The sequence below is a fragment of the Pedobacter duraquae genome (assembly GCF_004362245.1).
GTDB lineage: Bacteria > Bacteroidota > Bacteroidia > Sphingobacteriales > Sphingobacteriaceae > Pedobacter > Pedobacter duraquae.
In genome coordinates this window covers 173,015-230,685 of sequence record NZ_SNWM01000007.1, presented here as the reverse complement: position 1 = coordinate 230,685, position 57,671 = coordinate 173,015, and the positions used below count along the sequence as shown (strand labels likewise).

58 protein-coding genes (2 of these 58 running past the window's edge) are annotated in these 57,671 nt (G+C 40.2%); 29 read left to right on the top strand and 29 right to left on the bottom strand.

The features are described from left to right. Together CLV32_RS22350 and CLV32_RS22345 are read left to right on the top strand one after the other, a co-directional pair. On the top strand, positions 1 to 541 hold the 3' portion of the coding sequence (locus tag CLV32_RS22350) for a DUF72 domain-containing protein (protein ID WP_133559191.1). The gene continues 368 nt to the left of window position 1, outside the view; only the last 541 of its 909 coding nucleotides appear in the window; the start codon falls outside the window, past its left edge; its stop codon occupies positions 539 to 541. A gap of 4 nt (positions 542 to 545) precedes the next feature. After that, entirely contained in the window at positions 546 to 1,442 is an 897-nt protein-coding gene (locus CLV32_RS22345) for a DUF72 domain-containing protein (RefSeq protein WP_133559190.1), read from the top strand. 50 nt (positions 1,443 to 1,492) lie between these two features. On the opposite strand, the gene CLV32_RS22340 is transcribed toward CLV32_RS22345, so the two are convergent. Next, positions 1,493 to 1,816, bottom strand: coding sequence for an MGMT family protein (locus CLV32_RS22340; protein ID WP_133559189.1), 324 nt, complete (start codon positions 1,814 to 1,816; stop codon positions 1,493 to 1,495). Positions 1,817 to 3,141: 1,325 nt separating this feature from the next. On the opposite strand from CLV32_RS22340, the gene CLV32_RS22335 reads away from it, so the two are divergent. Beyond that, the gene (locus tag CLV32_RS22335; RefSeq protein ID WP_133559188.1) at positions 3,142 to 3,513 is read left to right on the top strand and encodes a hypothetical protein; all 372 of its coding nucleotides are present in this window, start codon (positions 3,142 to 3,144) and stop codon (positions 3,511 to 3,513) included. Positions 3,514 to 3,732: 219 nt separating this feature from the next. Beyond that, positions 3,733 to 4,125 (top strand): (deoxy)nucleoside triphosphate pyrophosphohydrolase, encoded by a 393-nt coding sequence (locus tag CLV32_RS22330; protein WP_133559187.1) that lies wholly within the window; start codon positions 3,733 to 3,735, stop codon positions 4,123 to 4,125. Between the two features lie 33 nt (positions 4,126 to 4,158). On the opposite strand, the gene CLV32_RS22325 is transcribed toward CLV32_RS22330, so the two are convergent. Then, positions 4,159 to 4,452, bottom strand: coding sequence for a restriction system modified-DNA reader domain-containing protein (locus CLV32_RS22325; protein WP_133559186.1), 294 nt, complete (start codon positions 4,450 to 4,452; stop codon positions 4,159 to 4,161). 286 nt (positions 4,453 to 4,738) lie between these two features. Here CLV32_RS22325 and CLV32_RS22320 point away from each other — a divergent pair, with 286 nt between their 5' ends. The 3 genes from CLV32_RS22320 (at position 4,739) to CLV32_RS22310 (ending at position 9,038) form a co-directional block, all read left to right on the top strand. Next, complete coding sequence (locus CLV32_RS22320) at positions 4,739 to 5,644, top strand: DNA-methyltransferase (RefSeq protein ID WP_133559185.1); 906 nt, start codon at positions 4,739 to 4,741, stop codon at positions 5,642 to 5,644. Then, positions 5,641 to 8,358: an N-6 DNA methylase gene (locus tag CLV32_RS22315; protein ID WP_133559184.1), complete on the top strand. Its 2,718-nt coding sequence runs from the start codon at positions 5,641 to 5,643 to the stop codon at positions 8,356 to 8,358. The genes CLV32_RS22320 and CLV32_RS22315 overlap by 4 nt, the downstream gene beginning before the upstream one ends. A gap of 305 nt (positions 8,359 to 8,663) precedes the next feature. Further along, positions 8,664 to 9,038 (top strand): ATP-binding protein, encoded by a 375-nt coding sequence (locus CLV32_RS22310; protein WP_133559183.1) that lies wholly within the window; start codon positions 8,664 to 8,666, stop codon positions 9,036 to 9,038. A 494-nt stretch (positions 9,039 to 9,532) separates the two neighbouring features. Here CLV32_RS22310 and CLV32_RS22305 read toward each other — a convergent pair whose 3' ends face one another. The 7 genes from CLV32_RS22305 to CLV32_RS22275 form a co-directional block, all read right to left on the bottom strand. Further along, complete coding sequence (locus CLV32_RS22305) at positions 9,533 to 12,019, bottom strand: VWA domain-containing protein (protein WP_166642006.1); 2,487 nt, start codon at positions 12,017 to 12,019, stop codon at positions 9,533 to 9,535. A 210-nt stretch (positions 12,020 to 12,229) separates the two neighbouring features. Next, positions 12,230 to 13,090 carry an AbaSI family restriction endonuclease gene (locus tag CLV32_RS22300; RefSeq protein ID WP_133559181.1) on the bottom strand — a complete coding sequence of 287 codons (861 nt, stop codon included), beginning with the start codon at positions 13,088 to 13,090 and terminating at the stop codon, positions 12,230 to 12,232. Between the two features lie 143 nt (positions 13,091 to 13,233). Beyond that, entirely contained in the window at positions 13,234 to 14,196 is a 963-nt protein-coding gene (locus tag CLV32_RS22295; RefSeq protein ID WP_133559180.1) for an HTH domain-containing protein, read from the bottom strand. Between the two features lie 2 nt (positions 14,197 to 14,198). After that, complete coding sequence (locus tag CLV32_RS22290; protein WP_133559179.1) at positions 14,199 to 14,594, bottom strand: hypothetical protein; 396 nt, start codon at positions 14,592 to 14,594, stop codon at positions 14,199 to 14,201. 355 nt (positions 14,595 to 14,949) lie between these two features. Beyond that, on the bottom strand, positions 14,950 to 15,627 hold the full coding sequence (locus CLV32_RS22285) for a hypothetical protein (RefSeq protein WP_133559178.1): 678 nt from the start codon (positions 15,625 to 15,627) through the stop codon (positions 14,950 to 14,952). Between the two features lie 4 nt (positions 15,628 to 15,631). Then, on the bottom strand, positions 15,632 to 16,759 hold the full coding sequence (locus CLV32_RS22280) for a hypothetical protein (protein WP_133559177.1): 1,128 nt from the start codon (positions 16,757 to 16,759) through the stop codon (positions 15,632 to 15,634). Between the two features lie 351 nt (positions 16,760 to 17,110). Then, positions 17,111 to 17,653 (bottom strand): hypothetical protein, encoded by a 543-nt coding sequence (locus CLV32_RS22275; protein ID WP_133559176.1) that lies wholly within the window; start codon positions 17,651 to 17,653, stop codon positions 17,111 to 17,113. 403 nt (positions 17,654 to 18,056) lie between these two features. On the opposite strand from CLV32_RS22275, the gene CLV32_RS22270 reads away from it, so the two are divergent. The 6 genes from CLV32_RS22270 (at position 18,057) to CLV32_RS22245 (ending at position 25,003) form a co-directional block, all read left to right on the top strand. Beyond that, the gene (locus CLV32_RS22270; RefSeq protein WP_133559175.1) at positions 18,057 to 18,833 is read left to right on the top strand and encodes a Hachiman antiphage defense system protein HamA; all 777 of its coding nucleotides are present in this window, start codon (positions 18,057 to 18,059) and stop codon (positions 18,831 to 18,833) included. Next, positions 18,820 to 22,215, top strand: coding sequence for a DEAD/DEAH box helicase (locus tag CLV32_RS22265; protein ID WP_133559174.1), 3,396 nt, complete (start codon positions 18,820 to 18,822; stop codon positions 22,213 to 22,215). The genes CLV32_RS22270 and CLV32_RS22265 overlap by 14 nt, the downstream gene beginning before the upstream one ends. 525 nt (positions 22,216 to 22,740) lie before the next feature. Continuing rightward, entirely contained in the window at positions 22,741 to 23,067 is a 327-nt protein-coding gene (locus CLV32_RS22260) for a discoidin domain-containing protein (RefSeq protein ID WP_166642005.1), read from the top strand. Positions 23,068 to 23,158: 91 nt separating this feature from the next. Continuing rightward, positions 23,159 to 23,986, top strand: coding sequence for a hypothetical protein (locus CLV32_RS22255; RefSeq protein WP_133559172.1), 828 nt, complete (start codon positions 23,159 to 23,161; stop codon positions 23,984 to 23,986). A gap of 107 nt (positions 23,987 to 24,093) precedes the next feature. Continuing rightward, on the top strand, positions 24,094 to 24,213 hold the full coding sequence (locus CLV32_RS23495) for a helix-turn-helix domain-containing protein (protein ID WP_394346185.1): 120 nt from the start codon (positions 24,094 to 24,096) through the stop codon (positions 24,211 to 24,213). A gap of 115 nt (positions 24,214 to 24,328) precedes the next feature. Then, on the top strand, positions 24,329 to 25,003 hold the full coding sequence (locus tag CLV32_RS22245) for a hypothetical protein (protein ID WP_133559171.1): 675 nt from the start codon (positions 24,329 to 24,331) through the stop codon (positions 25,001 to 25,003). 201 nt (positions 25,004 to 25,204) lie between these two features. On the opposite strand, the gene CLV32_RS22240 is transcribed toward CLV32_RS22245, so the two are convergent. Beyond that, positions 25,205 to 26,386, bottom strand: a complete 1,182-nt coding sequence (locus tag CLV32_RS22240) for a TlpA family protein disulfide reductase (RefSeq protein ID WP_133559170.1) — start codon at positions 26,384 to 26,386, stop codon at positions 25,205 to 25,207. A 215-nt stretch (positions 26,387 to 26,601) separates the two neighbouring features. On the opposite strand from CLV32_RS22240, the gene CLV32_RS22235 reads away from it, so the two are divergent. Then, complete coding sequence (locus CLV32_RS22235) at positions 26,602 to 26,892, top strand: helix-turn-helix domain-containing protein (protein ID WP_133559169.1); 291 nt, start codon at positions 26,602 to 26,604, stop codon at positions 26,890 to 26,892. Between the two features lie 239 nt (positions 26,893 to 27,131). Here CLV32_RS22235 and CLV32_RS22230 read toward each other — a convergent pair whose 3' ends face one another. The 3 genes from CLV32_RS22230 to CLV32_RS22220 form a co-directional block, all read right to left on the bottom strand. Next, positions 27,132 to 27,776, bottom strand: a complete 645-nt coding sequence (locus tag CLV32_RS22230; RefSeq protein ID WP_133559168.1) for a hypothetical protein — start codon at positions 27,774 to 27,776, stop codon at positions 27,132 to 27,134. 11 nt (positions 27,777 to 27,787) lie between these two features. Then, positions 27,788 to 29,131 (bottom strand): M23 family metallopeptidase, encoded by a 1,344-nt coding sequence (locus tag CLV32_RS22225; RefSeq protein ID WP_133559167.1) that lies wholly within the window; start codon positions 29,129 to 29,131, stop codon positions 27,788 to 27,790. A gap of 335 nt (positions 29,132 to 29,466) precedes the next feature. Next, the gene (locus tag CLV32_RS22220) at positions 29,467 to 30,186 is read right to left on the bottom strand and encodes a LytR/AlgR family response regulator transcription factor (protein WP_133559166.1); all 720 of its coding nucleotides are present in this window, start codon (positions 30,184 to 30,186) and stop codon (positions 29,467 to 29,469) included. A 1,157-nt stretch (positions 30,187 to 31,343) separates the two neighbouring features. On the opposite strand from CLV32_RS22220, the gene CLV32_RS23190 reads away from it, so the two are divergent. After that, the gene (locus CLV32_RS23190; protein ID WP_166642004.1) at positions 31,344 to 31,709 is read left to right on the top strand and encodes a hypothetical protein; all 366 of its coding nucleotides are present in this window, start codon (positions 31,344 to 31,346) and stop codon (positions 31,707 to 31,709) included. Between the two features lie 347 nt (positions 31,710 to 32,056). Here CLV32_RS23190 and CLV32_RS22210 read toward each other — a convergent pair whose 3' ends face one another. Further along, entirely contained in the window at positions 32,057 to 32,503 is a 447-nt protein-coding gene (locus CLV32_RS22210) for a hypothetical protein (RefSeq protein WP_133559164.1), read from the bottom strand. A gap of 161 nt (positions 32,504 to 32,664) precedes the next feature. Between CLV32_RS22210 and CLV32_RS22205 the strand changes: the two genes are divergently transcribed. The 4 genes from CLV32_RS22205 (at position 32,665) to parS (ending at position 35,377) form a co-directional block, all read left to right on the top strand. After that, positions 32,665 to 33,396: an SIMPL domain-containing protein gene (locus CLV32_RS22205; protein ID WP_133559163.1), complete on the top strand. Its 732-nt coding sequence runs from the start codon at positions 32,665 to 32,667 to the stop codon at positions 33,394 to 33,396. Between the two features lie 148 nt (positions 33,397 to 33,544). After that, on the top strand, positions 33,545 to 34,447 hold the full coding sequence (locus CLV32_RS22200) for a hypothetical protein (RefSeq protein ID WP_133559162.1): 903 nt from the start codon (positions 33,545 to 33,547) through the stop codon (positions 34,445 to 34,447). An 86-nt stretch (positions 34,448 to 34,533) separates the two neighbouring features. Next, entirely contained in the window at positions 34,534 to 34,872 is a 339-nt protein-coding gene (locus CLV32_RS22195; RefSeq protein WP_133559161.1) for a hypothetical protein, read from the top strand. Between the two features lie 61 nt (positions 34,873 to 34,933). After that, positions 34,934 to 35,377: a type II RES/Xre toxin-antitoxin system antitoxin gene (gene parS, locus CLV32_RS22190; RefSeq protein ID WP_133559160.1), complete on the top strand. Its 444-nt coding sequence runs from the start codon at positions 34,934 to 34,936 to the stop codon at positions 35,375 to 35,377. Between the two features lie 132 nt (positions 35,378 to 35,509). On the opposite strand, the gene CLV32_RS22185 is transcribed toward parS, so the two are convergent. Together CLV32_RS22185 and CLV32_RS22180 are read right to left on the bottom strand one after the other, a co-directional pair. Then, a complete protein-coding gene (locus tag CLV32_RS22185; protein ID WP_133559159.1) occupies positions 35,510 to 36,178 on the bottom strand; it encodes a hypothetical protein in 669 nt (222 codons plus the stop codon). A 54-nt stretch (positions 36,179 to 36,232) separates the two neighbouring features. Continuing rightward, positions 36,233 to 36,568, bottom strand: a complete 336-nt coding sequence (locus tag CLV32_RS22180; RefSeq protein ID WP_133559158.1) for a hypothetical protein — start codon at positions 36,566 to 36,568, stop codon at positions 36,233 to 36,235. Between the two features lie 166 nt (positions 36,569 to 36,734). Between CLV32_RS22180 and CLV32_RS22175 the strand changes: the two genes are divergently transcribed. From CLV32_RS22175 to CLV32_RS22155, 5 genes are all read left to right on the top strand, one after another. Continuing rightward, positions 36,735 to 36,980: a DUF3253 domain-containing protein gene (locus CLV32_RS22175; protein WP_133559157.1), complete on the top strand. Its 246-nt coding sequence runs from the start codon at positions 36,735 to 36,737 to the stop codon at positions 36,978 to 36,980. 113 nt (positions 36,981 to 37,093) lie between these two features. Next, positions 37,094 to 38,011: a Nif3-like dinuclear metal center hexameric protein gene (locus tag CLV32_RS22170; RefSeq protein WP_208111081.1), complete on the top strand. Its 918-nt coding sequence runs from the start codon at positions 37,094 to 37,096 to the stop codon at positions 38,009 to 38,011. Positions 38,012 to 38,230: 219 nt separating this feature from the next. After that, complete coding sequence (locus tag CLV32_RS22165) at positions 38,231 to 38,677, top strand: Hsp20/alpha crystallin family protein (protein WP_133559156.1); 447 nt, start codon at positions 38,231 to 38,233, stop codon at positions 38,675 to 38,677. A gap of 75 nt (positions 38,678 to 38,752) precedes the next feature. Beyond that, the gene (locus CLV32_RS22160; RefSeq protein ID WP_208111080.1) at positions 38,753 to 39,253 is read left to right on the top strand and encodes a 2'-5' RNA ligase family protein; all 501 of its coding nucleotides are present in this window, start codon (positions 38,753 to 38,755) and stop codon (positions 39,251 to 39,253) included. A gap of 235 nt (positions 39,254 to 39,488) precedes the next feature. Then, a complete protein-coding gene (locus CLV32_RS22155) occupies positions 39,489 to 40,325 on the top strand; it encodes a hypothetical protein (protein WP_133559155.1) in 837 nt (278 codons plus the stop codon). 48 nt (positions 40,326 to 40,373) lie between these two features. Here the strand turns inward: CLV32_RS22155 and CLV32_RS22150 are convergent, their stop codons facing one another. The 5 genes from CLV32_RS22150 to CLV32_RS22130 form a co-directional block, all read right to left on the bottom strand. Continuing rightward, positions 40,374 to 40,523 (bottom strand): DUF2256 domain-containing protein, encoded by a 150-nt coding sequence (locus tag CLV32_RS22150; RefSeq protein ID WP_133559220.1) that lies wholly within the window; start codon positions 40,521 to 40,523, stop codon positions 40,374 to 40,376. 5 nt (positions 40,524 to 40,528) lie between these two features. Further along, positions 40,529 to 40,990 carry a helix-turn-helix transcriptional regulator gene (locus CLV32_RS22145; RefSeq protein WP_133559154.1) on the bottom strand — a complete coding sequence of 154 codons (462 nt, stop codon included), beginning with the start codon at positions 40,988 to 40,990 and terminating at the stop codon, positions 40,529 to 40,531. Between the two features lie 66 nt (positions 40,991 to 41,056). Continuing rightward, on the bottom strand, positions 41,057 to 41,668 hold the full coding sequence (locus CLV32_RS22140; RefSeq protein WP_133559153.1) for a pyridoxamine 5'-phosphate oxidase family protein: 612 nt from the start codon (positions 41,666 to 41,668) through the stop codon (positions 41,057 to 41,059). 98 nt (positions 41,669 to 41,766) lie between these two features. Beyond that, entirely contained in the window at positions 41,767 to 42,960 is a 1,194-nt protein-coding gene (locus tag CLV32_RS22135; RefSeq protein ID WP_133559152.1) for an FAD-dependent monooxygenase, read from the bottom strand. An 8-nt stretch (positions 42,961 to 42,968) separates the two neighbouring features. Then, a complete protein-coding gene (locus CLV32_RS22130) occupies positions 42,969 to 43,751 on the bottom strand; it encodes a M48 family metalloprotease (protein WP_133559151.1) in 783 nt (260 codons plus the stop codon). Positions 43,752 to 43,860: 109 nt separating this feature from the next. On the opposite strand from CLV32_RS22130, the gene CLV32_RS22125 reads away from it, so the two are divergent. Beyond that, entirely contained in the window at positions 43,861 to 44,538 is a 678-nt protein-coding gene (locus tag CLV32_RS22125) for a hypothetical protein (RefSeq protein ID WP_133559150.1), read from the top strand. A gap of 23 nt (positions 44,539 to 44,561) precedes the next feature. Further along, positions 44,562 to 45,050: a DUF4385 domain-containing protein gene (locus tag CLV32_RS22120; RefSeq protein ID WP_208111079.1), complete on the top strand. Its 489-nt coding sequence runs from the start codon at positions 44,562 to 44,564 to the stop codon at positions 45,048 to 45,050. A 5-nt stretch (positions 45,051 to 45,055) separates the two neighbouring features. Here the strand turns inward: CLV32_RS22120 and CLV32_RS22115 are convergent, their stop codons facing one another. Both CLV32_RS22115 and CLV32_RS22110 read right to left on the bottom strand, forming a co-directional pair. After that, positions 45,056 to 45,958, bottom strand: coding sequence for an NmrA family NAD(P)-binding protein (locus tag CLV32_RS22115; RefSeq protein ID WP_133559149.1), 903 nt, complete (start codon positions 45,956 to 45,958; stop codon positions 45,056 to 45,058). A 324-nt stretch (positions 45,959 to 46,282) separates the two neighbouring features. Then, positions 46,283 to 46,627: a cyclic nucleotide-binding domain-containing protein gene (locus CLV32_RS22110; RefSeq protein ID WP_243732386.1), complete on the bottom strand. Its 345-nt coding sequence runs from the start codon at positions 46,625 to 46,627 to the stop codon at positions 46,283 to 46,285. A gap of 99 nt (positions 46,628 to 46,726) precedes the next feature. Between CLV32_RS22110 and CLV32_RS22105 the strand changes: the two genes are divergently transcribed. Together CLV32_RS22105 and CLV32_RS23490 are read left to right on the top strand one after the other, a co-directional pair. Continuing rightward, entirely contained in the window at positions 46,727 to 47,182 is a 456-nt protein-coding gene (locus tag CLV32_RS22105) for a P-loop NTPase family protein (protein ID WP_208111078.1), read from the top strand. A gap of 73 nt (positions 47,183 to 47,255) precedes the next feature. Further along, complete coding sequence (locus tag CLV32_RS23490; RefSeq protein ID WP_394346184.1) at positions 47,256 to 47,666, top strand: DUF5763 domain-containing protein; 411 nt, start codon at positions 47,256 to 47,258, stop codon at positions 47,664 to 47,666. On the opposite strand, the gene CLV32_RS22095 is transcribed toward CLV32_RS23490, so the two are convergent. From CLV32_RS22095 to CLV32_RS22080, 4 genes are all read right to left on the bottom strand, one after another. After that, entirely contained in the window at positions 47,667 to 49,289 is a 1,623-nt protein-coding gene (locus tag CLV32_RS22095; protein ID WP_133559147.1) for a S41 family peptidase, read from the bottom strand. It lies immediately after the preceding gene. A gap of 190 nt (positions 49,290 to 49,479) precedes the next feature. Then, complete coding sequence (locus CLV32_RS22090) at positions 49,480 to 50,112, bottom strand: hypothetical protein (RefSeq protein WP_133559146.1); 633 nt, start codon at positions 50,110 to 50,112, stop codon at positions 49,480 to 49,482. 68 nt (positions 50,113 to 50,180) lie between these two features. Next, a complete protein-coding gene (locus CLV32_RS22085; protein WP_133559145.1) occupies positions 50,181 to 50,990 on the bottom strand; it encodes a DNA/RNA non-specific endonuclease in 810 nt (269 codons plus the stop codon). A 17-nt stretch (positions 50,991 to 51,007) separates the two neighbouring features. Beyond that, entirely contained in the window at positions 51,008 to 54,145 is a 3,138-nt protein-coding gene (locus CLV32_RS22080; protein ID WP_133559144.1) for a gliding motility-associated C-terminal domain-containing protein, read from the bottom strand. 163 nt (positions 54,146 to 54,308) lie between these two features. On the opposite strand from CLV32_RS22080, the gene CLV32_RS22075 reads away from it, so the two are divergent. Continuing rightward, positions 54,309 to 56,282 carry a tetratricopeptide repeat-containing sensor histidine kinase gene (locus CLV32_RS22075; RefSeq protein ID WP_133559143.1) on the top strand — a complete coding sequence of 658 codons (1,974 nt, stop codon included), beginning with the start codon at positions 54,309 to 54,311 and terminating at the stop codon, positions 56,280 to 56,282. On the opposite strand, the gene CLV32_RS22070 is transcribed toward CLV32_RS22075, so the two are convergent. Then, positions 56,279 to 57,520: a BamA/TamA family outer membrane protein gene (locus CLV32_RS22070; protein ID WP_243732385.1), complete on the bottom strand. Its 1,242-nt coding sequence runs from the start codon at positions 57,518 to 57,520 to the stop codon at positions 56,279 to 56,281. The genes CLV32_RS22075 and CLV32_RS22070 overlap by 4 nt on opposite strands. A gap of 97 nt (positions 57,521 to 57,617) precedes the next feature. Beyond that, a protein-coding gene (locus CLV32_RS22065; RefSeq protein ID WP_133559142.1) for a DUF6624 domain-containing protein crosses the window boundary here: on the bottom strand, positions 57,618 to 57,671 show its 3' portion. Its footprint extends 603 nt past the window's final position; only the last 54 of its 657 coding nucleotides appear in the window; its start codon lies beyond the right edge, outside the window — the gene reads right to left on this strand; it ends in the stop codon at positions 57,618 to 57,620.

Genomic DNA, 57,671 nt, shown 5'->3' with positions numbered 1-57,671 from the left:
TATAGACTGTTCAACTGAAACAGATATTTTCATTGAACAAATTAAGATTTTTGAATCCCATCTCGGGGGTTGTTTTCTTCAGGTTAATGATAATTTTGCTCCCAAACATTTTGACCGGTTAGAGTCCTATCTGCGAACGTTTCCAAAGGACGTGGACTTATTCGTTGAAATCAGGCATAAAGTATGGTTCAGCGATGCGGAGAATAGAGCAAAGTATTTTGGATTACTTAATAACCTTTCGATTGGAACCGTAATCACTGACACTAGTGGCAGACGAGACGCACTACATATGGAACTTACCACTCCTAAATTATTTTTAAGATTTGTAGGGATTGGGGGAGATTTCATAGAGTTAGACTATAAAAGAATTGATAGTTGGATACAAAGAATAAGTTATTGGATAGAGAAAGGACTTCAGAAAGTAATTTTTTTCGTCCACCAAAAGGGAGGTGAAGATATACCTAAGTTATTAAAATATACTATTCGCCAATTCAATTTACGTTTAGGAGCATCCTTAAAAGAAATAGAAATAATAAGTTAGATTAATGGATTTTGGTAGAGTAGCAGAGTACGCATTAACTGATATAAATTTTGACCTTCCGAACGATGGGCATTTTACCCAACAAATTTTAACTGGTTCACATGTTCAACCAACAAAGTTTTTTGTTGGTTGTCAATCTATGAGTAAAGATGCATGGATAGGGGCAATATTCAGGAAAGGCACTAAAAAGAAAGACATGAATAGTCAATACGTGGCTACGTTTAATAGCGTTGACTATCTAGGGTTTTCTTATAATAACGATAGTTTCACTGAGACTGAATCATTCTTAGCTAATTGTAAAATCGATCCTGATAAAGAATTCTTATTTTTTCCAAGAATCAGCAATAAAATAAGCCACACCAATAGACTTGTCAATGTGGATGAAATAAATAGTCGTTTTACAGATCTCGCAAGAATCTTCGGAAACAACTTAGGCGGATGTTATCTCCAAATGAGTGGTACATTTGGAGTTGATTCATGGATGTCTTTAAAAACTTATGTAGAAAGTTTTCCAAAAGATATCAAGCTATTCGTGGAAATGAGGGCTGAAGATTGGTTTAAGAAGTCACTAATAAGGAATCAATATTTTCAGCTACTATCTGATTTAGAGATTGGCACAGTAATTTCAGACACTCCAGGTCGTCGAGATGTTTTGCACATGGAATTGACAACTCCCGAACTTTTCGTTCGGTTTGACGGAACGGGTCGTCGATCAAACTATCACAGAATAGATGAGTGGGTAAAACGAATCGAATTATGGATTGATAATGGATTGAGGCAGGTAAACTTCTTCGTATCTGAGCCTGACGAATCAAAAACTCCAGCATTAGCACAATATGTTATTAGTCAGTTTAACCAACATTTAAATGCTTCATTACAGAATCTAGAATTCTGCATTTAATTACTCTTACGACTTGAACAGATTACTTTCTTAACTATAGTAGTATAAAATTACAGCTCAATCATTGGATCCCAAAATACCATTTGGAAGTTTATAATTATATCTCCATCTACAACAACACCTTCTGCTGCTAATAAATCTTTCATGCTAATTCCTCCTGTAAAGTGATGTTTACCTGTCAATAACCCATTTCTATTAACCACCCGGTGTGCAGGGACATGAGGCTTTATTACATGTGAATTATTCATTGCATAACCGACCAATCTAGATGATTTTCCAGAACCTAAAGCTTTTGCAATCGCCCCGTACGTTGTGACCCTACCGGGCGGAATCAGCCGTACAATTTCATAGACTTGCGAATAGAAGTCACTCATAAAATAATTTTAAAATTTAATTAGATAGTCTTAATAATACACTCGAATATGAAAAACTTATCTTAAATTCTACTACAGCAAGGCAGCAAGCATCACTAGCTTTTAACCTTCGCACTTAAAGTGTCCTCTAGGAACTTAAAACTTACGTATATTATATGAAAATAAATTCCTCAAAGAAATTCGTAATATACTCTCATTTTATTTCTAAATACTGGCTAAAATTTGAGACAAAAAACACCAACTAAATTTCTTTTGGGAATCTCAGATTTTCATCATACTGTTTGAGGAAAAATACGAATCTCTGAAAGACAAAATTCCTAGCACACATATCAAAGTCGTAACACAGCATTTAGGGTCACTAATCCCGATCTTCTTCGACTTTTGTCGAACAAGGTACGAAGGAGGTCCGAAGAAAGTAAGCACCAAGTGCAGTGTATTTAGAAGTTAATCTGCAGAGCCAACCGCAATTTAGTTTGCGTTAAAATCTATAGCTTACTGGTTAGGATTTAGCCAGGGTAATTATTGATTTACAAACCCGAATTCAGCTAAAACGATTCAACTAAATTACCGAAAATTTTTAGAAAAAAAAACGACAGTGATATTTATTAAATCTACATCATATAAAAATGATCTTATCCTTTTGAAGCAGCCTTAAAGCATGTAGCTATTTTTATGAAAAGCAATCATGTATAAATGCCGTCTTTAATGCCATGACTACACATGTAAATCATAAAGTTCCTTAAAATACTATTAGAATGGGTTTGTAAAAAACGCAATCATAAAAACCGCGTTTATCACTGTTTTGAGAGGGGTGTCATTTGGTATGCACAATAATTCCTGCCACCCCCCTTTAAATGGGTTTAAAGCCCGATTTCATTTTTTTTCAAAAAAACTTTTTCTGCCTTTAAACTATCATTGAGGCCGATTTTGGTGTTTTTTAGCGGGGGGTGTAACACCCCCCTACACTGTTCTGGCTTTTTTAATATCCCGATCTTTGGATAGCAATTAAAATTAACCGAAAAGATGATGCGTGGATGCGCTTGTCACTGGAAATGGAATTGCGTTAATGTGTTGGCATTACTAGTAAAAGCAACTCATTTTAAAAGGTTTATCAATTCGTGTAATTGACTAATCTAGCAATCAGCCGGGATGGCGTTGCAAATGTTCTTTGACATATGGACAGGTTTATTGGAGGGTTAACTCAGGGCAGGAGGTTAATTAAGTAAACTTGTAAACAACAGAAAACAGCGATAGGTTATAACAAGCTTCCCTGGCCAAGAGGCTTGTTATTATTCAATTTTCGAACTGATAAAATTGGATTTTGAATGCTAATATATTTAGCAATATCTTTGGGTAATCAACCGCTGATTCAAAACATAAAATTCAGAGCCGATATGACAAATGGACTTAAAGACAATGATCAACAGCAACAATTCGTTGCAATCAAGAATTTAGTAATTCAGGCATCGCGTTCTAATTCATGGATATTCAATTCGGTTACCAAAGAATGGCATAATCCGGAGGAATTCGAAGCTAAGTATATTGATTTACCTTTTCAGAGCGGTTGGTATCAACAATTCAAGGTATTAAACCCGCTTGAAGGGCTTTCTGCGGCTGACAAACAAATACAGAAAATCTTGAAAAAGAAAGCCAACTTAATAGCAAGGGTGTTCAAATACTACGAGAGTAAACTGTAGCTTATTTAACGGAGACGTTGAAGGGAATCGCAGTTTAAGATACGACCACAAATAACGCCAGTATAATATGCAGAGTAGTATTGACACGGTCCTACAGACACTGATCAGTAGATCAGCATATCACAAAGCAATAGAATTTTCCTCATTAATGTGGGTAGTACGGAGGATTCATTGATTGCTAATGACTCGCGTCTATTTCTTTTATCCTATTTTAGCAGTATGATTTTCGTTTCATGCGCAATAATTGAAAATAGCAACGGGCAAGTTTTAGCTACGCGGAGAAGTGAAGCCATGTCTTTACCGATGAAATGGGAGTTTGCCGGCGGAAAGGTAGAACACGGTGAAACCTACGATGAAACTATCTTAAGAAAAATAAAGGAAGAACTTGGGATTGAGACTAAAGTAAGCAAGCAACTTAAAGTGGTAATCTCTCACTACCCTAATTTTAGCATTACCCTAATTCCTTTTATTTGCAGATATGTGAATGGAGAGATATTGCTTCATGAGCATCATGAATTTACGTGGTTAACAGCTAATAAGCTGTTAAGTTTAGATTGGGCAGCTGCAGATATTCCAGTAGTTCATCAATACCTGAGCTCCCTTCAAATTTAAAACTGATTGTGCTTTCGGTGAAGTACCCAGTGTTCACAAATCTAAATATCGTTTTTTGATTTTTAACAATTCTATAAATTGATTGTTTTCTTTTACACGCCAAAATACCCACCCACTAATGCTCACTCCACGAATTGCTCTTGCAGCTCCGCTAGGATAAGGATATTTTTTTGTTAGCCCATTCAATGTTAAAGTTATAGAACCGTCTACATTCAATATTGCTGTAACAGCGTTATCCGAGGAAGCATATAATATTGTCCCTACGTCAATTAGTCCAACGTTAATTAACATCTCTAATGTAATATCTGGTTCTTCTATGTATTTCACTCCCTATATCATTTTTTGTAAAGGTAGGAGAAAAAATCACATTTATTTACTAACTTAATTAGCAAATTATTACATTTGCGTCCAGACACCTTTTAATAAGCTTGTCAAAATAATTCTTGTTGGTAAAGGATGCTAAATATGGATTGGCTGCAGAATTAGTATCTTTTAAATTTAGAGTATAATGCTGATTGAAATAGCGGCTAAAAAACGTTACTTTGTAAATAAACTTTAAAATGTATAAGCTTATATTGATACCGCTTTACATATGACCCACTAATATCCCAAAATGAAGAAGTACCGTGGCGGTGAAATATTCCAAGGAGATTGCCTTGAAGTTATGAAACAGATTCCTGATGCTTCTGTTGACATGATTTTATGCGATTTACCTTATGGCACTACGCAAAATAAATGGGACAGCGTAATACCGCTTGATAATCTTTGGAAAGAATATCGTCGTATTATCAAGCCTAAAGGTGTTATAGCATTATCATCCCAAGGAATATTCACCGCAAAACTAATAATAAGTAATGAGCCATGGTTCAAATACAAGTTTGTTTGGGTTAAAAGTAAACCTACAAATTTTTTGAATGCGCGCCGACAACCATTAAGACAACACGAAGACATTTGTATTTTTTACGGTAAACAGCCAAACTATTATCCTGTTATGTCGCCGGGAGAACCATATAATAAGGGTGTAAGGAAAGCTCAATTTACAGGCAGTTATGGCGATTTCAAGCCAGTCCAAGTTAAAAGTGATGGAGAACGATACCCAACAGATACATTATATTGTAAAACAGCTGAAAGTGAGACTGGAGGCCGCGTTTGGCATCCGACACAAAAACCCGTGGCGTTAGGTAGGTACTTAATTCGTATGTTTACGAAGGAAGGTGATGTCGTGTTAGATAACGCCTTTGGAAGCGGAAGTTTTCTTGTTGCAGCTGCGTTAGAACAACGCCGTTTCCTAGGAATTGAAAAAAATGAAGAAGTCCAATTGTTTAAAGAAGACACTATTGATTATATAAGTGTGGCTAAGCAAAGGCTGGCCTTAGTTGAAAAAGCTTTTAAAAATCAAGAAGAGCCTCCACCGTTATTCTCAGAGTTACAGCCTTCCTCTGGCACACCACAAAATAATAAAAAGGGCATGGTTGATATTAATGCCGTCATAAATGACCAACCGAATATAACATTATGAAAAAATTTTCAGCGTCCTACAATGAAAGATCTTGGGCAATCGATCTAATAGGACATATTAAGGCATTGTCCTCGACTAATAATAGATCAATTAAGGACGCTGGTGGTGAGCAAACGGTTAGAATCGATGGTGGAAGTTTATTTCCCGACGTTTTGTTATTCGGAGATCGGGATACCGCACGAATCTTACAGGGTTGGGAGCTAAAAATGCCCGACACAAGTATAAACGACCGTGAATTTCGTGAAAACGCTGAAATAAAGGCTAATGCCCTGGGTTTAGACAGTTATGTATTATGGAACGTATCTCATGCACATTTGTATACGCGTATAAATGGCACTAACAGCTTTAGTCGTTCAAAAACCTGGGATGATCTCGCAGATATAACTACCCGCGTCGCTGTAAAAGCAAATCGAACACGATGGGAAAGACTAGGTACTGAAATAATAAACTTTTTAAACGATCTTTTTGATCGTGGAGAGTTAGAGGGACGACCGTTTATTGAAGCATACCGAAGTGGCGGAGTTACTTCCCTAATACTAGAAAATGCGTCGGATATTAAGGACGTCATCATTGATACGATGCGCCGAAATGGTGATTTTCGCGCAGATGTAATAATGTGGTGGAACAAGTATCGCGCAGAGTATGGTGGCAGTGATAAAGAGCAAGTTCTAGCCAAAGTAGTAATTTCAAATTGGATTGGGAAAATTTTATTCGCCCATATCTTGCGTGAAACGGATAGCAGGGCGCAAAGAGTTTCGACAATCACAGAAGAAACCACCCCCATCGAAGCTTTAGCTTTGTTTCAGCGCCTATCTGAAGAATGTAACTTCTGGACTATCTTTTCCAATAGTCTTGGATTGTCAGAAATAACTGCTCGTGTGTGGGAGCAACTAAAACAATTTAATCGATTGCTATCCGATCTTAGGCTAGGCGCTGTTGATCAAGCTCAACTGTCGGGTTTATTGGAGGCAACGGTTGCAGTGACTATTCGCAAACTTCGAGGCCAATACCCAACACCGATCGAGCTAGCAAGATTACTTGTACAAATTTGCGTGCGAAACGTTGTCGAGGATCGCGTACTTGATCCTTGCTGTGGAAGTGGTACAATAATTAGGGCTGCATTGGAATATAAATTAAAAAATGGTGTTGCCGCAGAGAATGTAGCAGCCTCTGTTTACGCCGGAGACCAGGATCCCCAAGCAGTACAAATTGCAACTTTTGCTATAGCTAAACCTGGGCTTATGCATTTACCGCTTAAAATTTTTCAACGAGATGCCTTTACACTCAAAGAAAACACAATTTTAGATTTTAGAAATCCATCAACCGGTCTTTTATTTTCTGAAACAATTGGCCAATTCGAAGTTATAACAAGTAACCTTCCATTTGTCGCACAGGAAGGACGAAAGCAATATGGAAACGCTTTAAAAGCAATAGTCGAAAGAATGGGGATGAATGATTTTTCTGGAAGAGCGGACGTTGCCGCTTATTTGCCTTTCTCGTTACATCCTTTATTGAAAGATAATGGAAGATTAGGTATTATAATCACGAATGCATGGCTGGGAACTGACTGGGGAGATGATTTCTTTAACTTATTGAATGGTTTTTATGATTTGAAATGCGTTATAACATCCGGTGCTGGTAGATGGTTTAAAAATAGCCAAGTTGTAACTAATTTACTAATTATGGATAAAAAGGTTGATTTTGAACAGCCAAATGGACCAGTAAAATTCATCGTTATTACAAGGCCAATAGAGGCAATAGCCGACGAGACAGCTGTTGAATTACTAGCTGCGCAAATCCAAACTGGCCAAACACAAAATGACTCGTTAATTGTAAGGAGTATAACAACTGATCAAATAGCCCAATTTAGGAAACTGGGCTTAGGGGGTAATGCGCAATTTGTAAATTGTGATTGGGTATTAAATATCCCACTAGTTCCATTAAAAAATATTTTTAATATTAAACGTGGAGAGAGGCGGGGTAATAATGAATTATTTTACCCGAAGTCAGGACATGGAATTGAACCAGAATACATCAAGCCCCTAGCGAAAGGCCCTAGCGACTTTACTCATTTGAGTACACCCGCTGTCAAAGAAGCATTTTGTTGTTCTCGAACCGAAAATGAATTAGTTGATTTAGGCCATTTGGGGGCTTTAAATTGGATCAGAAAATTTAATACTGCTGAAAACATTAAAAAGCTTTCGCGCACTAATTTATTATGGTATGAAATGGATACCGAAGATATATCAGATTTAGTCCTATTCATTAATTATGGTGATCGGTTATTTACGGGAAGAGTAAATCCACCAGCTTTCTCAGATCAGAGACTCGTACCATTAAAACCTATCAAAGAGATAGATATAGAACTCTATCACGCTATAATGAATAGTGCTGTAGCAATGTTTATTATTGAAGGAATGGGATTTGGACGAGGTCTAGGAGCGCTTGATCTTAGCAGTGATAGGATAAAAAAGTACATGCATATTTTGGACGTAAATCTTTTAAATGCCATCGATATACAAAATATCAAAAGTGCGTTTCGTACTATGGCAACAAGAGAAATTATGTCTTCGATAGCTGATGAATTAGAAAGACCTGATCGAATAGCTTTCGATGAAGCGATACTTTCCGCTTTTAGAATTCGTGAAAACAGGCAGGTCATATATGATTCAATCCTAGCTCTAGTTGAAATTAGGTTAACTGCAACGCAATAATATAATTTTTTTAACCTGACGATTCAATTCCTTAAAATTGTCAAAGTCTTTACATCGTTTATTGTTATCTTACATCTAGAAAAACACTTTTCCACAATATCAAACTGTATTCATTCAATCTCGCTAATACAAATTTTCTTTTACTATATAATCGAACTCTATTAATTTTTAAAATACTAACAAATAATATCGCTTTCATTAAAGGCTAATTGAGGTTACAATATCTTTTCTTTGGTTAATTGATAAATTTTGGATATTTCGCTGTATAGTAGGCGACGATTCCGCTACAAAAGACCTCTGATGGCATGTTCATAAAAAAAGGTGGCAATTTGCTGATCACTGGTGCAACAGGATGTGGTAAATCCTTTTTAGCTTATGCGCTGGGGCGCTGTGCATGCTGGCTGGGTTACCGGATCCAGTACTTTATTATGAATAAGCTTCTGGATGCACTTGCCCAAGCCAGACTTGATGGCTCTTACTTAAAATGGATCAGGAGAATCTCAGCTAATAAACTGCCGATCCTGGATGACTTTAGACCTAAGGCTTTGAACAATGACGCTCGGATTGCTCTGCTCGATATCCTGGAAGACAGGTATGGAAACGGCTCAACGATGATCAATTCGCAGCTTCCACCGGACAGCTGGTACAACTTTGTTGATCAACCAACCAACCCTCGCTGATGCCGTATGTTATGGACAGACTGGCAGCTTCTGCGCACAGAATAGCACTCCCAGCAAAGTCTTTGAGAAAGAAGAAAATCATTAAGTTCAACTTATATCACTCTTACTTACTGTGGTACAGGCGGACCTGGCTGCCGTACTTTGCTCCGGAATAAATGGGGTTCTTTAGTGAGGAACAATGCTGTTTTATCGTCGGAATATCCGCCTAGCATTCGGCAAAAACTTCACGCCCCGAACTAAGGACAATTCTACTCTAATAAGACTGATTTAAACTCTTTTATCACAATCGATGTATCTTATAATTAAGGCATTAACTGAGTCTATTTCCTATCAACCAATAATATTAATTCAAAAATCTCTGTCTTCAAATGGCCAATTAGAACCCCAAAAGCACAACTCTGAATTTTCAACACCAAATTTAATATGGCATCGTAAGCTAATATTCTTTTTGACCTACCCATTCAGGGATGGAATACTAGCACAAGCATCCGTTATTATGACCTAAAATAATTTTTATACCAGTTAGGAAATGTATTTAATAGCTTACCATAAAGTACATTTTCACTGATTGTTTCGATATCATCGAGCTGGAAAAATGAAATGTTTTTAAGTTTTATATTCAATTTTTTTAAACTAGCCGTATCAGAACCCAATACAACAAATTGCCAAAAAACAGGATACCTTTCAGTATCTGCCATTTGGATTTCTATATTTCCAACGTCTCCATCAGTGAGAATAATAACGAATACCGGGTTTGTAAAATTGTCAGCGGTTAGATAATTTTCTGATATAGCATCAACAACCTTAAAAGTGTGGGTTAGCCCACCAGCCGTAATTTTATTTTTAGTAATATAATCTTTGTAATTGTTTTTATCGACTTCTTCGTGCTTTCTGGATATATCTGCAAATGTCCAAATATTTAGGCTTCCTTCATGAGAAACTGCTATTGCTAAAGATAAAAGGCGTTCTAACACCCTTTGAACAGTACCATTTTTATATAGCTCCTCCATTGATCCAGATGTATCTAACGCAATCCCAACTCGTAAATTTTCAAACTCTTCAGCCTTAGTTTTCTTTATCGGAATAGAAAAACTTTGAATCGGCAATTGTAAATTAGGGTTAGTTATATAGCTATCATCTCGACTAATTGAATAACTTTTTGGGAGGGTCGACACTTTTTGATTAAACTTTTTATTTTCCTGTTCTAAGCCGGAAGGTCTAACATCTACCGTTGTAACATCCTGCACTTGAGGAAAGACTAAATTTGCCGACAATGGTCGCGACAAAACCTCCACATCATCTGGATTTAAATATACCGGAGTGATTTGATGTGTCAGAAAATCGCAATCGACGTTACAATCCTTTTTGACAGGTATAGTTTGCACAGCTCCAGATCTCTCATGGGAATCCTCTCTTTTAGTTGCTGTGGCTATATTAGAAATTTTCTCTGCATCTGGAATTATCACAGGATTTAAAGTATTCAAGACAATCTGACTATTTTTTTCCAGACCGACAAGTCCCTCCAGTTCATCCCCTAAACTAACTGCGAGATAGTTTTCCGGATTAAACATGACTGCCTTTGAGACTATGATTGCGGCAAATTCCGCATTCTGCGGTTTGATTTGACTTGCTTTTAATGCGAGATCGGTAGAGACATATTCCGTATAAGCTTTTCGCTCAAAGCGTGTAATTTGATTTTCTTGAAAATGAATTAGCCCTGTAATAGGATTACCAAGGTCCGATTTTAATGTTTCAAATTCTCTTTTAAAAATATTTATTAAAGTAGGGTTTTTACGGAAAATCATTAAATTTTCCTTATTAAATGATTCCGCATAATAAGTCCAGTTGTATGAACCGTTAACGAGAACCTTATCATCGATTAGACAAAACTTATGGTGCATTAGCCCAGGGTAATCGCTGAAATAAAGTGCTCCTCCAAGATCGATGAAACTTTGAAAGGGAAGCCCTAATTCCCAATTGTTAATATAATCATTAATGATTATAAGCTCAACCTTTACATTCTGCTTAAGTTTATAACAAAGCAGATCAAAAAGCTCGTGATTAGTAAACCATGCGATTGCTACGCGTATATTTTGAGTGGCCTTGCTAATCTCTTCCAATAATTTCGCCCGAATACCCGAAAAGAAAACTTCTATATCACTGTGCTCTGTATCTGTAGGACAAGTAACAGGAGGTATTGTATCAAATCCCAATCTAGATTTTATCTTGGCCTTCATTTCCAAAGAGGCGTTTTCAAAGTATTTGCCTAAAAATGGTGTTGGACAAAAATCAACGTACCCATCCAACCATAAAAGAAGCTGGAATAGATCAGTAGCTTTATTGTAGAAAGCTAAATTTAGATCACTTAACATCTTGTCACCCATGTCGGAATTAATTTTTAGAAGCAGCTTCGCCTGGTCATAAATGTGATCTTCGTCAATTTGTTTGATACCTTCTGATAAGGTTGCTATAAGTTTAATATTATATTCTGGGGAATTAATATCGAAAATTCGCCGTAAAAACCCATACTCTCCTTTTTTTTCAATATCGATGAGTGATGGTTGCTTGTCTGCTTCTTTTAACTTTAACGATATCGGTGTATTAGGGATTGTCCCATTTGCCAATTTAGCTTTCATCCTCAATGAGAACTCCAGAGAGGTTTTCTGGAAGATAAGATTAATTGTTTCCTGGTCGTAATTTAAAATGTTTTCTTCTATTTCTTTATTGCAACTTATTAAACACTCGTTCGCAATCATTCTGTCGCCTCGAACAGTTTTAATCTCTGATAGCGCAAAGGTGATTAATTTCCCATCAGACAGATTGCTGATATCGCTTCGGTTTATGAGGCTTTTCTGGTGGAATCCAATTTTGAAATCAAAAGAAGAACATTCAATAAATGCAATCTTATAGGGATTACCGTCTTTATGCTTTCTTTCTGCTAACTGAGTAATTACGCCAACATTGCGAGCAGTTTTATCCATGTTATTCATTAATGTTGTGAGACTTAAGATAATTTTTGGTTTAATGAAGATGTATAAACGCGGAACCTGATATTCAGAAAACGTATTGTACAGAGATTATATCGAACAATATTGTTGATCAATATAACTTTATAGAGTTATATTTCAAAAATTAACATAAATGAAATAGTAAATTATCTACGATCTTCTGATTAACGGCTTAATATGCATTTAAGATATCAAAGGTGCATATGTTTTGACTCTAGTTTTGACTCGATATAATACTACGCCATTTGTATAATTGGTTCGCAGCATATCAATTTGATATTCGCCCTTAAATCTATATAAAGTGTCTCCGAGAGATCCTTTGACGCGAGCAAAAACAATTCTAAGCATAAGACAATCCTTCAAAGCTTTGTCTACTGAAATTTTAACCTTCCCCTTGTCTTCACTAATTTCTGTTATGATACTCTCATCGCTAGATATGGTATTATTCCATACACCATTTTTATAAAGTTTAGGAAACCAAAGGAATTTATTTACCTCCGCCGGATGCCTTGCTGCCCCTGTCCAAATAGAATTTGGTTTATAATAATTTCCAAAGCAATTGGCCGCTTCAACCATTGTTCTAAATGCTACATGGTCTGTAATACATATGTATCCCTTCTTTATATAAGTCTGAGAGTTGAATTCTTGATCAATATCCCATGGAAGGAAATTTGTTTGCTCGGATAAAATTTCTCTAAGTTTAGCTACAACTTCATCAATAGTAGCGTTTACTTCCTGCAAGGATCTAGTGACGTCAATTCTTAATATGGTATGACCTGTCTGACTAATAATATCCTGTTGCCTTGTGGCATCAATTATTCGTTGGCGTTTATGATGCCCTTCGTCAATTTCAACATGAACCATTAATTGTGGGAAAAACATATCGGTAAGGGCAATCCCATTTGTTCGCCTAACATATTGTTGAGTAACGAATTTTACATCTAAGTCATCCAATAAGTGCCAGATTCTTGTCACCACGTAATGCTCGTAAGGTTTTTTCTCAGCTTTGTAAAACTGCCTACAAATATATTGAAGCTTATTCATTCTTTGCGAAATAGGGCTCTATTTGTAATAACCATTTTTGAGAACACATCAATTTAGCTAAATATGGGAATCGATTGGAAATTAGAGAAAAATTATCCATAATATTCCACGTGGCGAGGGTAACAATTCTAAATGAAATATTATTAATTTTCATCATTCCAAGGGATGTTATTATCTCGACAATATTTCTCTATTTCTGAATCTGTTTCGAAACACGTGTCACAGAATTCTGTAAGTTCATTTTTTGCCGCGTTAACGTACTTATCGTTAGCACTTAAATATGATTCGGCTAAAAGCATGAATTTTTCAAAGTCTTTGTTTATTTCGCACAACTTATCAACTGTCTTGAAATCTAAACTGCGGTATCTAGATATAAATAGTACGTCACTTTCATAAGGATTTGCTTTTAACTCTATAATTCCAATTCCAAAAGACTGACTCAATCTCTCCATCTCATCCATCAAGCCTTTATTAATTTCGAACGCCACTAAATAACCATAGTTCGCCCAACTTGAATTTGATACTGCTTGAAAGAAGTATTTTTTTAAATCATAATCTGTTTTGATCTCCTTTTTTATTTCATAAGAAGTAATACTGAATAAGTCCGCCTTTGTGACTAGTTTCATTAATGCGCTACTTGACCGATTCTTCAACCTAAGAAACTCTATTCCAATCATATCTGGATGTACCCATTTTTGATAATCGTCTTTCCCAATTAAGGACTGTTCATGGAAAATCGTCTTAGAATCGGAGTTCTGACTATTTAGAAAGCTACTTAATAGCTTGTGCAAAGAACGTTCTGAGAATTTTTTAGGAGATGAACCTGCTTGTGCAACTTTTATCTCATTCATAATCTGAAACATGTTGGTTTTAATATCATGTTTAGTCGAATAATATTCATACCCTTTAGAGCCTTTGATTCTTTTAACTCTCGCATCGTTTTGCCTGATAAAATGACCTAGTTGCGCACCAATGGTATCTGATGGAGTTTTTGCATTTTTCCAGTCTATGTAATGACCTTCATCGATTTTATCCAAAACTTGAAGATAGGTTAAAGCCCCCTCGAAATCATCTAAAACTTTTAAAATAGCTTCCTTAATTGTCATGTTTAGTTTTGCTTTTTTTTGATGATATTATTATGTTTGTCTGTTTTGCCTAGATCCCGGATTAGAATATTAACGAGGTTGTTAATATTGATAGATAAAACTTTAATCCAATATAGGGAGATCTTTTGGCTTCTTGTAATAATAAGGTATTTGTTGAAGTCAATAATTGGAATATCTTGAACACTACCTGTTAAAACTTTAAACAAATTCAGGATACGCTGTCCTTTTGCTTTTTCCTCAGGCCTAAGGAGCTGATATTGATTTTTCGAATTAGTGATATAATCGAGTATGTCCTTATTCGCGTAAGCGGGTTTGAAATTATCAATTAGGGTTGATATTTGGCCAAAACAGCTCGCGCTAATAAAGGAGAAAAAGCGGATTGGGAGTGTTAATTTCATTTGAATTTACACATCGTTACTTTCAACGGCTAAGATTAAGGTGAACAACCTCATATCTGAAATGAGAAGAAAGTAACTCTTTTGGATTATGGAATTGCTACCAATCCCGTTCGTCCCGAAATTTAAGGAGTGCCTGGGTGATTTCTTCGATGTCTCTCATGGGAATAAGAGTTGCTCTGATAAGCTATGATATGACTTACCCGAGGGATATGGAAATTTGCAACAGCGGCCAGGCTGGCTATTTGTTCTCGATATTGAAAAACGAACTGTACATGGTGGCAGTTGGCCTCAACAGAATATTAAGACTGACCTCAAAAAAACTAATATGATCAGGAATGAGTTATCTAAATACCGTTTATTTGTGTGGGAAATAAACATCGAAAACCCTATGAAATTCGTCGTGATATCTATTATCGCTGTATTTCTGCTCTTCATAGTAATCAGTTATTTTTACAGGCTGCTCCTTAAGATCAATTTTGAAGTATTTTGTTAGTGGATATTTATCTTTGCTAACAACGTCACGATACGTAATATCTATTCTCACTAAGTATACATCCAAATCAATTCTATCAAACTTTTTGCTGTCTCTCAATGATTCTTGAGGAAACAAACCATTTTGCTTAATGACCATCCGTTCATACATTGGCACTATGTAGCTATTTGAAAGATTCTCACTTCCATCATATGCTAGTACTTGACATGTTGTTATAAGGCTGTCGGCCTGCCTCTTACCTTCATTAACCAAGTTGCTTTTAAAAGACCAATTATGGGGCTCTTTATCGACAGTAAAATCAACAAACCGTACGATGGGTCGATTTTCAGCATTTCGTTCTATTTTCTCGTTTTCTAAAAATTTGATCTGAATATCTGTCTTTTCTAGGGATAGATTAAATTGCCAGACCCCTATAAACAAAGCAGCTACTCCTACAAATGTGGAAATCATACTTGTAATAGCGGACAACATTTCCACTTGGATATTTTTGTTCCCAAATAGCCATCGGATTCTAACTGTTTGTTGATTATCGGTTGCCATAATATTAGAAGATATCAGGTTTAAAAAAAGAAAACAAAGATGGTTTTAGATCTTTACGATTGCTATAAGTGACAGATAAGGCGGTAACACCTCTCTTTAATTCTTTAGGATTGTTCTTAAAGTGATAATTACCTATTACGTCGAACGCTGGAGTGCCTGGCAACTTTATGGAAGCAGTGAATGTGGCATCGACGCTATCTCGGTCAGTTGAAATGCATTGATAAAACTCATTTTGCCCATACTTTTGAAATAGAAACCTCAACTCAAAATCGTGTCCAAATTCTTGGTTAAATTTTACATGTATATTTTTTAAATAATAACCATCAATCAAGTAAGAGGTACTATATTTATAATAACCCGACGGAAAAAAAAAGTTGTTTATTTGTTGGCCCTGATCTATCCGAAATAGAGCATCAGCATGCTTTCTTCGAAATATGTCGGTGTTATTTACAGGTAGAACTGCGGTTGAATTTAAAACCAAGATGCCGCGTCTGTTTAAAATCTGCATAAAAGGATCTAAACTCATTTCAATCTGTTCACTGCCTGTTTTAGACTGAAAACTCCCAACCAAATCGTAAATATCACTTGTCGTTACTATTGTATTTTTTAAGGTTAAGTTAGCTTTAGGATGAATAATAATATATTCAAAAAAGAAAAAATGATATGCGAAAGTAAGTGCTACTATTACACCCAAAACTGCGGAACCAAAAAGATAACTCGCTATTTTAGACCGAGTCTCTTCAGGCCTAATAAAGACTCTAAAAATAAATCCAGTAGCAATAAATATTACAAAATAGTAATCGAGATCATCAAATTTGTAATACCAATCCTCTAAGTAGTCGATCATAGCCATTCCGCCAACCACAATCGTAATTAGTGCCAAATATACTCGAAACAATTTCCAATAATTTGTGAATCGAAAAATCCAACGGAACGAACTTATCGCTATAATGCTAGATGGTATATAGAGAATATAAAGTTTTGGATGGATTTTTCCAATAAAATTTATGAAGCCAAATGTGATATAGAAATATCCGAACATCACTACTGTGAAGATTGTTATATAGGATATTGTCTTGATCAGCTTTCTTCTGTCTGCTCCAAGCGCAGACACCTCTTCTAACGTAGCCATTATGAGCGTGTTGGTTACGATAAAGCTAATGATTATTTTAAAATAAGGAAGCAAAATTTGTCACTATTAACCCTTTTTATAAGTAATGTAAGTGAACTAGGTATTCGAATGTCAAATAAGGCAGCTACTTATTTACGGCAAAGTCCTTAGCTGGACTTCCTAATGGAAATCTCAATTACCACTACTATATTTGCTATGGGAATAGTTGTGGAGAAGGTAAAAGAGTTGGCAAACTCTATAAACGTTCATAAACCAATACCCAATTTTATTACCAATCCTTTAATGTGACTTCAGATGGCTGCTTCCTATAGAATGATTAAATTGTTGATTACCGGTTATGATGACAAAGCACTACTTTGACCCAATTTCAAAAAAATCACTACTAGACTGTCCAATACCTAAAAATATATCTGTAGCAATAAACTGCTCTGCTTTATCATAATAGGTGCTTTCAATAATTGTAGGATCTATATAAACCCAGTCTTTAAAAATTTTTCCATTTGATAGCCTGACACAAACTAGCAGTCTATGATAAGAATTATGTCTTATATCTGAATTTCGATATGCCTCCATTATTTCTATTCTATCAAAATTAACTGTATATCTATCACTTTCTGAAAGTCTTTTCTCCCCTTCTAAATCCTTTACTAATATTTTGATAAATTCTGTTTTCGAACTTCCGTAGGCTATATAAACCTGTGTGACAGTCAAAGGTTTGTTATTATCGTTTATAGCTGAAACATGCACCTGAGCAAAGGGATAATCTACAGTTGAGAAAACAAGCAGCTTTACTTTACTTTCCTTATAAAATTTAAAAACAGTAAGGCCCCCAAGAAGACTTGAGAGTCCCGCCCCCCATATCGACAAAATAAATTGAATTGTTTCGATGTTCATAGTATTCGTTTAAAAATACAATAGTTTACGCATTCCCACAACTCAGGTTAACAGCTGGACTGATTTTAGCCAAATTCTTCGATGATTTTTGATCACTGGAAGTTAAATACATCGTGGTTAAATAACAAAATAAATAGGTAAAATCAGGCCGGGAAATTTGTTACCAATTGAGATGATTTTTCGTTCCGTACCTCCTTGTTTTAGCGCGTAGTTGATCAAAAATCGTTCAGGTCAATAGCTTCGCATATGAGCTCGAGCCTCAATTATAGAAACAACCGACAGTACGATACATACATTTAACTGCATATTTGATAAAATCATCCATTATATGAAATCATCTGTTAATGCCATTGTGCGCCCTTCGGATAAATTGCCTACCTTTCATTGCCTAAATTAGATCATCATGTCAATTTTCAATACCTGGATCGATCTCCAGCAGGAAACCAGTGGCGGCAAAACCCTGCATATCTGCACCGAAGTCGCCGGTGAACGTAAGAAAATCGCTGCCGAACTGCAAGAGATCATGCGTTCCCATTACAACGACTTGTCAGTCATCGCCGACGATATCCAGACCCTTGGTTACGAAACCGCGGCTGCTATTTTAAAAGCACGGCTGCCGCAGGGCAAAAAATCCCGTTCCGGCGACCTGGGAGAGATCCTGGCGACCGAATACATCGAGCATGCTCTGGGTTATGAAGTACCTGTACGACGGCTGCGATATAAGGACGGCCGGGAAATGGCCTTGCGCGGCGATGACTTTATCGGTATGCGGCACGATGTAGCGAATGGATTAAGCTTGCTGAAAGGCGAATCCAAAAGCGCTGCTGTCCTCTCCAACACCACAGTAAAAAGTGCCCGTTCGGCGCTCGACCGGGACAGCGGACGCTGTACGCCGCACGCGCTGCTGTTCATTGTGGACCGGCTGCTGGAAAGTACGCCTGAACGCAAGGCGCTCGGTACGGCCATTAAACTGGAGGTAGCCAAAAGGGGCCTGCCACCGGCCAGCATCGCCCATGCATTCTTTACGCTGACGGGCAACAGTCCACTCAATTTCCTGCGGAACGACCTGCTCGCCGCTGAAACCACCCGACCGCAGACCTCAGTCAATATCAATATCACTGATCACCAGGATTTCATTGCCGGATCCTATAAAGACCTCGAAGAGCTTGGAAACAGTTGAAGAATTAAGCGCCTATTTGGGCGATCTGCTGCGCACTGATTTCCGCGGCAGCCTAGCCGACCGCGCCACGGCCTGGTCGATGATGCGGGTGAACGGTGAACCGCCTGCAGGGACCGGTTTCAGCCGGACGATCGCGACCGATCTGGCGGAGTACGGTTTTGCCGTGCTCCGGGCTGCCTTGCAGCTGACGGAGCGAAAAGGTGACCGGCAGCTCGCGCAAAACGCATTCAATGCGGCCGGCAAGGCTTTTGAAAGCCTTGTGCGAAATACTTATGAGGAAGATCCGCATGTTGGGTTTTTCCGGGTGATCGCTGGCGCAAGTTATCATTTGGCCGGTTATTCGGCCATTGCCTATTCGATCCTAAACAAGCGCCTGGACCAAGGCGAGAATAATGCTCCTTGCGAGGTCGCACTGATTTGGCTGATCCTGCGCGACTTGGATCAGCTGCGCAGCTTTATCCGGGAAGTGCTGGATGATACGGTTACAGATGCCATACTCTCGGAGATGTTGGAAATAGGCGATTTCGAGGTGGAGGATGCGGTTAGCGAGATCCTCAATGGCAGCATCTGCCGGGGTCTGGCTTTCTTCGACCTGGCACTGGCGACCGGCGATGAGGGACTTTATCAACAGGCGCAGTCCTTTTTCCGCAGGGCGGAAAAACTGGCCGCCGACAGCTCAACAGTAACGCTTTGGTGGATCGCAAAATTGACAACGAGCCTGACGGACGATCTTTGGAGTTCCACGCTGCATGTTCAGCTACCGGTCGAGCCCCCTTTAGGTGGTGAGGAACGGTATGCATCGCTGCGCGAATTATTCATCAGCCAGCTCTACACCCGTAAAGTGGCTGAGGTCGAACTTTGGCCCTCTCAGCTGGAAGCCGCAGCCCGCTGCCGCGATGTTGCCGACGATCTGATCGTTGCCTTGCCAACGAGTGCAGGGAAGACGCGTATCGCAGAAATGGCCGCCCTGATCACCTTGGCGACCGAGAAACGTGTACTGATCGTGACGCCATTAAGAGCTTTGTCGGCCCAGACGGAACGTTCTTTTCGAAAGACGTTCACTCCCCTCGGTTTCAGCGTATCGTCGCTTTACGGTGCCGGCGGCTTGTCCGCTATGGATTCCGATGCTCTGAACAGCCGTCATATCGTGATCGCCACGCCCGAAAAATTAGATTTTGCGCTGCGTAATGATGCGGGTATTTTGGATGACATCGGCCTGATCGTGCTGGATGAAGGGCATATGATCGGTAAAACCGAACGAGAGATCCGTTTTGAGATCCTGGTGCAGCGCCTGCTCAAACGGATGGATGCGGGTGAGCGGCGCATCGTTTGCCTGTCGGCTATCTTGCCTGACGGCAACAACCTGTCTGACCTTACCGATTGGATGCGTAATGATGATCCGGGCGCCGCGATCAAACTCGGCTGGCGGCCGACGCGACAATTGTTCGGCACACTGGAATGGAAAGGCCGGTCGGCTACGCTCAATTACGATCATAAAAAGGAACAGCCCTTTATCAGCAGGTTCATCGGACAGGCTACCCCGCCGGGGCAACAGGCTGCGCGCCCGGCCGATATGAAAGACCTTACTGTTTTTGGGGCCTGGGAATTCGCCAAGCAGGGCAAAAAAACGCTCGTTTTCATTACACAGGCCAACTGGGTAGAGAATTTTGGAAAGACTGCGCTGGACCTGGTGGCCAAGGGCTATTTACCCAGCCTGCTGCAGGAACCGAACAGGATCGCCCGCTGCGTGGCCGTCGGCAAGGAATGGCTGGGAGCTACCCATCCTGCCGTAAAATGCCTGGAAATCGGGGTCGCGCTGCATCACGGCAGTCTGCCTGATCCTTTCCTGCGGGAATTGGAAATTCTGATCGCAGCTAATGTAATCACCGTTACGGTCGCCTCACCAACGCTGTCGCAGGGACTGAATATCAACGCGGCCGTTCTGCTGGTACCTTACCTGCACCGGGCAGGGGAAGTCCTTAAAGGAGAAGAATTTGCCAATGTTGCCGGGCGGGCGGGCCGTGCCTTCGTAGATGTTGAAGGCATCGTGCTACATGTCATCTTCGACCAGCATGCACAACGCAAACGGGTCTGGAACCAGGTGGTGACCGCCGCCCGGCACCGGGTACTGACCAGCGGATTGATGCAGGTGATCCAGCAGGCCATGGAACGTCTGGCTAAAGGCGGAATGCTCAACAAAGCAGATGCCTTCGAGTACCTGGCCAATTCCAGAGAAGCCTGGTTCAGTAAGGACGGTGGGCAGCCCGCCGACGAGCTGGCGAATCTAGAGAATGATATCGATAAGCTGGACGCAATGATCCTGAGTCTGATCGAGGCGTTGGACAGTCAGGCGGCCGACCTTCCCAACCTGCTCGATGAAGCGCTCCGGGGTTCTTTCTGGGAAAGGCAGATTGCGCGCAAAACCGCGAAATACAAACAAGATCAGCTCGCCCTGTTGTCGGCGCGGGCGCGGCTCATCTGGGCGCATACAACGTCTCAGCGCAGGAAAGAACATTTTTGCATGGGGGTAGGCCTGGATACCGGGTTGCTTCTGGATTCGATCGCCGATGAGCTGAACTCCGCACTGGACGAGGCTGATCAGGCCGCACTGAACGGCGATACCGATCAGCTGCATGCCGCGCTGGTCAGGCTGGGCGAACCGTTGTTCAAGATACAGCCTTTTAAGCCGGACCCGCTGGCAGCAGACTGGAAAGGGTTGCTGGAACAATGGCTAAAGGGTCTTTCCATTGATCTGATCGGTCCGGGCAATATGCCTGTGATCGAGCAGTTGTTCTCCTACCGGCTGGTCTGGGCTATCGAAGCGATCCGGATGCGCCGGCTGGCAGCGGGCTGGGAACCGGAGTATATCACCGGTGGGGCTGCGGCCTGTGCCGAGAATGGGGTGCCGAACATGATGGCCGCCCTGCTCATCCGTGCAGGCCTGCCTTCTAGGCGCTCCGCTATGGAAGCTATTGTTAATAGTGGCGCCGATTTTGCCGACCGGAATGGGATGCGGGGCTGGATCGAGAGTGGTGAGGTCGATGAACTGAGCCAGCAGGCGGACTGGCCCTCGGCCGAAGCGGCACCGCTCTGGCAAGCCTTCCGGGAGGAAATGCTAAAACCTGAGTTAAAACGCTGGCGGCGGCAGGATTTTACGAATAAGGAATTGGTAGCAGCTACCGATTCTCCGAATGGATATTACCGCTTTGAGGTTGACGAAGACAATACCCCTTGGATGGTTACTCCTGATTTTGAAAGGATCGTGCCGTTTGTGCAAAAGATTAAAGAGACCGGCAAAGGGCTAACCTATATCTCGTTCACCAACGGGAACAGCCGACCACATGTGATCCGTTTTGGCGAAGGTAAGATATACTGGCTGTAACGGAAAATGCTAAACCAATCCTACGTCCGCTAAATTCACATCGCCCTACCTGTGGCCCTTATTCATCCTCGGCAGAGGCTGCCGGTAGGCGATGCTTGCACGCACGCAATGGGTTGTTCTTCCAGCGTTCTACACCGGATAGCCCTTTGGCTGTGCTTAACGCTCAGCATAAATCGTCTTAGGCTGGGATAGTTGATGAGCAGCTGGGTATCGATGTAGCCATCCAGTGTGCGCAAGGACGCGGCATTATCTGTCAATAGCTGACAAAGCTCGGCATTGTACCGTTCGCGAAAAATCGAGGCGAGTTCTGAAAGGGATCAGCATAAATTACCTAATGGCTTTTGTAACGAATATTTGTAAATAACAGGAATACTAATATTGCGTATAAATTGGAATTCTTAATTGCTAGTCGAGCATTGGAACTTGAGCAGTATTAACATTAGCTAATATGCAGCACCAATCATTTCTCAGAACATTGCCAAGCATGTTAGAAGCAACAGCAGCTGGAGTGATGATATGAATATTATGGATTTTGCAAATGACGATAATTTCAGGTCCAATTGGTCATCTAATCCCACAGTGCAAACGCCCTGGTATGAACTTACATTTGAAAGGGCTGTCCCCTGCAATATGATCGTTTTAACATCCGGTAATTCATCGGCAACAAATTATAGTTTTCAATATTATGCCAGCGGTAAGTGGAATGACATCAAAGCAAACAATGAGGGAGAGAAAAAGGTAAACATTTACCGGTTTGATAGAATATGGTGCGAAAAGATCAGGGTAACTATGCGTCAATTTGATAAAGCACCAGAAATAGCAGAATTAGGTGTTTTCAACGAAAAAAGATAGATTATTATGGATAACACAAAAGGTAAAAAGAGAAAAGATTTCAGTATGAAAGTTATCTTGACTTCAGGCAATAACAAGTAATGAAAATGATATGAATAAGATTAAAAAATATACAATTTACATTTGTTTTCTAGCGCTTTTTCCTAGCCAGGTATTCAGCCAAATTCATTCGTTGAAAGATTTTACTATTTGCAATCAATGCCCTAAAGTGATCTTCGAGGGTCAATACCCTCTTTCAACAATAAAAAAGCACATGAAAGTCTCCATTAATAATCATGACTTACAAATAACTGAAGTGAATTACTCACCAGGGCTTTACACATTACCTACTAAGTACGGTGAATTCGTGGGGTTAAATAACGGAGAATGGGGTGGTGGCTTATATCTTAAACCTAGTAATGGAGATAGTATTTTTGTGAACGGGAAAATCATGAAAACTTCTTCGCGATTTGAACAAGCAAGTTCTTTCTTGAACAAAAGCATAGAAGTAGTTCCCAATGTGACCGGAAAAGCAATCCCTATTGCCTACGGTAATATATATGGATTAGCTAGTTTCAAAGAAAAATTAATCTTTACAAGTTCATCAGAAAATCTTTATGAGCACTTAGGAACTCTTTCAACAATATCTTTTGAAAACGGTGTAAAAGTGACCGAAGTGTTTAGATTCAACGGTATCCCTCTAGTGATGGGAGCGTCTGATACTTCGGTATATGTGGCAACAACAAAAGGCATTTATATTTTTGAAGAAGGGCTAAAACAAAGCTTCATCAAAGTGATAGATTTAAGTCAATCTTTTCCAAATTCTTTAGTGGTGCTAAAACCTTACCTTTTAGCAATTGGTGCTGTGGGCGGTTATTATCTAGTCAATTTAAAAAACGGCCAAAATGACTTTTACGTTCTTCAAAACTTAAAGAAGTAAAAGTATCAAAACAGTACAAATATATGTACTGTTTTGATTCCGAGCACATCGTATGTTTTTATATTTATTTACATATAATTTTACCATTTTTACATAAATAGATGTAAATGCATATAATGAAAGGATTGGCGCCGTTTGTAAAGGAAAAGAGAAAGCTTGCAGGACTAACTCAGGAGGAATTCGCTGAGCGGGCAGGTGTCGCCCTTGTGATTATTTTTTTTTGTTAGTACGCAAGGCACACTAAATGGAGTAGGCTTTAATAGAGAGCATCGCTCTTCAAGATTTGCTTATGCTACAGAAGTAGCTAGACCTGGCGGAAGACGTATTGACATATTTTAGCACATGATTATAACAACATTCATATTACTCCTGTTTCAATTAGCCAATGTCTTTTTTCCTATCGCTAAGCCTCAAAAACAACTGTTGATAGTGATTAAAACTAGCATCTCTGCTCCTGGAGGTAAAACCATCAAAGACTATTTTCCTCCAGATAGTATATTTATCGAAAGCAATTACGGCATCGAACCCTTAATCAGAACAAGTGATATAGAAATGAATGGTAGCATATCTACTTCATCTGACGTCAACCAATATTATTTGATTAATTTCGCTAAGCAAACTTTCCAATCGACCAATAGTTTGACCCGCCCCTTTTCTAAACCAGAAAAATTCTCTCAAAAGAAATTGGGTCTGGATATTGCATTCAAATATCGAGATAATGAAAAATTTAAGCTTGAAAATATATTGATTTCTGGTAAAGCTGCCAGAAAAGTCTCTTATGTTTCAGAGCTACCCAACTTTAAAGGTTTTACAATAATATTTACGCTAATCTCAAAATCGCGTTATAGCTATCCGAGTCTTTTTCCTAATATCGAATCTGAATTTGGAGGAGTGGTTCAAAAGATTGAAATTATTCCAGCAAATAAACAAGGAACTATAATTAGAGATGTTTTTGTCAAGCCTACTGAAGATAAAAGAATAGCGAATTTCTTTCTCAGAGCAATTCAACAGAAGTAATCAATTTAGAAATCTTAAATTAAAATCTGAACAAAGCGGTGTATCACCGCCGTTTTGTTTAGATATCACGATTTAAAATGGATCTGCAGCTAATGATAATGTAAATCGCTTTAATGGCTAATGAGTTTGAAACTTGAACTGTATTTTATGTGCTCTTTTTCACTTAGCGCTCATCCGCTGTATAAAAAAACCTTTTATTTATTAAATGTGCGCTTTGATCATCGCTTCAATTTTGACATGGTCAAACTCTCCCGTGTAAATAACTTTACCTGACTTATCAAGTAGCACAACTGTAGGATACCCCGAAACACCTGCTTGTTTCGCCAAAGCCTTACCTGTGTAAAGCATCTTATAATTGGGCTGCTCCCTGTTGTAGAAAAAAGCGACCTCCTCTTTTTTGTCATATGCGTTTATCGCCAATAACTGAAATTTATCTTTCCCATATTTTGCCTGAAGTTCTTTGAGGTATGGAAAAGATTCCATGCACGGTCCGCAATTTTTTATCCAAAAATCCATTAGTATGACCTTCCCTGTAAGCTGGTCACTTTTTAAAATAGGATTACTTTTTCCATCGAATTCAGGTAACGCCCAATCTGTTAATATGGACCCTACAGGAATAAGCAAAGGCACATCTGCTTTCTTTTCTAAAGTATACGCATTTTGATAACTGGAGTAATACCAGGATTTGGTTTCGGGCTGTCTGGGATTGGTATTAACTTCAGTAAAAGTAGTAATGGTGTTATATAACGCTTTATCAATATCATTGGTTTCGATCACCTGATATGGCAGGTACGTTTCTGGGTTAATCAAGATGCGGTAATTGATGGTTACATCTTTAGTAAATTTCATTCCCTGGCCGGCATACTGCAATGAACTCCGGAATAAAGACAGCGTAATTACCTTGTAAGTCTTTTTATTTATGAGCGTATCTGCAAGGTCTTTAGCCGTCTTGTTGCTGCTAACAATTGACGGTAATTGATTGGCGAGCGTTTGGATAGCATTATGAAAAAATGAAAGTGAGCCAAAGCTACCGGGATCAGGTTGCTCAGTAAACCGGTAAGTTTTAAGCTTTTTATCTAACGTAAATATTTCAGCACCGTTATAGATTGAACGGTATTTTTCAGTTTCGAGTTGAAAGCGCGCTACCAGACTTTTATTGGTTGAATCGAACTCCACGTAAACGTCGCCCTGGACTGCTGAGTGATAATCGTTTTTAATGTTATTCACCTCGCTCCGATACTGATAACTTATAGCATTGAGCTCGGAAAGTTTAGCAGCCATTTTGCTCAGCGTCAATGATGGAGAATTTTCTTGTGCTTTTAATTGGTAAGAAGAGATACTTAGGACAGCGATAAAAGATAGGAGCAGAACGATTTTTTTCATCAGGTTTAATTTATTTACTGCAATCTACCATACCACGATAAGTTATTTTTTCGAATTAGACCAGTCCCGTAGAAAATTCGACTAATGCCATTGTACAGTGTTACCCTATAATTCAGCGTATTTTGTCGAAGATATAACTATACCTAAGACATTTTATTTGCATTGGATATTATTATATCCTTTATCTCCATATTTGGATATAATAATATTCATTTATGAAATCAAAACAGGTAGTGATCTTTCCAAAATATCAAAAGATTTGGGATAAACTTGGAGAGAATATTAAATTAGCCCGGAAACGGCGTAATATCACTGCAATCCAACTCGCTGAACGGGCTGCCATAGATCGGTTAACACTTCGTAAAATTGAGCGTGGTAATCCTAGTGTGTCTATGGGCGCCTATTTTAATGTCCTAAGGGCGCTTAACTTGCATGAAGACTTCCTTAAGCTGGCTGTAGATGATCAACTCGGCAAAAAATTACAAGATCTAAATTTACTATCTTAAAGTTAATACAGAAATAGGGATGCGATTAACAAAACATAGGAGGAAATATTAGGCATAAAGTTAACGTAATTAACTGCCTAGGTAGAAGAGTAACCAAAGTTTTTAACAACTGAAAGCATTAATAAATCAAGATGAGGTAATTACGTGGTAAAGCAACTGACTCGGGCTAAAAATAATCAAAGAAAATTGGCTACGAGTGTAGCCAATTTTCTTTAACTATATCAAAATTAAATAACTGACTAATAGGCACTAAAATATAATCTAGTTATATCTTGGTCATTATCAACAAATCCTAAAGTGATTTTAGCATCAGTCTTTATACCGGATTTCGATTTTATAAACAAATGGACTTGGTGATCCAATATTTCGGCCGAGGAATGCGGGAAGTAATCATAAATTGAAGACATTTCTGTGCCCGGGATAATTCCTAGCGTTGTTCCATTTCTAAGTTTAAAATCGAAGCCGAAGTAATCTTCATAAACCTCAATCGCATAAAGCTCACCATTAAAAAAGGTCAAATCGGCTCCAATGTAATGATATTTAAGTAAATCAGCTTCCTCAACTTCAGAATATACGGACTCTTGCGAGAGAGGCGTGCCGAATGTCATGAGTGCAGTCTGAGAATCAAGATCCCCCAGTTTAATTACCCCACCGCCCCCACCATGGAAAATGACGCTGTCAACTGAAACAAAATTATACCCATCTTCTTCTATTTCTTCTTGTAACTTATTTTTATTAGCATTTTCTACAGCCCTTATCTGGGTATTATTTTTTACAGTAGTTTCTGACCTCTTATAAGAAGTAAAAAGGATGCTATCTGCTTTGGCTATGACAAATGTCGTTGCCAGTCCTAAGATTATTACGTATATAACTAATTTTTTCATCGTGTTTGTTTTTAGCAAGGGTTAGGTACAGGGGTTCCGTTGGCAGTAAATTTTGTGCGGACATACGGCTCTGGGTTTTTCTTAACGCCGTTTATTTTAGTTTGAATATGAACATGTTTGTTGGTAACAGTCCAAGCATTCCCAGTCTTACCAGATAATCCTATTAATGTGCCGAAAGTCACACTTGATCCGACGTTGATTGAATTGGGAACGGATGTCAGGTGCCCATATAATGTTTTCAATATATCCCCATTAGGAAGTGTAGTTTGTATTTCAATAAGGTTACCGAATGATTCACTAATCTTTCCTGTAGGAGCGTTTCGAACAATTCTTACCACAGTGCCTTCAGCGATTGGATATAATGGTGTTCCAACCGGAGCGGATATATCTAAGCCCCAGTGACCTTTACCTGTTCCGTCATCATGAATGCGGGTCATTCCCCATCTACCGCCTTGGGTATTCGATGTGCCTGATGGAGCTATTTTCATAGTGCTCAAAGGGTCTCCTGGGCAAGGTATAGGATTAGTGGGAGCACCGCCAGGTGTGCCGGGAAAGCCGGGATCCGGGTACGTCACATCTTTACATTCATAATTACTATCTACGAAGGTTAGCGTCCATCCCGAAAAAGTCGCACATCCATTAGGTATAAAGTTTGGTTCAACACACCCAAATTCACTTTTAGTAGAAGTGACGTAAGCTCCCTGTCCACAACTTGTAGCATAAGAACAACGGAGAACTGTTTTACATTCCGTTACAGTGTAACTAGTGGTATTAGGCTTTAATTCTGATGTTTTGCCTTTATTCAACGATAATATCGTATTGACACCTTTTAAATAACTCACGGATGAACTATTTTTTAAATCCAGGTTTTGGTATACTACATCGCCCGAGAACTTTTCGAAGGAATAATTATCACCTATTGCAACAACTTGCTTTTTATTTTGTGAGTCAAAATAATAGGTCGCAATGCGAAAAAATGTAAAGTTGGAAGTCTTACCAACCAATAAAAACTTTTTTAAGTTCACTTCCTGGGCAATTTTATCATTTCCAACGCCTTTTTTATTATGGACATATGGCGTCAACTGATAATAATAATAGGTTGTTGAGTCATTTACCTTCGCCTCTTTTGAGGCGTCCCAACCGACCTTCCAATATATCTCTTCGGTTTCGGACATTTTTTGGCGGAGAAAATTTTCGTAGTTCCTATTCAGGAATTCGCTTTGAAAGTTTTTCGTCTGGACGGCCCTGTCGATATCAGAATTTACTGCTTGGTCATACAGCTCTTTTTTACAGCTGTATATCGTACCTAAAAGGATTAATATTAAGCCAATTTTTAAGTTGTTTTTAAATTTCATTTTTTGTTCAAGTATTTAACTCTTGGCCAAGAGAGGATGATTAATTAAAAACAATTTACCGCCATATTAGGGCCACGACAAGTTTTCGCTATGAACAGGTATTTTTTCGTTATAAAAAGCTCATTTTTCTATAAGAGAATCAGAACAGCTATAAGCTTCGTAATTATATATTGGCTCTGACATTTTTATAATTGGGTTATGTTGAAATGCTTCAAATAATTGGCTCAAGTAGCATAACATAATTAAGTATTATAGAGTAAATTGTTAAAAAACACCTTAACCCCAGTGAATTTATGCGACTAATCTTTTATAATAATACTGTAAGTAAAACCTGCCTACTTTTGCCTTCTTTTTATAAGCCTGCTCTGCACGAACAAATCGAAATTAACCTTGTAAAAATCGCCAGCAGTAAGTTGTAATCCTCCGACCATAGTTAAACTGTTACCAGTGATAAAGTCTATATGAAAGGTGGAAATAATGAAGCTTCTATTGAATTTAACAAACCGTGGATAGCGAGATAAAATCTCTGAAATTTCAGTTAATGACATATAGGTGAGAATTCTACGGTTTGTCGTATGTATCATAACATAATTAAGTTTGCTTTCAACAGCTACAATATCAGAGTATATGATGTTATACATTTTTAGTCCGTCCTCCTTGCTCTTTATCAGGAGATATTGATCATATTGATCATCTTTGTAATCATATAATACTCTGGATATCGAAGTACTAAATTCACTATAATCAAATGGATTACATAAATAATCTGCTGCGCCCAATTTAATGGCATCATAACTATACTTTTTATCATCACTCATAAATACAAACTTTCGAATCTTATGTCTTAATATCTTTACAAGATCAAAACCGCTTAATGGATACATTTCCACATCCAAAAGTAGTATGTCAAAAGGCTTACTTTTAAGAATTTCTTCAACAGCCGACTCGGAGTCTGTAAAGGTATTTATCAGATATAAAGTTGGATTGTAATTAACATATTTTTTCAAAGATTCCAAGGAATCTGAAATTTTCGCAATTATAATGCATGTATTCATATTTTGAAGATCAAGCCGATAAGATATAGCAAGCAAATAAAAATATGAAATAATCAATGTGCGATAAATTCACATCATTAAAATTTAATGTCACGTTAATGAAACTTTGATATTAGCCAGAGATTTAACTATAATGTATCTTCCATTAATAATAAAAACAAAAAATACTACTATTTCAATCTTCTACAATAGCCTTATAGCAATCTTGAAATTTTAAAAAAAATAAAGGTTAGGTATTCTAACCCTAACTATGTGATATCGCGTTAGTGTAATAATTATTACTCTTATAAGATCAAGTATTTCCTTATATTTACATTATAAGATTACCCATATGAACACTATACTTCTAATAATCTCACTATTTACTTTCAGTTCATCGTATAGTAATAATGTCTCCACCCAAGATGCAATTAAAATAAATGGACTGTCGCTTTTTAGTTCAAAAGATAATATCATAAAAACGCTTGGAAAGCCAAAAGTTGTTTTTGCCCCGCATTATGATTGCGGCTGGGATGATTATGATGATGTTGTTTATTACGTCCTAAAATATGATTCAGTAAATTTCATCGGGCATAAGACGTCAAATTATGTTATAAAGGACATTAATTTTTCTCCATTTTTAAAATACAAAATATCTTATAATGGTGTCAATATAAGTTCCGAGACTTCGTTAAAATCATTTTTAAAAATCTCAGGTCAATCTAAACATGAGATATTGACAAGGAGAAATACTCCATCATCAGTACTAGCGATAATGAATGGGCCACATCAAATAATTGAAGTTGTACATATTACTGACGGCAAATCCGACGATAGTGTTTATTTTTATTTTGTAAACGACAAATTGTGCAGATATGAATACTTCACACCTTGTTAGTAGTGTTAATCTGTTGATTATTTCTAAATAACTTTTTTTCTGCTTCGGACATTTGCAACTCATCAATATAGGTCCTCAATCAATGTCATCATTTAATGAACTACCTATCGGACACTTCAGAAGCTCGATAAAACACCATCCCTGTTTCAAAGAACTTCCCACGGGTAAACATGTGAGACTGCATTTATTATTTTACGTAATGATTTTGCTTTATGGATGTCAAGCTGGAGCTACCAAACCATGGTCACCTAGTATTAATGAGATGATTTCCATTGCAGATATGAGCCATGACAAAACATTGGAAGTCATGAAAGGAAAGGGATTTGAAGAGCATTCGTCTGAAACTACCTATGGGCAACGAATTACCATGATGAGGCTTAAAAATTCAATCCTGGATGTATCGTTAACAAAATCTCAGTGGAAAGACAAGGATAGTGTTTTTCAGATGGTGCATTTGGAAATTATACCTGTCACTGCCTGCCATCAACTGCTTGAAGAACTGAAAAGCTCCGGGTTTAAAATAAAAGAGCAGCATGAGAATAGTGATAGCAGTTATTGGCTATTTGCGAAAGACATATACACCGTGAGCATTTATAAATTTAAGAGCCCTTCATTACCATTATCCGTCGAACTACATAAATTATAGCACTGAATTACTCCAATTGTATTTGTATCATAACACAATGATGGGCTCTACACGACATAACCCAACTAACTATCTTTCAACGGACCCATACGTCGCCACTCACTCGCCTCTTCCATATTCTGAGATATAAAACACTTTGATAAGTTATCAACGCTAAGCATTATACCCTGCAGTTAACCTTTCAGAATTTGTAAAAAATCATCATTGATATAAAATACTTCTTTACCCTCTTTAGCCTGGCTCAAAATTTTTGCCGCAACGAGTGCTAAATGGACACATCAGCACAACGTGTCCATTTTATGGAAAAAACTGGACACATGCTCATGACCATGTTTATGTTCATCCAACTACCTATCTGTTAACGGAACTGTTCTTCGCCACTCAGCTAAGGTGATCAGGTTACCCTCAATAGGCTCATAAAAGCTGATACTGTAATCCTTAGGGTTTACCGTAAAAGTATAATACGTCACATAGGCATAACCGTTATCTTCTGCTACTTTTACCCAATAGTTTGGATCTTCTCGAGTTGGAGGGCTTTCCACATAGGTCGCTAAAGTTCTTTTTCCTTGACTTTCTTTTTCTACTCCCTGGGTTCTATTTCTCACCTCTTCCAGATCCAGAATAAGATCTATCACTTTAGATTCCTGACTTACCGTATCAGCTTTCAACTTTTGCACCTGCTTGCTTTTGACTACAACCGCAGCCTTCTTTGGTTTCTGCTCACAGGAAGTTAAACACATCGTGGTTAAACAGCAGCAATATATGGGTAAGAGCAAGCGGGCAAATTTGTTCATGATCAAGAGGTTTTCGTTCGGTAGTCCTTTTATTTTAGCGGATAGCTGATCAACAATTGTGCGGGTTGATAGTTTTGGATAGGAGCTTAAGACTATAAATATCGTGTTAACGGCAGTATATTATATACATAAAATGTATATTTGATTAAATCCTCTATGCTATGAAATCAGCTGTTAATGCCATCATTATTGGGCTTTGTTTCGTAATCGCGTGCGCCGTTATAGCCAGTGCTTACAAGTACCGTTCTAAAGCACAAGAGACGATCGTAGTAACCGGACTTGCTGAAAAAGATTTCGGCAGTGACTTAGCGGTCTGGACAGGTAGCTACCAACGCAACGCCATTGATTTAAAAGGTGCTTATGCCAGTTTAAAAGCAGATGAACAAAAGATCAGAACGTATTTAAAAGCAAAAGGTGTGAACGATCCGGAGATGGAGTTTTCTGCGGTAACTATCACCAAAAATTTCAGCCAGAATTCAGATGCAAATGGACGAGTTACCGGTCAGGTGTTTTCAGGATATACCTTGCAACAGAGCGTTACGGTTCGATCCAAGCGCGTTAATGAGACAGATCAAATCTCGCGGCAGGCTACGGAATTAATTGAAGAAGGAGTTGAGTTCAGTTCAACACCACCGGATTTCTATAATTCAAATCTTAAAGCAGTAAAAATGGAATTGTTGGCTCAAGCCAGCGCCGACGCTAAAGCAAGAGCCCAGACTATTGCCGAAAATGCCGGCAGCGCTTTAGGCAACCTGAAGAAGGCATCCATGGGCGTATTCCAGATTACTGGAAAAGATTCGAATGAGAATTTCAGCTATGGTGGAGCTTTTAATACTTCGAGCAAAAGCAAAACAGGCTCTATTACCATCCGCATGGAATTTGAGGCAAATTAAGGGTGGCAGAAGGACGTAACCAATTTCGTTATTCCTATCACTAAGCCTCAAAATAAGGAGTGGTTGAATAGCATATTTTGCCCACTTTATCCGTTTAAAACAAGGTCCCGATTAGTATTGTTAGCTACTGCAAGCAATTTTATCGCCAATGGAATATACACTGACTGTACAGCAAGCAATTGAACAAGGGCGAAAACAATTGCGCCTGCCCCGCATAGTATTGCTTGTTGGCGCTTTTATATGCGTAGGGCCGCTCGCGTTACTCAGCCTGATCGTCATTAATTATAGCGATCAATCACGTAATGCGTTGTTGATTGTGGCATGCATAACCTTACTGGCTTTTCTGCTTTTTGTTTACTTGCCCTTCCGGTATTGGAGTAAAAACATGATTACCTGGAAATTATGGGCCTTCGCAAACTGCGGCGACGTGCATGAATTACAAAAGGACGCTCAACTTGCCGGGCTGTATTTTGACGACAATTCATTAGTTGGACGCTTAATTTCTACAACGCCGGCAGACCGCGCAACCTGGATAACTTTAAAAGACAAGTTTAAAAACCCAGGAAAGTTTGTTGATGATCCTGCTGTACCTAATGAAACCGTTATAGGAATTTCCTGGGGGCATTGGCTTTTCAACTTTATTTTTCAATTGTTGGGAATAGGTTTAGCAACCATCGTATTACTTGATGCGCCAAGCGATATCGGGTGGTTCGGACGTATTTTATCCGGTGGATTAATACTTGCGCTTTTTTATACGATGTTCCTGTATATCCGGGATATGCTCATCCGGAAGCCGGTATTGATTATCGGAAACAAGGGTATACAAACGGTTCAGTCAGGTTTTCATTCCTGGGAAGATATCAGAAATGAAAGAATTATCCTACGCTCAACAGGCAGGGGGGCGCAATCAAGCTTCTTATGCTTTGATTATAACAACGGGAGTGAAGATCTGAAACTCACGCTATATGCGATCAGCCGCATAAAATTAACGCAACTGCTTTACGTTTACCGCAGCCGCTATGAGAACAATGCAACAGTGATTATAAATTGACCTCGAGCATATTCAATGAAATGAGGTATACCCTGTGAATCTATGGTATTTTTACCAACAACGTATTAAATTATCAGCAAAGCAATATGGAAGCAAGCATCAACTCTATTTTCGAACCAGAACCACAAAGATGGGGACTACGCGGTGATCCTATGCTCTGGCAGGAACTCAAAAAAGAGTTCAGTGGGCACCAGACTTTTAATGATGAACAGGAATTTGAACGTGCCTTGTACATCAAGGCAGCAAATAGTATTGGTGAACCATTTGGACGAGGTAAAATAATATACATTCCACGGTTTGACCCAGGTCATGGTATGTCGAGAGGCAAGATCGATTGTGATTTTTGGATTGATGAGGGTTTCCCATTGCTCATCGCAAGATTTAAATCGATCATAGAGGAATCCGCTAGGAGGATCAAGGATTAATAGTGTAAAAGACCTTTCATTGTTATTTGCTACAATATTCGAATTTTTGATAACATTGCACATGGAACTAGATCACAAAAACAAACAAATCCCGAGCTTCAGCGATTTCCTTGGTGGCAAGCTCCTGTTCAAAAATTATTACGACCTTATATTACTGTCCAAAACTGGCCTCAGTAAAGCCTCAGCAGAATCAGTGATAAGTTTTACTGGTATGACTAAAAAGAATTTCGTGGAAGATATTTTGAATATCTCTATTAAGACCTATCAAAGAAAACAGGACGATGAGAAACTTGGTAAAATAACGTCTTCGTTAGTTATTGAAATTGCAAAAGCTCTTCAGCACTCATACAAAGTATTCAATGATAAAGAAAAGGTTCAAAGATGGCTTTCTAAACCTAATAAGGCTTTGCATGGTGAAAGTCCGTTATCGTTATTTTCTACTCCTACAGGAATAAGTATGGTCCAAGACATCCTGACAAGAATTGAAGAAGGAGCGCATTCATAGTAGATTCTTCAAAGTAAATAATTCGAATAATCAATCAGAAACTTTGAAAAGATATAAGTAACCAGAATTAGGTTCCACCCTATTTCTAAATCAGTTTAAAAAATAAGAACTACTACTTAAGATCATTTTACCCTATTGTAAACTCCGCAAAGGAATTACGCCCCTGTTATTGAAAGACAATACAATAAACCGGTCTTCATTCTCCACAATATTTGCTTTCATCTGGCCGTCAATTGAAGCGAACTTAAACTCTTTCTTGTACACTTCTTCACCAAAAGTAAATTCAACAGGAAGAAGGACAGGCGTGGCATTCATTCCTTCTAAATTTGGTTTAAACAGGTCATTTATTTTGGCTCTTAACTTTGGGTTGTTCTCCACCAGGTCGGCGTTGAAAATTTTGTAAGCTACGCTTTCAATAAATTCAGTGTCGTGTCGCTTGCTTCCCACAGTATAAATGCTATAGTAAACTTCAGTGCTATCATTGCCGGCTATCTTCTTAGCAATGCAGACTTTCACATCATCCAAATTCTCCATGACGCCTTTTTTAGCGCTCTTTTGCATAAAAACCACTGCAACCAAGCAAGCCACTACCACAAGCGCACATATAATCACATAGGTTTTATAGTCAGGGTCAGCCTTTGAAAGGTCATAAAATTCGTAAGCGCCAAACGCAGCAAAAAAACCCAGAATTACAGGTAGCGCGATCAACCTGTTTTGTCCAAAGCTACCTTGGGAAGCGTAAGATTTCTTTAGCTCGTTATTTTGTTCCAGCTGGCTTAGTAGTTCAGGAGTAAATCTCATCGGTTTTATGTTTTAGTCAATTATCATTTCTACACTTCACGTGATGCTGAACTTTTATTTAGGAGCCAAAATAGCTGCCAATAAAAGGAACAGGGCAACAGCGCCGAATAAGAATGCCCAGTATTGCATCTTGATAAAAAACAGAGAGTGATCTGGCTTAAACAAAAATTCCTGGCCACTCGCCTTATCAATCATCACCCGGTTTTTTGCCGGTGAATTGAATTTGTTCCCAATAATCCAAACTGCTGCCGCAGCGCCGGAACTACCCAAACATGGCCCTAAAAAAACAGTGTTAGGAAACAGCTGCCAACAAAGTACACTGATAACACCTATAATCGCAGCTGCTATGAATGGAACCAGAAATCCGTATCCTTTCCAAATGATGAACATAATCTTTTTTTATAATTTACAACTACCCTCATCGTGCAAATGCTGACAGCCTCTGAAGTATAACAACTACAAATTAAGTCTTGATTTGTTGAAAGTATTTGCGATCAGAAAAGTGTAGGAGAAGCAGATATTCAAAGCATTATCTGTATTTATTTGTTTTCTATCTATGCAAGAACACAATGATATATCAGAAACTATTCTTCATAAAGCTGTAGAGCGCGGCCCTGATAAAAGCACCTGCCCATCAGAAATTGCCCGTATGCTATTTCCCGATGATTGGCGCAAGCATATGCAAGAGGTAGTTGACGTGGCTGTAAATTTGCATAACCAAGGGAAAGTCGTGATAACACAGAAAGGATTGCCCATAGATGTTGAGCACATCAAGGGGCCCATTCGAATTAAGATTATCTGAGTTTAATTAACGTGAAAATTTAAAGGAATCAAGTAGTTCCCTCTTAGCAATCTCGGATCGTGAGCTAGTAATTCGATAAAATAAATATCTTTAGGTATTCAACCAAATGCCTTATGAACGATAACCAGAACTTCCCGATGCCAGGGCGCAGAAAGTTTATCCAGAACATCGCCACAGTAGCGGGTAGCACGCTACTAGTTTCTTCTCCCCTGTTTAGTTTTGCCGATAGACTGTTAAGCGCCAAACAAGTTACGGTAGGTGAGATTATGGATGATTTTATCAAACAAGTGCCGGGTGCTGCGATAGCCAATACAGTAGATACGCTTAAATCTGGTAATCGCGAAATCCTGGTAACAGGCGTTGTCACCTGTATGTTTCCCACAATAGCGGTAATTAAACAGGCAATAAAGCTTGGCGCCAACTTCATCATCGCCCACGAACCTACATTTTACAACCATGCGGATGCTATACAATGGCTGGAAACGGATAACGTTTACAAGTATAAGGCTGAGCTACTTGCAAAAAATAACATCGCCGTTTGGCGTAATCATGATTACATCCACAGCATTCATCCTGACGGTGTGCGGAAGCCCTTGGTCGAAAAGCTAGGCTGGCAAAAGTATGGCGACCTGGATCAGGCGGTCTATACATTAACACCAGCGTTAAGTTTAAAAAGTTTAATCGCCGAATTGAAAACAAAACTACAGCTACCTTCGGTAAGGTATGTGGGAGATTTAGATCAATCCTGCAAAAAGGTATTGTTAATGCCCGGAGCTGCCGGCACCAGGCAGATTACCGCACTGGGAAAAAATAAGCCCGACGTACTGGTAACAGGTGAAGTATCGGAATGGGAAACTGCAGAATACATCAGGGATGCCCGTGAATCCGGGCAACAACTTTCCATGATTATCCTGGGACATATTGCCAGTGAGGAATGGGGCTCGCAATATATGGCCGACTGGATGAAAAAACAGTTCCCGGAAATTAAAACGACCTTCATCAGAAACAGCGCATCGCTCAAAATGATCTGAGTACTTTGACAGCATCGTTCACTGAACTTTTGACATTTTTTCACTGAAAAAAATTCAGGATTACTGAAAGTTTTTCAGCTTTTATGTGCCTATTCCGGTCGGAAAACGTGATTTTAAGGTTTGGCATTTTGTTGGATATAACCTTTCCGAACGTGAAGTTCAAGTTTAATTAATTGTAAGTTTTAATCATTAAAAAATCAATTTAAGGAGGAAAGACCTATGACACTGGTTAAATTTAATCCCAACCTCAACAACAAGAAAGCTGGCCTGATGCCTGGCCTTAACGATGTGTTTGATTCCATCTTCAACGACACATTTTTTTCAGACCGTATGATGAGCCGTGTTCCGGCTGCTAACATCAGCGAAAGCAAAGATCACTATCATGTGGAACTGGCTGCGCCAGGTTTGAAAAAAGAAGATTTTAAGCTTTCACTGGAAAGAGATTTGCTCAACATCTCGGTAGAACAAACTTCGCAAAACGAAGCGACTGAGCGTAACTTCAAAAAGCGTGAGTTCAGCTATAATTCGTTTGTTAGGTCGTTTACTTTGCCTGATTCGGCCGATGAAAATGGCATAGAAGCTAAGTACGAAAACGGGGTATTATGCATTAATATCCCTAAACGCGAGGAGGCTAAAGTGCAAAGTCGCCAGATCGAGATTAAGTAAGCTTTAAAATGCTTTAATTTGTGTGACAAAGAGCTGCCTTCTGGCAGCTTTTTGTTTATTTAAAACTTAACTGAGTTGGAAAATAGTGAAAAAGTTTTGATTTTGACGCTGTGGATGGATCAGCGTTCACAGGCGTTTTTTGATCTGCTACGTCTGGAACATTTTCCACCTGAACGGAATTTTCTAAAAGCACACCTGACTTTATTTCATAAACTTCCTGATTTACCTGAAATAATTGAACAGTTATCGGCGCTATCAGTTTCGTCGTTTAAATTAAATGCTATCGGGCTAATCAACCTCGGAGCAGGCGTTGCTTTCCGTATGGAAGCACAGGAGTTGACAGCATTACGGGCGCATTTGGCATCTGCATTTAGCGTACATCTCAGCCCACAGGATAAACAAGGGTTTCGGGGACATGTGACCGTGCAAAATAAAACCAGTCCGGAAATTGCCAGGGCATTGCTGGCGGAGCTATCGGATACTTTCAAGCCTTTTGAAGTGGAAGCCACAGGGCTTGATCTTTGGTACTATTTAGGAGGCCCCTGGGAACACAAACAGTTTTTTCCGTTTATTTAGCTAGCTCAATCAGCTCTTTCTCCGCTGCATTTTTTACTGCAATACTTTACAGATTCCCAATTTTCTCCTTGTAAAGGGCGGTTCCAGACGGCGCAAATCTGTTAGTATACACTGTGTTTTAATAGCTAGCATTCTGTCATGCTACTATGTGATTTATTTTAACATGCCTTTATTTCTTAGAACTAATGGATATATTTATTGAATCCCGCTAATAGCATAAGAATAGTATCATCTAATGTTAAAGCAATATATTTCATACTTAACGCTCAATATCATGAATAGGCTCGCCAAATCAGTTTTAAACCTCCCCACATTAATACTTTTATTGTTTATCGTGCTGTTTATCAATGGCGGCTTTGACAATAGCAAAACAGATAGTCCTGTAATTAAACAGGAGCTTAAACTGGATATTGAAGTTAAGAGTGCTACCGGAGAAATTGGCCATATGACTTTTTGGACAAAACTATATTATGTTGGTGATTACATGATATTTGGTATTCCTTCAGAAAATGAATATTCCAATGTTACTATGAACAAGCAAGGGGAGGTACTTAGTGACACCTTAGTTAAAACTGATACAACCTTTACATATCATGTTTTTAAAAGTACCGACAAACTGATCTCTGGAATTAAATATAAAAATTTGGATACCCTTGTTGGTCATAAATTTAATATTGATTCACTTGTTGAACTCTATTCACATCCTAACTTTCCCTATTTCGATCTAAATAATGACACCCTTATTCATAAAGAGTTAGTAAAGGGAGCTTTGGTTGAGACGCATCTACATCTCAAGAAGAAAGACGCCAGCTTTCCTGATTCAATATATTTTCATTTTAATAACAAGCTATCATCAAAAGGTTACACATTTTCAAAATTCCTCGATAGTACAAGAAAGTCAAAAGTTGCAAAAGTTATTTACTTATATAACCCTATTGACGGGAAGGTTGAAACAGGTAAAAAGCTTTCATTTGAGTTAACTCAATATGACGTACCAGAAGCTCAAAAAATATTGGCTCTAATTGAGCGATATAAAAGTCAGGTGGAACGCATTAAAAACACATCGAACTAATATTTAGCCTATCAAATTTCCCTTAAATGGATTAGCTAGCATTTCCGTTTACTTAGCTAGGCTCATTTTAGCTCTTTCGCCGCTGCATTTTTTACTGCAATAGCGCACCGATTCCCAATTCTTCTCCCACTTCTTCCTCCACGCGAAAGGTCGGTTACAAACCGGGCAGATTTTTGTAGGTAGGTCTTGCTTTTTGATACTGGCTATTTTGAAAGGTAAAAGTAAAACATTGCCTTAACGATCTGGCTCATCGATCTTTTTCCGGTTACCCAGTCTGAAATGCTTTCCCGGTCAACACCCGTCTCAAAAGCAATTTGTTTGATGCGCACCTCCTTCTCCTGCATCTTCTTATCTATCCACGCAGCAGTAACTACACTTGCCGGTGAAGGATGAAAGGTTTCTGTGCTTACCGTAATTTTAAATTCGGGCAGGATTTTCCTGAAAAGATCTTCTGTGCGTTTAACAAGTGTTGCTTCGCTGGCATACTTTCCCGAAGGTGTCTCTGATTGTGTAGTTTCGACGGATATAGTTTTGTCTTGCACACTCAGGATTTTGAACTGTACGTTTGATTGCTGCTTATGTCGGTCTGCAGCTTTTTCCAATTTGGTGATCTGCTCTGGAGTTAGAAATTGTTCAAGTTGTTCTATCTGATGAATTGTGCTCATGCGGTATAAATCCTATGTGGTTATACAGAATCAACACCATTAGCGACTTGTTGTTTTAGCATATCATCATTGACGTGATTCTGCTTTCAACCGCTTGATCTCATTTTCCAGACCTTGCACGTAGGCATTCCGTTCTGAAAAAGCGCTTTCTATTTCCTCCAGCGTATACCGGGGCGTAATATGTTGCGGGCAGTTCCAGTTATAGCCCTTAACATCAAAGAGCAACATTCGCTCTGCCTTGTGCTTATAATATATGGGATCTAGCCTTCTGAACAATTCCGGGTTATCGGCAAGTTCTACAACACGCATCTCTGCATACAACTTGAGTCTCGTTTTTCTTGGGTAATCTATCAGGAACAATGAAACCTTTGGGTTGGTGGCTACATTCCCGATAGAGATATATTGTTTGTTTCCACTGAAGTCAACAATACCGAGCGTAAATTCATCGAGTACATGGATAAAGCCTTTCGGCCCACCCCGGTGTTGGATATACGGATACCCGGATGCTCCAAGGCTGGCCAGGTAAAAGTGCTCCCTGTCGCTGATAAATTCTTCCTCAGCTTCCGTGAAGCCCTCGGAATGGTCGCCAGCTTCTATCCTGGCGTAGGCAGCGCGACTGCCATGTACCGCCTGCAGCTTTTTTACTGCATCGGTAAATGCTATTCCTTCGTAGTCCATCGAGTATTTTGCCTATAAGTTAATTGCTTAACGAATATACAAAATCAGACATCGATTATGAAACGGATTTAATCGTTGAACCACACAGAGCAAACCGGTTACCGATAATCAGGAAGTTCGATTTCTGACTTAGCCGCCTTATTTTTGCTGGTAAACAGACTGATTAGTTTTTGAACAGGCTTGCTGCCAACAAGACTAAACAAACCATTAAGTATGTTTACGCCAATCCCTGATGTGGGATAAACGATTCCGGGAATCCCCGGCGGAAGCTTTTGACTGGACTCCACATAACCACGCATTCGGTTTTCATATTTCGTAAAAGCCTTTTCATAGTCATCCGTCATCGATAACTCTCCAGCAAGGATATACGCTCCCGACATCGATAGGTCTATTCCTTTGCCTGATATAGGTGTAGCACAGTAGGCGGCATCACCAGTCATCGCAAAACGCCCCTTATGCCAGAGTGGTGCTTTAACCTGACTCACCCTTTCAAAATAAAGATCTTCGGATTTTGAAATCTCCTTTGTAAGGCGTCCTGCTTCCCATCCCGCATTTTTAATTTTATCAATCAGGACCTGTTTTTGTTCTGCAATGCGAAGTTTTTCATACCCCTTTTCAGGTGATAAAAATGTAATTGACGCCCGGGTTGTACCGTAGCTATCTGGCCGCATCATAAATACAATACCTTCAGGAGCATTGCACCATCGGGCCCAGCGACTATCTGTTGCTGCTTTTTGAATGGTGAGGTATGCCGTATAAACCCCAAGATATTTGAATTTGACACGCTCTTTAAACACCAGATTGCGCGTATTAGAGCCAATACCTTCTGCCGAGATAACAAGGTTGTACACTTCAGTTTTGCCGCTGTTGAAGGTCACTTCCATGTGTTCCGGCTGTTCATTAAGGTCTTTGATATAGTCTCCAAAAATATAACGAACATCTGCTTTAGTGTGCTCGTATAATATGTTGACCAGATCCCCACGAAGGATCTCCAATTCCTGAGTCATGCTCAGCGCACTTTCTTTTGAAAACTCAGCAAGGGTTTCGTTTTTCTGGTTTACGAAGCGAAGGCCTACTTCGGTAGTATTGGCCTCTCGCACTGCATCTTCCAGGTTCATCTTTCTGATGACCTCCAATGCCGGCCCTTTTACGTCTACATTTTGTCCACCAAGACGCAACTCGGGAAAACGCTCAACAATGGTGACGTCAAAGCCATAATAATGGAGCCAGTAGGCCAATGTGGGGCCAGCGATGCTGGCCCCTGAAACTAGTATTTTCTTAGTGGGGTTCATGTTAAGGTTTAGCTCGCCAAACCGTCTTTTTTAGCTTTTTCAAGCACTTTAGCTGCACGTTCGGCACTATCCGGATGAGAGCTCAGCATCTTTTCAGATTTAGTTCTTTTGGCGCCTTTATCCATATCGGCGAATTTATTGAAAGCACTGGCTAGGGCCGTTACTTTATAGTTGTGTTGTTTCATGAAATTATAAGCATAATCATCCGCTTCGCTTTCTTGCTTGCGACTAAATTTGCTGTCTAACAATGCTGTGGCAAAGCTGCCCAGCTGACTTTGTGATAACGAATTTACAACGCCAGACTGCGAAGCCGCTGCATCCATCATGGCCTCTCTTTTATAAGCACTTTTAACCGCATCGCGTGAATCTTTATTCGCTACGTGACCAATCTCATGGCCGATAATACCTAACAACTCATCGTCAGTCATAATATCCATCAATGACGAAAATACGCGCACACTGCCATCGGCACATGCAAAGGCATTGATATCACTAACTTTATAAACCTTGAAATTAAGTTTGAGCCCGCCTTCACTCTGATGCTTGGCAAAGATCTTTTTCAGTCTGATGGTATAGGGATCTTTCTCGCCAGCTACGGTATTATGTGTATCCATGTAGGCCACTGCTTCGCCAGCCAGTTTAGCTGCATCAGCATCTGAGAACGTTACTGCTTTTAAGCCTTTGCCTACAGCACCGATTCCTTTTGAGTTGATTTTGATCTGAGCTGAAGCATAAGGTGCAGCAGCAAATAGAAGCGCACTAAACGCCAGGTAAGTTGTGATTTTTTTCATAGTAGAGTTTTGTCTAAGTGATTGTGTGGGTACAACAGCACTGCCTAGTAAATGTTTGGGTTCAATTTTTAGAAAAAAAACGTTCTGCCCGGATTGTTGTTGTTACAGGATGCGCGCTATAACATCATCGGGATACTACCTTAAATCTGCAAACCTGCTTGCACATTTTTCACTTTTAATTTCGCTGTTAGTAACCGGATGTGGTCCGGCCCCCGAACATCCTGTTGCCAGCAATAACACTAAAAAGGCAAAGCCTGATACTATTTCAGCACCCGTTGTTTCCCAGGTTGTTCCAGACACGACTAATCAAACAGAATGTCCGCGCGGAGCATCAGAACCCGTAGTTAAAAAAAGTGTTTTCCCGGATGCGCATTTTGTATTGCAGGCCGATCGCATGACTGGCCTTGAAACATTCAGCATGCCTCAAGGCGATAAGGTGAAGATTACGCAGTCTGGCTGTGAATATTATACACTTAAATTCGAAATAGAAACAACCCGCTTTGCTGCCGATACAACGGATCTCTCCTATTGGCGAAGTGCAGCGATAACGCTGATGCGGCAGGTTAACAAAGGACTACAGACGCCACTGGAAATTGTTAAAGGATTGGATGCGGTATCTGCCCGGATCAAATCAGGTGAATCAAACCCTGCCGATATGCTATCACTGGGCGAAGAGGTTGATTATGGTGGCTCAGATCCCAGAGAATACCTTACCATAGACCGGATAAGCAGGCTGGCCGATAAAAGGTATCTGCTTCAAATAACATTTAGCTATGGCCCAATGTAACTATTTACCTTCAATCTTGGCAAATGACTAAAGTGCGACGCCCTTCTTACCTGAATTTTGATGAGGAAAGCTATGCCTGGAAACCTGAGGTAGACTATCGGAAAGAACCCCAAAAATATCGCGTAGGGAAAGGGGAACAGGGTGTGCTCATCTGCGAACCTTATAAATCCGAAATTGGCCCCAACTGGCGGTTTAAAAATCCGGAGATCGCCAGGGAAAGCAGTCAGAAAATCTACCAGCAGTTTCTAACTTACCTGGATGCGGGAGAATTTGTAGGTGCAGATTTAGCCAGGAAATATCTTCAGATGGGCTATACCAGAGCCAGGCGATATGCCAACTATAAAGGGGGCAAGAAGTACGATAAAGAAAATGACTATTCAGAGCTTGAGCGAGGCACAGGTGATATTGAAAAGGCTGAAGCGGCAAACGTTTTTTATAAAGTATGGAAGCAGGCGGAATCAAATTCCGCCTATAGTAACCAAAAGAAAGCCTGGAAAGAAAAGTACGGGTAAAGTGTTTATCTGCGCGTAACGAAAGACTTGATAAATGATAAGCCATCCGTCCAGGTCAAGCTTTCATAACCTCCATTGGCCAATTGATCATGATGTGTCGAGAACATAGAATACATGTACTGCGCTTGCTGCCATTTCGCGTAAAGTTCTTTTTCGCCAGCAGGATTTTCAGCCCGTTGCTTCACAATACTTTGTTTGAAGTCGTCGAGTGTAGATAACTGCCTGAGGTTAAATTCGGCTCCGGTTGCTGCTTTTACATCAGCCTGGATCATTTTCGGGCTGATCTGGAAACTTGCAATCTGAAGGTCTCTAGGCGCGTCATCATCCAGGGCAACTTCGGCGGTAAAAGCTGCCGTATCATCCATCGTGGTGAAATCAAGCTTCCAGTCTGCCTTGTCTCCCCAGTAAGCGATGCTCTGATCTTTAACGTTCAGCACTGGCGTATTGTAGGTCAGGATATCCGCAAAAGCACCGTTAAAGATAGAGGAAGCTTGAATTCGCTGACTATCCAGATAGGTTTTGAATGTCCTTCTTAAATCAAAGTTCCGGTTTTCACCTGGGATCAGGTCATTGTAGTTTGTGCAGAAATCGGATGGGATAAACCTTGGAACCCCTGCTTTTACCGCAGCGTCCAGGATGTTTTTTTGTATATCGATAATTACATCACTGAGGCCCGCCAGGGCGGAAACAACGCAGGCCACACCTGTACATGCCATTGCGATAGCCTCAAGATTATTAAAGTCTACTTCGATAACCTCCACGCCAAGTTTGACTAAGGATGCTGTTTTTTCGGGATCAGTTTGATTCCTTACGATTGCTTTTACGAAGGCTCCTTTAGCTATTAATTCCCTGCAGATTTTGTGTCCCAGATTTCCGGTAGCACCTGCCACTATAATTGATTTTTTCATGTCTGTGTTATTGTTGTTAAAGTCTTAATGTCCTAGAAAGTTTAAGATGGCGTATGCCATTAACTGTTGCATACCGGTTGCTGAATCCTGAAAAATGTTGGATCAATTGATTATCAGTAAAATGCGCCGGATCTACTGGTATATCTTTGTGTTGAGTCATGATTGGTTGTTTGATGACTCAAAGGTATGCGCAGCTTGAATTGTCAAAACTACCAATTGGTAGATAACGAATATCAGCGGATATTTTTTCTGATCCGGCTTAAGGCATTAGGTGTGATGCCCAGTATGGCGGCCAATTGTTTAACGGCAACCTTCTGGATCATTTCAGGTTGGTGCATAAATTCGAGGTAGTGTTCTTCGGCCGTTAAGGTTTGAAAGTTTAGAATCTGGTCTATCATACGCACTGACATTGTTTCCCATATTTTTCTGCCGAATTCTTCCCATACGGGGATGTGACGTTACCCATGTTGTGGCTTCCTGATCATCAAAATGATAAAAAAACCGTACTCCGCCAGATACAATAAAGAAATACTGACTGGCAATCTGCCCCTTCTTCAGAATCATTTTTCCTTTCGCGATTTTCCTTGTTTTGCAGCGGGAGAGTACCAGTTGCAAATCCAAATCATCGATATAGATAATTGTTTTTATGAAGGCTATAAATTCTTCCATAATGAGATACAAGTATAAACGGAATATGTCAGGATGCGATATAAAAGTTTTTATGTCGATTACTGAAAATTACTTTAGATTTTGTAATAGTTTTATATCATGAAAATCCATATCGTTGGTGCATCATGCGCAGGCTCTACTACCTTAGGCAAAGCCTTATCTCTTGAACTCAATATCCCATATTTTGACACTGATAGCTTTTTCTGGGCTGAATCCGATATCCCCTACACGATAAAGCGCGATCCGGAACAACGTAACCAAATGCTAAAGGACCAACTGCTTCCACACGAAAGTTTTATTGTTGGAGGCTCTCTGGTGAGTTGGGGCGAGGAGTGGAAGACGCAATTTGACCTTGTAGTTTTCTCTATGTTCCGTCCGAGATTCGGTTACAAAGACTGGTTAACAGAGAACTGGAAAGATACGGGAATGAGATCTATGACAATCCAGAACGAAACCTGTTGTTCCGCGAATTTATGGCCTGGGCATCCAGATATGACGATCGGGAATTTAGCGGAAGAAACATTAAAATTCATGAAGCGTGGATCGGGTCGGTGAGCTGTCCGGTAATTCGAATTGATGGGGATACAACAGTTTCTGAAAGAATTAAGATGGTTAAGTCTGCATACAAGTGAGATTAACTTATTTACCCGTTTATCAGTATTGCATTTCATATAAATTAACCCGAACTTTAATAGAGAAAAATCAAAACCCGCTCTCCGTGAAAATACTTCTGCTCCTTATTTTAAGTTTAACGCTTGTCCACAAGTCGCCAACAAAAGTTGAACATAAAGTCGTTGTCGCCACCTGTTATGGCGACAGCCCTTGCAAAGCCTGCTCCAACTGCAGCAGCTGCAAATACTGCAATGCTGGTGGCAGTTGTGGGATATGTTCAGCTAATTCCAATCAGGCACGAGCAAGAGCCATTAGCAGTACAAAGACAACAAACTACGTTGGACAATGCAAGGCGACAACCAAGAAAGGAAGTCGCTGTAAACGCAACGGCAACGGTTCTGGTTATTGCTGGCAACACATAAAATAGCTACTTCTTCAACTCTTTAAGCGCAGCTTCCAGATCAGTATCAATCCCTTTCCTGAAATCAGCAACAGTTTGTCCAACAACCTTATCCGGCAATACACCGATGCCTACAAAGTCAGTTCCGTTAGCCAGCTTGTCTCTTTTAGTACAGATACGTGCAGAGAGGTCTCCTGGAAGGGTAATGGACAAAGGTTGCCCTGAGCTTCCGCCAGAAGCTTTACCAAGAACCAGCCCCCTGTTCAATGACTTAAATGCCGCAGCAAAATCTTCTGCTGCAGAATATGTTTTTGGTCCCGTCAACACAATCACAGGCTTAGTATACAGGAACTTTCCATTTGGCTGCAAAGAATTGCCGCTGCCAAAGTTTTGTTGTGGATTTTGCCAGGCCCTGTAACTTGGTTTATAATCTCTGGTATACCAGGCACTGATTGGCTGAGCCTTATCGATAAGGTAGCTCAATATGTTCCACCCAACAGAGGAACTGCCGCCTCCGTTATTTCTGACATCAAATATGATGGCATCTGCTTTAGAGATTTCCGGGAAGTTTTTAGCAAAAGCTTTTGCACAAGAATCGTTGTCGAAACCGTTAAGTGCGATATAAGCTACATTACCTTTAAGCATTTTGAACTCAAATGGCCCTGCACCTGGAATAACCGGGCGGTCGGCAGGTTTTATGCGGTTAATGGTGTAGGTCGACTTACGTCCGGCAGCATCCGCCAATTCCAACTTAATCGGTTCGGCAGATGAGCCTGAAAACAGGCTATATTCAAACGAACGCACGTCCTGGTCCTGAGGCGTAGAAGCGCTCTGGTAAGGTGTGACATTTTTTGCAGCATATTCTTTAACAGGGAGACCATTAACACTCAATATTTCCTGGCCTAACGTAATGCCTTGTTTTTCGAGCTCCTTATCAAATACGCCAACAATCAAAACTTTATTTTCTATCAGCCTGCTGCGTAATAGCGGACGCGAGTAAACCTCGTTGGTTAACGCATCCGGTGCGAAAACATTAGTATGTCCGTCTTTTAACTGGGCGCAGAATTCGGACATCAGCCTATAGTAATCGTATGTGGATTTAGTTTCTCTTACTTTCGGCAAATAAGCGAAATAAAGCGAGTCGAAATTTAGGTTTGGAATCAAGTCAAAATTGACAAAGTTGTATTTAGCTTCCGACCAGAACTTAGACAGTCCGGCAACCTTTTCGTCTGCAGAGATATTTGCTGCATAAGATGTTTTTAATGCTTTGCTTTCCCAGAATGCTGGCTGATTATAGAAGAATGTTACTTTTTTACTTTGGTCTCCTTTATCTGCTACAGCTTTAACCAGACTGGCCCATTGCGGATCGCTGTGCAGGCTGATCAGATCTGTATCGTTCTCAATAGTTTTAAGATTCGAAAAGCCATCACTGTAAATAGCTTTTTTAAGATAGGTTAGTGCCAGGGCTTTATCACCCTCAAGGGCCAAATAACATGCTGTATTGTAGTTGGAGATTTCAGCAGATCCGCTTTGAAAACGTTCGCGCAGGGATTTTGCTGCTTCTGCATCTTTTGTGGCGTTTTGTGCGTAAGAAACTGCAGTGCATTGCAAGGAAATGAGTAGCGTTAAGAGTTGTAGCTTTTGCTTCATGAGAAACGAGATTAGTTTACGTTGGATTAATAGCGAACACTAAACTACCAAGCACATGCCAAGTGCTTTTCTCCATTTAAATAAGCTAATTATCAATAGGATACAATACAATCAAGAAGCATCGTGTTCATTTTTGAACAGTTAATTGAGCGGAACTGAACAATAAAATTTAAGGTCCTATCGCTTATTTTTACTTGTAATAATAGTACCAATTACTTTGATAGTTCTTATCGAAATTCTCTTTGCTATCCAGATAGATCGTAAATGTATCTCGCTTAAAATAACCGAATACATCGTATTTTTTTAACCTTTCAAAATACCAGTCGGTCCAACTGTTTTTCGTTTCATTATCCAGGCTTTTTACTTGTGCAGTTGTGTATAAAAAGAAGGTAGCTACAGAGAAAATACGCGAGATCTCCCAAAGATCCGGGCCGGCTATTTGTTTTTTAAGCTGATTAAGATCAACCTTCGTTACACTTTCATTCGCTTCCATTTTAGCAATGGGCTCAAATGCACTGTAGAAAACAAAAACATCTGCATCAGGATTGAAGTGCTGCGCGATAAGCCGTTGTTTTTTAGCATCGAAGTTTAGTGATTGTTTACCACCCTTATTAAAGCTTAACTTTTCGCTCTCGTACTCAAAGCAGACGTTTAACCGTGGACGTTTTTCCTCACCAAAAATATCGTAAATGATGTTAATGGTTTTGACTGAGAAGGTTTGATCAATAAAATCAGCAAGCTGCCTGAACTCAGGTTTCATCACTCCTTTGCCAAGCATGATTTTTTTGGTGTCCAAGTAAGCGTTGTCTGAGGGTGATAACATTGGGTTGGGATTTAAAGTAGCAACTCTAGTCCCGTAAAGCTAATAAAAACTCCGTTAGCTCAATCGCATCACTCGGTAAAAACCGCCATGGGATCAAAACCCAAATTAACTTTCAACTGCTTATAACTAACTTCTCTTTGCTTCAGCTTATCCTGAGTTTCTTCAGGTTGGTTCGGAAACCAGTAACAGGTAGTTATCTCTTTACCATGCAAGTGATCTTTATATTTCAAAATCTTATAATAATACGCAGGAACAGTTCCTGTAACTTTCCCTTTGGTATAGGTAGCCTGACTGCCGAAAGTTCCACACCAGATTTTTACACTGTCGGTTAACTCCGGATTTCCTTTCCAGCCGGTAAGTTTCCTGCACAGATCTTCAGAAGCAATTTCAGTTCCCAGATTTTGCCCACGGTACTCCATTGCGCTATTAAAAGTATAGGTATCTGAGAGAATAGCAGCATCAACGGTGTAGGCCAACAGTATCCATGCCTGACAGTGTCCCTTTTGGATTTCTTCGGGTTGATCAGGCCTATTTATAACCTTATTCGCGGCACTGTACAATGCCGTTTCATTGGGCTGACCCACCGATGGATACCAGGCGGCGTAGGTTCCGGATCGTGGTAATTTTAGCGCTTCTTGTTCCAACCGGTGAGCCTTCGTATAAATATAAAAAGTTAACAGCGGCATATGTCTTGCCGTATCGGCGATCGACTTATAATAGGGGTTTACCCATAACTTACAGGAAGGACAAAAGTCTGTTGGCTGAGATGGGTACTGCCGGTGGAGTGCTCTGGCATATTCTCCATTAATGGTTTGTGCCAGCATGGCGACCGGAAACAGTAAGAATCCGACCGTTAATTTCCATTTATTCATCCACATACCTAAAGATATCTTATTTATCTCAACAATGTTAAACTGCCAGTAATTGTAGCACAGCCCACCCTCAGACTTAACATGTAATAGTAAACCCCAACCGGAAGTACTGTACCATTGTTCATTCCATCGAAGGCAAAGTTCGGATCACGAGTACTGAAAACCTCCTGTCCATTTCTGTTAAATATGTGGAGTGTAAATTCCGGATATTTTTCAAGATCCTTAATTTTCCAGGTATCGTTTATCCCGTCATTATTGGGGCTGAACGTGTTGACAATAGTCAGCGAATTTTCGGCCACCAGAACAGAGACTGCCACTCTGCGGCTCTCGCATACGCCTGTGGAATAACTGACATAGTAGACTCCTGTTTTAGCAACATTGAGCTTGAAAAAGTCTTTTGTTGTCGCCAATGGCTGTGAATCTGTAGCTCCCGCATACAATAAAAAAGCTCCTGTAGCAACTTGCTGCGGAATGATGGCTGCGATACCGGGTGCGCAGATTTGCACGTCTGGCACTATAGGCTCGGGCAATCCTGTTTCGTCGGTGTTGATGGTAAATGTATTGCTTGTTACCGTACAACCCACATCATCTGTTGCCCGAAAGGTATATTTTCCCGCCGGAGCCTTCGTAAGATCGGTAGTTGTTGCCACAACTTGATTGGCTTGATTCCGCCATTCGAAATGGTAGGGCACAATGCCGCCGGAGACGCTAATGCCCTTAATACTTCCAACGCGTAATCCGCACTGATCATTTACGATACGCATGCCGGTTTCTGCAAGGACAGGTGGAATAATTGTTTTAATCTGATAGGTTTCGTAGAGCGACTCGCAAGAGTTTTCATCAGTTAAATAGAGTTTATAAAAACCCGCAGACAGGTTACTGAGTGTTGACGAGGTACCGATTACAGCATTGGTGCTTGCATCTACCCAGCGCATCGCTTTAGGAGTAAGCTGGTTAAAACTGATGGAAATGTTGCCATTATTTTGGTTGCAGGTAGCGTCTTTGAATTGTTTTACAGGAAAATAACTCTGATTGCTAATAGCAGCTTCTATTACAAATTCTGAGCTTGTTGTGGTACATGAACCATTACTGATGGTAAGCTTATATCTTCCCGCAGGCACATCCGAGAGCTCGGCACTACTGCCCACCACAACGTTACTTGCATTTAACCATTTTACCGTAGCAGCATTAAAAATATTGATTCCCTTTATTGATCCGTTAGCGTTGCCACAGGTTGCCTTTTTAATGACAACAGCAGTTTCATCGAATGTTGGCCCCTGACTATTTGTGTTCTGTAATACTATTGGCCCGTAGCTGCGAACACAACTTGTTCCTGAAGTCACAACCAACGTATAGCTTCCGGCACCGAGATTAATAAGGTCCAGATTTGCATCGGACACCGTTCTGCCGTTGTCGTCAATCCAGCGGAAAGTACTTGGACCAGCCCTGTAGTCGTATACAACACCCTTAATAGATCCGTTATTAGCGCCGCAGCCGGGCTGTATTACCTGCAAATTACGGTCATTGAATACCGGAGTTACATCGGTCAGTTCCGCTACGCCGGGCGACTGCACAAAGCATTTACCGTTATATCCTATTGCATAATAGCGCCCTGGAAGCAGGCCAACTATTTGCAGCCCTTCACCAACTTTTTGATTGGTAACGGCATCGTACCATTCAACCCTTAATATATGCTCTGGATTAGCCAATTCCAGTGTTCCGTTGCCTCCACCACAGCCTGGATCGTTTTTTTTGTACCAAAGTCTTGATGCTGCCAACAAAATATGTGGCTGCGTAAAAGTACTCGATGTATGCACCAATGTAGCGTTAGCTACAAACCTGTTACTCCTGAAATCACCCGTAATGCGCCATTTCCCTGTGGCATCGGCAACTACCTGCGTGTAAAACTGCAAAGGGCTGCAGGTTGGACAGTCGCTGTTGTCGTTATAGATATAAATTTCTGAACCAGCTACAGCTGTTCCAGAATACTCTGTGTCATTATTGACCAGTACCTGTATAACAACAGCAGCTGCATTTACGATGCTATACGCTGTAGGCGCACAATGAATGATATTCTTCCTAACCTGAACTCGCGCGCTACCCTGGTTTGCGATTGTGCTGATCCGATTTGATGCCAGAAATTCATTGACATCGGCAAGATCATCACTTCCAATTTGGATGTCCTGAGCATTATTGAGATTTATAGCTGCTTCTGCCAATGGTGAAATGGCTAATTCTTTGTTTCGCAGGAATTTGAGACTCTTTCCTGTCGATATAAACCCTAAAAAATTCGCCTTATTATCATTGATCTCCCCACTGGTAATATTAAGGTTAAAGATCAAAGCCTTGGCAGACAGCCTCCCATCGGGCAGAATCCCGAAATTATTGAAGTTAACCTTACCATTTGCTCCAAGGATAATTGACGCATTACTTATCGAACCAGCTACCCGATTTCCAAAAGTGCTGCTTGAACCGCCAAACTCCACTTCGTCTGCAAATAAAAAAACAAAAGCGTCCATGGATAGGCTTGTCTCAGAGCCATCGGGATTTACGCCAAACCAGTTTGATTGAATTTTTAGTCTAGTCGTTACACGAAAAATGGTAAGACTTGGGCTTGCCCCAATTGCGATATTATTGCTTGCAAATACATTGCCTCTTCCGGGCCCACCGATTGTAATGTCGGTTCCACCCTCAATGTTAATAACAGGCATCGCAACAGGGAAGGGAGAATCTGCCGCCCTGATGTTGGTAAACTGATCGAAACATATTCCATAAATCTCTATGTTGCCTACCCGGGTAATCATGAAGCAACCCCGCTTGGAAATTGATTGAATATAGGAACTTGGATCTGGCCGCAACATAATCTTTGCCGTACTCATTCCTAAACCTGCTCCCGGCTGCGTGCTTCCATCAATAATCAGATTCCCGCTAATCTCGGGTAGCTCGTTCAATAGCACAATTGTCCGATCGGCTTCGGTATTCCCGGGTAAATTAAAGTTAATAGCATCAGCTGCTGTACCCCCATTGGCCGCAGCCAGCGTAAGCGCTTCACGGAGTGTTCCCGGCCCACCATCAGCCTTGCTGGTTACAACAAAGACATCAGCGTTTGCTTTAATAGAAATAAAAAAGAAAAATATCAGGCAGAGAATCCTGGTTTTCATTGGAACGCTTAAGGGATAGGCGTAAAAATAGTCGTTTTTCTTTTATTATCTACAGCCATTACAGGCTTATTTTTTTCTTTAATGCTCTGAAAAAATAGCTGTATATTGATCTGCCTAAAACAGTTTAGCATAGTCAAACAAAACCCTGATTACCAATACACACATGAAAAAGTTGCTCTCATTCTTTTGTTTTTCCAGTATCGCGGTATCAGGTTTTGCGCAGGTTAAAAACATTGATAGCTTAAAAAACCTTTTGAACCGTGCGCAGAATGACGCTGTAAGAATCAGCCTCATCGATCAGATCATGAGACAATATGCGAGCTCCAACTGGGATAGCATCGTTCCTTATGCAAAAAAGAAAATCGCTATCGCAGAACAGCAGAAAGACGAAGCTTTAGTTGCAGTGAGCAAAAGCGACCTCGCCAAGGCTTATTATACCAAAGGCAATTATTCCAAAGCACTCGAACTCAGTTTTCAGGCGCTTACAGCCATTGAATCCTTAAAGGATAAAAAGCTGTTACCTGACCTGCTCAACCTAATTGGTAACATTTACAAAGGGCAGCAAAATTATACAAAGGCAAAGCAATATTTTAAACAGGCTGAAGGTCTGGCAATATCTTTAAAGGACAAAGTTATTATCGAGGCGAGCTACGGTAATCTTGCTTACGTTTACGAAAAGTCAAATAAGCTGGATTCAGCAATCTACTATGCCAATAAGTTTTTAGCGCTTCCAAGGGCTTCCACCTATGGCGTCCCTAATGTATATACCGTATTGGGAGAGGCGCACCTTAAAATGAACGACGAAAAGGCTGCGGCGATGTATTTCAGAAAAGCCTTTGCATTGGCAAAGGAAGGAAGCATCCTGAGGGACCTCAGTACTGTGGGTATCAGTATAGCGGGCTATTTTCAGAAAACAGCGCAATCAGACTCGGCGATATATTATGCCAATAACGCATTGATGAATGCCCGCAAAGCTGCATATAATAAAGGCATATACGAAAGTACAGCGCTACTTTACGCGCTTTACGACTCGCTTAAAAAGCCTGATAGTGCATTCAAATACCTGAAACTTACCAGCTCGGCAAAAGACAGCATCTATAATGTAAGCAGGTTTCAGGAAATAGAAAACCTGAATGCCGACGAGCATTTGCGACAAACAGAAATTGCGGCGGCCAAGAAATCCTTTAGAAATAAACTTGCATTTATATTCCTGTGTAGTGGATTTACCTTGATCTGTATTGCGACGCTGCTTCAGTTCAGGAATAACAACAACAGAAAAAAAGCATATGCTATATTAGAAAGTCAGAAGAAAGAAACAGAGAATCAGAAGGATCTTGCTGAACATGCTTTGAAGCAGTTGCAGGTAACGCAGGCACAGCTGATCCAGGCCGAGAAAATGGCCTCACTGGGAGAACTCACAGCGGGTATTGCCCATGAGATCCAGAATCCCCTCAACTTTATCAATAACTTTTCTGAAGTTAATATTGAACTGCTGGAGGAAATGGACCTTCAGTTGACACAGGGCGACATGGATGAGATCAAGGCCATCATGGCCGACCTGAAGCAAAATGAAGAGCGAATTGGACACCATGGCAAGCGGGCCGATTCTATCGTAAAAGGTATGCTGCAGCACAGCCGCACCAGTACAGGGGAGAAACGTTTCTCTGACGTAAATGAGCTTGTTGACGAAGCCATGAAACTAGCGTATCACGGACTCAGGGCAAAGGATCATTCGTTCAATGCCGAACTGTTAACAGACTTCGATAGCGCGTTGCCCCAGTTAAACCTGATGCCTCAAGATATAGTCAGGGTGTTGGTCAATCTCTTTAACAACGCTTTCTATGCTGTGCAGGAAAGAGGAAAAACCGAAACATCCGACTTTAGGCCCAGCGTATCAGCAATTACAACCACCGATGCTGCTGGAGTTAAAATTATCGTTAGAGATAATGGCACTGGCGTTCCCCCTGCCATCAAAGAGAAAATAATGCAACCATTTTTTACGACCAAGCCCACGGGCGAAGGCACGGGACTTGGCTTAAGTATGAGTTACGATATTGTAAAAGCACACGGTGGCGAGCTTAAGGTAACGGACGTTGCTGGTGGTGGGTCTGAATTCGAAATTGTGCTGCCCCTCTAAAAAGCCTCTCCCAAACCCAGGGTAATGGAACTGAATCCTTTGCTAATACCATAGTCGACCGCGATGTTTGTACCCGATCCCTTGTTAAACTTAACCCTCAGCCCCGTTCCTGCTGCGGGATGATAGGATGTTAAGAGAGATCCTGATCCGCTTACTGTATTTACATTTGTAAACACCACAAAGCCTAACAGGCCGTTAGCCGTGATATCTCTCCTGTATTCGGCCTCCAGATAAACCAGGGTACGCCCGCGGTATCTGTTTTGCTCAAAACCTCTTCCTGAGCGGTTATAAGGATCCCAGCCAAGGCTTGGTAAATCCAGATAAGGTGTTTTATTGCCCACTGCACTCCAAACATAAGTCCAGAACGCCAGGGTATTTTGCTGGATTCGCTTTTCGGGGTTTAGGCGCACGTATTTTCTGAAATCGGCATATACCGAGCTCGAGTTGTCGTTACTTCCCAGAAATTTAGGATTTACCCGGTACACGATATTTGCGTAAGCACCAGGCATAATTGGATTGATAGAGTTGTTCCTGGTATCGTAAAGTAGGTTGAACGTTATACCCGATGACACAGAACTCCCATTGGTACCATAGGCATATTTTGTAAATGTTGGCAGGTCGATATTCTCTTCATCACTATGGATTCCCGAATGGTAGTCCAGGTTGTATCCAAAACCGGCAAACAGGTACGGCTCAATCTTCTTTAGCGCACTTTGGTAGAAGCGCACATAGTTATAGTTAACCAATGATTTGTCATCTTCGCCACGCGTGCTGCCTAGTCCCCAGGTATCTTGAGGGTAGCGCAGGAAGCGAACATCTCCTTGGATAGTCCAGGTGTTTTCCGGCAGCCAGATACTGGTGCGCAGAGGAAGGCCAAACCTGCTTCCAAAGTTCCAGTATGGTGCAAATGAGGCACTGGAAAGGTTTGTTGTTTTCCTGGGGCCTAGGTAGATACCAGCAGAGGTACTTGTAACAAGCGCCCTTCCGTTCCCTCCCGGAACAGCACTACTGATCGGCAGAAATGAGAAATAGATTTTTTTGTCGCCCTCGGTACGGATCACTTTAGGACGGATGTGGAACAGTGATTTACCGATGTCAATCAAGTCCGTTTGCCTGGCAGTATCTCGCCTGGAAACTGTTTTCGGAATAATAGTGCTGGCAGTTTGTGCCTGGGCGCCAAGACTTACGGTAACAAGGAGTACCAGAATTCTTGCCGCATATGAGATTTTATTTTTCACGTGGATCAGTAATTATACCTGTAAATAGTAAGGGAAGCCACACGTATAACCAAAGTATCTGTTTATTGTTCTGTTTGCCAGCAGTTTTATCTATTTATCACAGAAGCTCCTCCATTTTAATCTCCCGGTAGGTGATGCCCAGTGATTTTGC

Bases quoted from the DNA above. Each gene is read 5' to 3' on its own strand.
- CLV32_RS22135 (WP_133559152.1), bottom strand. From the start codon at position 42,960: ATGAACCCCACTAAGAAAATACTAGTTTCAGGGGCCAGCATCGCTGGC.
- CLV32_RS22225 (WP_133559167.1), bottom strand. From the start codon at position 29,131: ATGAAATTTAAAAACAACTTAAAAATTGGCTTAATATTAATCCTTTTA.
- CLV32_RS22275 (WP_133559176.1), bottom strand. From the start codon at position 17,653: ATGAACATCGAAACAATTCAATTTATTTTGTCGATATGGGGGGCGGGA.
- CLV32_RS22300 (WP_133559181.1), bottom strand. From the start codon at position 13,090: ATGAATAAGCTTCAATATATTTGTAGGCAGTTTTACAAAGCTGAGAAA.
- CLV32_RS22280 (WP_133559177.1), bottom strand. From the start codon at position 16,759: ATGGCTACGTTAGAAGAGGTGTCTGCGCTTGGAGCAGACAGAAGAAAG.
- CLV32_RS23190 (WP_166642004.1), top strand. From the start codon at position 31,344: ATGAGCCATGACAAAACATTGGAAGTCATGAAAGGAAAGGGATTTGAA.
- CLV32_RS22145 (WP_133559154.1), bottom strand. From the start codon at position 40,990: ATGAGCACAATTCATCAGATAGAACAACTTGAACAATTTCTAACTCCA.
- CLV32_RS22205 (WP_133559163.1), top strand. From the start codon at position 32,665: ATGAAATCAGCTGTTAATGCCATCATTATTGGGCTTTGTTTCGTAATC.
- CLV32_RS22185 (WP_133559159.1), bottom strand. From the start codon at position 36,178: ATGAGATTTACTCCTGAACTACTAAGCCAGCTGGAACAAAATAACGAG.
- CLV32_RS22090 (WP_133559146.1), bottom strand. From the start codon at position 50,112: ATGTTATCACCCTCAGACAACGCTTACTTGGACACCAAAAAAATCATG.
- CLV32_RS22270 (WP_133559175.1), top strand. From the start codon at position 18,057: ATGTCAATTTTCAATACCTGGATCGATCTCCAGCAGGAAACCAGTGGC.
- CLV32_RS22085 (WP_133559145.1), bottom strand. From the start codon at position 50,990: ATGTGGATGAATAAATGGAAATTAACGGTCGGATTCTTACTGTTTCCG.
- CLV32_RS22175 (WP_133559157.1), top strand. From the start codon at position 36,735: ATGCAAGAACACAATGATATATCAGAAACTATTCTTCATAAAGCTGTA.
- CLV32_RS22230 (WP_133559168.1), bottom strand. From the start codon at position 27,776: ATGAAAAAATTAGTTATATACGTAATAATCTTAGGACTGGCAACGACA.
- CLV32_RS22245 (WP_133559171.1), top strand. From the start codon at position 24,329: ATGATTATAACAACATTCATATTACTCCTGTTTCAATTAGCCAATGTC.
- CLV32_RS22315 (WP_133559184.1), top strand. From the start codon at position 5,641: ATGAAAAAATTTTCAGCGTCCTACAATGAAAGATCTTGGGCAATCGAT.
- CLV32_RS22310 (WP_133559183.1), top strand. From the start codon at position 8,664: ATGTTCATAAAAAAAGGTGGCAATTTGCTGATCACTGGTGCAACAGGA.
- CLV32_RS22345 (WP_133559190.1), top strand. From the start codon at position 546: ATGGATTTTGGTAGAGTAGCAGAGTACGCATTAACTGATATAAATTTT.
- CLV32_RS22120 (WP_208111079.1), top strand. From the start codon at position 44,562: ATGACTAAAGTGCGACGCCCTTCTTACCTGAATTTTGATGAGGAAAGC.
- CLV32_RS22105 (WP_208111078.1), top strand. From the start codon at position 46,727: ATGAAAATCCATATCGTTGGTGCATCATGCGCAGGCTCTACTACCTTA.
- CLV32_RS22330 (WP_133559187.1), top strand. From the start codon at position 3,733: ATGATTTTCGTTTCATGCGCAATAATTGAAAATAGCAACGGGCAAGTT.
- CLV32_RS22195 (WP_133559161.1), top strand. From the start codon at position 34,534: ATGGAAGCAAGCATCAACTCTATTTTCGAACCAGAACCACAAAGATGG.
- CLV32_RS22260 (WP_166642005.1), top strand. From the start codon at position 22,741: ATGGATTTTGCAAATGACGATAATTTCAGGTCCAATTGGTCATCTAAT.
- CLV32_RS22320 (WP_133559185.1), top strand. From the start codon at position 4,739: ATGAAGAAGTACCGTGGCGGTGAAATATTCCAAGGAGATTGCCTTGAA.
- CLV32_RS22340 (WP_133559189.1), bottom strand. From the start codon at position 1,816: ATGAGTGACTTCTATTCGCAAGTCTATGAAATTGTACGGCTGATTCCG.
- CLV32_RS22305 (WP_166642006.1), bottom strand. From the start codon at position 12,019: ATGGATAAAACTGCTCGCAATGTTGGCGTAATTACTCAGTTAGCAGAA.
- CLV32_RS22200 (WP_133559162.1), top strand. From the start codon at position 33,545: ATGGAATATACACTGACTGTACAGCAAGCAATTGAACAAGGGCGAAAA.
- CLV32_RS22095 (WP_133559147.1), bottom strand. From the start codon at position 49,289: ATGAAGCAAAAGCTACAACTCTTAACGCTACTCATTTCCTTGCAATGC.
- CLV32_RS22220 (WP_133559166.1), bottom strand. From the start codon at position 30,186: ATGAATACATGCATTATAATTGCGAAAATTTCAGATTCCTTGGAATCT.
- CLV32_RS22140 (WP_133559153.1), bottom strand. From the start codon at position 41,668: ATGGACTACGAAGGAATAGCATTTACCGATGCAGTAAAAAAGCTGCAG.
- CLV32_RS22155 (WP_133559155.1), top strand. From the start codon at position 39,489: ATGTTAAAGCAATATATTTCATACTTAACGCTCAATATCATGAATAGG.
- CLV32_RS22075 (WP_133559143.1), top strand. From the start codon at position 54,309: ATGAAAAAGTTGCTCTCATTCTTTTGTTTTTCCAGTATCGCGGTATCA.
- CLV32_RS22335 (WP_133559188.1), top strand. From the start codon at position 3,142: ATGCTAATATATTTAGCAATATCTTTGGGTAATCAACCGCTGATTCAA.
- CLV32_RS22240 (WP_133559170.1), bottom strand. From the start codon at position 26,386: ATGAAAAAAATCGTTCTGCTCCTATCTTTTATCGCTGTCCTAAGTATC.
- CLV32_RS23495 (WP_394346185.1), top strand. From the start codon at position 24,094: ATGCATATAATGAAAGGATTGGCGCCGTTTGTAAAGGAAAAGAGAAAG.
- CLV32_RS22115 (WP_133559149.1), bottom strand. From the start codon at position 45,958: ATGAAAAAATCAATTATAGTGGCAGGTGCTACCGGAAATCTGGGACAC.
- CLV32_RS22290 (WP_133559179.1), bottom strand. From the start codon at position 14,594: ATGAAATTAACACTCCCAATCCGCTTTTTCTCCTTTATTAGCGCGAGC.
- CLV32_RS22255 (WP_133559172.1), top strand. From the start codon at position 23,159: ATGAATAAGATTAAAAAATATACAATTTACATTTGTTTTCTAGCGCTT.
- CLV32_RS22180 (WP_133559158.1), bottom strand. From the start codon at position 36,568: ATGTTCATCATTTGGAAAGGATACGGATTTCTGGTTCCATTCATAGCA.
- CLV32_RS22165 (WP_133559156.1), top strand. From the start codon at position 38,231: ATGACACTGGTTAAATTTAATCCCAACCTCAACAACAAGAAAGCTGGC.
- CLV32_RS22295 (WP_133559180.1), bottom strand. From the start codon at position 14,196: ATGACAATTAAGGAAGCTATTTTAAAAGTTTTAGATGATTTCGAGGGG.
- CLV32_RS22170 (WP_208111081.1), top strand. From the start codon at position 37,094: ATGAACGATAACCAGAACTTCCCGATGCCAGGGCGCAGAAAGTTTATC.
- CLV32_RS22125 (WP_133559150.1), top strand. From the start codon at position 43,861: ATGCGCGCTATAACATCATCGGGATACTACCTTAAATCTGCAAACCTG.
- parS (WP_133559160.1), top strand. From the start codon at position 34,934: ATGGAACTAGATCACAAAAACAAACAAATCCCGAGCTTCAGCGATTTC.
- CLV32_RS22110 (WP_243732386.1), bottom strand. From the start codon at position 46,627: ATGGAAGAATTTATAGCCTTCATAAAAACAATTATCTATATCGATGAT.
- CLV32_RS22210 (WP_133559164.1), bottom strand. From the start codon at position 32,503: ATGAACAAATTTGCCCGCTTGCTCTTACCCATATATTGCTGCTGTTTA.
- CLV32_RS22235 (WP_133559169.1), top strand. From the start codon at position 26,602: ATGAAATCAAAACAGGTAGTGATCTTTCCAAAATATCAAAAGATTTGG.
- CLV32_RS22080 (WP_133559144.1), bottom strand. From the start codon at position 54,145: ATGAAAACCAGGATTCTCTGCCTGATATTTTTCTTTTTTATTTCTATT.
- CLV32_RS22130 (WP_133559151.1), bottom strand. From the start codon at position 43,751: ATGAAAAAAATCACAACTTACCTGGCGTTTAGTGCGCTTCTATTTGCT.
- CLV32_RS22285 (WP_133559178.1), bottom strand. From the start codon at position 15,627: ATGGCAACCGATAATCAACAAACAGTTAGAATCCGATGGCTATTTGGG.